Here is a 44,268-nt window from a genome sequence, read left to right on the forward strand (position 1 = left end):
CTGTACCAGTTCGAGGTCAACCAACAGCGCGAGCTGATCAGCTCCCCCAGCACCTATGTGGATAACCTGCTGGCCAACCAGCCGCCGGCCGACGTCACCCCGCAACTGCGGCGCACCCTGCTGGAACTGGCGATCACCCGCAGCGACCTGCTGGAGCGCCTGAGCCGCGAGCTGAGCGCGCTGCTCAACGAATCCATCACCCTGCAACTGAACCAGAAACAACTGCTCAGCACCGCCACCACCCTGCGCGCGACGCTCGATGAACAGATGTTCTGGATCCCCAGCAACAAGCCGCTGGACACCGAGTGGCTGGAAACCGTGCCGGCGCACCTGAGCAAGCAGGTCACCACCCTGCCCTGGGCCTCCAGCGTCAGCGAGCTGTACGACGGACTGACCCAGCGTCCGCTGCTGTTTTTGCCGTTGCTGCTGCTGATCGGTGCCCTGTTGTGGCGCCGCAACGCGCTGTACGCGCGCCTGAAAAGAGTCCATCTGGACATTGGCCACTTCAAACGCGACAGCCAATGGCACACGCCCCAGGCGATCCTGGTGAATATCCTGTTGGCGATGCCGGTAGCACTGGGCCTGGCGCTGTGCGGCTACGCACTGCAGATCGACGCACGTGGGCAGAACGCCAACCTGGGTGCGGCGCTGTTGCAGATTGCCCAGGCGTGGCTGGTGTTCTACACCGCCTACCGCATCCTGGCACCGGGCGGCGTGGCCGAGCTGCACTTCCGCTGGGAAAAGCCCCAGGTCGAATTCCTCCAGGGCTGGGTGCGCAAGCTCGGGCTGGTGGTGCTGGCCCTGGTGGCCGTGGTGGCGATTGCCGAGCATCAACCGGCGGCGCTGGCCGACGACGTGCTGGGCATTGGGGTGGTCCTGACCTGCTACGCCCTGATGGCCTGGCTGCTGGGACGCCTGCTGCTGCACAGCCCGACCCACGAAAAAGCCTCGCTGTTCCGCAAAGCCGTGGGCCTGCTGTTTACCGCCCTGCCTATCGCGCTGTTCATTGCCGTGTGCTTTGGCTACTACTACACCGCACTCAAGCTCAGCGATCGGCTGATCAACACCCTGTACCTGTTGATGTTCTGGCTGGTCATCGAAGCCACCTTCGTCCGCGGCCTGGGCGTTGCCGCCCGACGCCTGGCCTATTCCCGCGCCCTGGCCAAACGCCAGGCCGCCAAGGAAGCCGGCGAAGGCGAAGCGGTGATCGAAGAGCCGACCCTGGATATCGAACAGGTCAACGAACAATCGATGCGCTTGATCCGCCTGGCGCTGCTCGGCGGCTTTATCGCGGCGCTGTACTGGGTATGGTCGGACCTGATCTCGGTATTTTCCTACCTGGACAACGTCACCCTCTACGAATACACCAGCGGCACCGGTGCCAATATCAGCATGGTGCCGATCAGCATCGGCGACCTGCTCGGCGCGCTGATCATCATCGGCATCACCTTTGCCCTGGCGCGCAACCTGCCCGGCCTGCTGGAAGTGCTGGTGCTGTCCAAGCTGGACCTGGCCCAGGGCAGTGCCTACGCCACGACCACCTTGCTGTCCTACATCATTGCCGGCGTGGGCTTTGTCTCGACCCTGTCCACCCTCGGCGTGAGCTGGGACAAGTTGCAATGGCTGGTGGCCGCGCTGTCGGTGGGCTTGGGCTTCGGCATGCAGGAGATCTTCGCCAACTTTATCTCCGGCATCATGATCCTGTTCGAGCGCCCGGTGCGCATCGGCGACACCATCACCATCGGCAACCTGTCGGGCACGGTGAGCAAGATCCGCATCCGCGCCACCACCATCACCGATTTCGACCGCAAGGACATCATTGTCCCGAACAAGACGTTCATTACCGGGCAACTGATCAACTGGTCCCTGACCGACACCATCACCCGCGTCACCCTCAAGCTGGGCGTGGACTACGGCTCCGACCTGGACCTGGTGAAGGAATTGTTGCTCAAGGCTGCCCGAGAAAACCCAAGGGTGTTGAAGGAACCGGAACCCCATGTGTACTTCCTCAACTTCGGCGAAAGTACGCTGGACCACGAACTGCGCATGCACGTGCGCGACCTCGGTGACCGCAACCCGGTGATCGACGAAGTGAACCGCTTTATCAACCGCGAGTTCAAGAACCACCACATCAACATCTCGTTCCGGCAGATGGAGGTGTACCTGAAAAACCTCCACGGCCAGGAGTACAAGCTGGTGCCGGTGGAGGACGAGAAGAGATCCATCGTCGGACCGACCGAGGCGCAAGATGTGCCGGAGCCGCCGGACGGCAAAGTGGCGGATGCACCCGAGCCACCGCCCAGCAAACTCGACTAAACGCCCTATCCCCAGCAGAATGCTCGGACATTCTGCTGGAGATGGCCGGTGAAAGCCCTCGACGAACTGACCTTCGACAACCGCTTCGCACGCCTGGGCGACGCGTTCTCAACCCACGTACTGCCCGAGCCCCTCGACGAACCGCGCCTGGTGGTGGCAAGCAATGCCGCCATGGCCCTGCTCGACCTCGACCCTGCCGTGGCGCAAACGCCGGTGTTCGCCGAGCTGTTCAGCGGCCATAAGCTGTGGGCCGAAGCCGAGCCGCGGGCAATGGTCTACTCCGGGCACCAGTTCGGCGGCTACACCCCGCAGCTGGGCGATGGTCGGGGATTGCTGCTGGGCGAGGTATACAACGAGGCCGGCGAGCATTGGGACCTGCACCTCAAGGGTGCCGGGATGACGCCCTACTCGCGCATGGGCGACGGCCGCGCGGTGCTGCGCTCGTCGATTCGGGAGTTCCTGGCCTCCGAAGCGCTGCATGCACTGGGTATCCCCAGCAGTCGTGCGTTGTGCGTGATCGGCTCCAGCACCCCGGTCTGGCGTGAGAAGCAGGAACGTGGGGCGATGGTGCTGCGCCTGGCGCCCAGCCATATCCGTTTTGGTCATTTCGAATATTTCTACTACACCAAGAAGCCCGAACAGCAGGCCGAGCTGGCCGAACACGTGTTGAACCTGCATTACCCCGAGTGCCGCGAACAGCCCGAGCCCTACCTGGCGATGTTCCGCGAAATCGTCGAGCGCAATGCCGAGATGATCGCCAAATGGCAGGCCTATGGTTTCTGCCACGGCGTGATGAACACCGACAACATGTCGATCCTCGGCATCACCTTCGACTTCGGGCCGTTTGCGTTTCTCGACGACTTTGACGCGCACTTCATCTGCAATCACTCAGACCATGAAGGACGCTACTCCTTCAGCAACCAGGTGCCCATCGGCCAGTGGAATCTCAGCGCGCTGGCCCAGGCGCTCACGCCGTTTATCAGCGTCGATGCCTTGAAAGAAGCCCTTGGCCTGTACCTGCCGCTGTACCAGGCCCACTACCTGGACCTGATGCGCCGCCGACTGGGGCTGACCACCGCCGAAGACGACGACCAGAAGCTGGTGGAGCGGTTGCTGAAGCTGATGCAGAACAGCGGCGTGGATTACACCTTGTTCTTCCGACGCCTGGGCGACGAATCGGCAGCGCTGGCGGTAGCGAAGCTGCGCGATGATTTTGTCGACCTCGCCGGGTTCGATGCCTGGGCCGAGCTGTACACGGCCCGTGTTACGCGGGATGGGGATTACAGCGAAGAGCAGCGCCGTGAGCGGATGCACGCAGTGAACCCGCTGTACATCCTGCGCAACTACCTCGCACAGAACGCTATCGCTGCTGCCGAATCAGGCGACTACAGCGAAGTGCAGCGACTGCATGAGGTGCTTTCCAAGCCGTTCGAGGAGCAGCCGGGGATGGAACAATACGCGCAGCGGCCGCCGGATTGGGGTAAGCATTTGGAGATCAGTTGTTCGTCGTGATACGCCATGCTCGCGATTAGATGAACAGGTCGACCGGCACCTTGAAAAAATCCGCCAGCCAACGAATCTGTCGCACGTTCAGCTGGCGTTTTCCACTGAGGATTTCCGAGACCACCGATTGAGCGCCAACACCCGGCAAATCACTCTGAGTCAGGCCATGCTCCTGCATCATTGATCGCAGTACGTCGACACCGCTCGCCTCAGGCATCGGCCAATGCTCCAGGTCATAAGCCTCGACCCAGTCACCGATGATATCGACCACGCCCATCAACGGATGGGCTTCGTCATCCCCGACGATATCCAGTAATTCGTCGAGCGCCTCCACCAACACATCGTAGTCAGCCTCGGTTTTGGGCTTGCGCAGCAGCGGTGATACGAATTGCCAGTGCTCGGCGACCTGCTCGATCAATACACTCATTTTCCAGTCACTCCTTCCATTTACCCTTGTCGTATTCCCGATGGTCCAGCACATGTCGAATATAAAGCCGCTGCCTTCGGTAGCGCCCCCACCTTATCCACTGCGGGAAAAATCGATTTCAACGCCGCGAAGTCCTCAGGATTGAGGACTTTGACTTTCCGATACCACTCATCCAAAGCACTGGCTGAATGAGGCCACTTCAACTGGGCACTTCGGATTTGTTTCGCACTGATTACACGCATGCAACGTCCCTATCGCATATTGCTATGAAGGTTAGACCCGAACGCCGGCTATCGCAATTTGCTATGGCGTCGAACGGACCAATGGTGCTATTTCGAACAAGTACTTCCAGCCTAGATAGGCATGCGCCAATCGACATTTGCGAATCTGTTAGCACATGCGTCGTCACTCCCGAGCTTGATAAAGCTGATGCCTGACTCCAGATAGGGAGCATTGGCCACATCCACGGAGCCCACCATGTCCGAACCTCTCGTTATCCCCTGCCCCCATTGCAACGGCCTCAACCGCATCCCCGCAGAACGCCTGGGTGATACGCCCAAGTGCGGGCGCTGCAAGCAACCGGTTCTACTGGGCAAGCCTTTCGAGCTGAAACAAGGCGACTACGCCAGCCAGATCAAGGGCGACCTGCCGCTGCTGGTGGACGTGTGGGCCGATTGGTGTGGGCCATGCAAGTCGTTTGCGCCGGTGTTTGAACAGGCGGCCGGGCAGTTGGAGGGCAAGTGCAGGCTGGCCAAGCTGGACAGCGAGGCCAATCAGCAGCTGTCGGCGCAGTTGGGGATTCGTTCGATCCCCAGTCTGATTCTGTTCAAGAACGGCCGCGAGGTTGCGCGCCAGAGCGGGGCGTTTCCGTTGCCGCAGCTGATGAGCTGGTTGCGTAGCCAGGGGGTGTAACCGGACCTGGAGAACAATGCTGGACAGTGTGGGAGGGGGCTTGCTCCCGATGGCGGTGGCTCAGCTACAGATGAGCTAGCTGGCATACCGCTATCGGGGGCAAGCCCCCTCCCACAAGGGATTGGTATAGTGCTTGAAATCAGGCGTTTTCCAGCAGGTTATGCAGCTCCACAAATTGCAGTGTGAGCTTGTGCCGTGGATCCAGGTGGATCAGCGGCTTGTTCTCCTGGTGCGACTCGCGCATGCGCACCGAGCTGGCCAGGTACACCGGCAATACCGGCAAGCCCTCGGCAATCAACTCATCGAGTATCTGCTGCGGCAAACTCGCCCGTGCCTGGAACTGGTTGACCACGATACCTTCCACTTCGAGGCCTTCGTTGTGGTCTTCCTTCAATTCTTCGATTTCAGCCAGCAGGCCATACAGGGCCTGGCGCGAGAAGCTGTCGCAGTCGAAGGGGATCAGCACACGATCGGCGGCAATCAGTGCAGAAACCGCATAAAAGTTCAGTGCTGGCGGGGTATCCAGGTAGATCCGGTCGTAATCTTCGCTCAGTTCATCGAGCAGCTTTCGCAGCTTGTTGATCTTGTGCTTGGACTCAAGCTTGGGCTGCAGGTCCGCAAGTTCGGCGGTGGCGGTGATGACGTGCAGGTTGTCGAAGGGGGTTTCGTAGATATCGACCTTGTTCTTCTTCGAAAACGGCCCGGAAGACAGGGTTTGCTTGAAAAAGTCCGCGATCCCCATGGGGATGTCGTCGCCAGTCAGCCCGGTCAGGTATTGGGTTGAATTGGCCTGTGCATCGAGGTCCACCAACAGGGTTCGATAGCCTTCGCTGGCGCTGACCGCCGCCAGGTTGCAGGCGATGCTCGACTTGCCAACACCGCCTTTTTGATTGAACACCACGCGCCGCATGGAAAAACCTCCGTGTATCAATGAATGTCCGAGTGTAGAGGGCAAAAGCGCCTGTTAGCTACCTCGTTCATCGATGCATTGCTGCATTGCATCGGGTCTGTCATAAGTCGCGCACAAGCGAAAAGGAAGTGTCCGACGATCCAACTGGCTCCCGCTTAAAGGACAATCTGTAAACCTTCCCGACTTATTTGTAATCGGCCTTGCACAATTCTTTACCAAAGTTTGCTAGAACCCCGCAGCACCGGGATAATGCGCGCCACTCGGCGATTGCTCCCTGTCCCGGTATTCGGGGCCAAAAGCCGCACATGGAAGCCCGCAGGGGCGGGATAACTTTCTCAGTGATCAACTTCAACATCGCCCAATGGCGCGCCTGGGCCCCCGGCCTGGAAAGCGCGGACGACTGGCACGCCTGGTGCCAGGCCCCGGTGTTGCTGCCTGCCAGCGATGCCTCGCCTGATGTGTCGTTCCTGCCGGCCATGCAGCGCCGCCGCCTGAGTCGCCTGGCACGCATGGCGTTCAGCGTAGGCTGGCCGCTGGCCGACGGCCTGCAAGACCTGCCGCTGGTGTTTGTTTCCCGGCATGGCGAAACCCCGCGCACGCTCGACATCCTCAGCGACCTGGCCAACGATCAGCCGCTGTCGCCGACCCAATTCAGCCTGTCGGTGCACAACGCGGTGATTGGCCTGTGGTCGATCCTGCGCAATGAAACCAGCGAAATGACAGCCCTCGCCGCCGCCGGCGATGGCCTGGAGCACGGCATGCTCGAAGCTGCGGCCCTGCTCAACGAAGGCGCTCCGGCGGTATTGCTGGTCATCACCGAAGAACAGCCGCCCGAGGCCTACGCCAGCTGGATCGTTGACGTGCCCTTTCCCTACGCCCTCGGCCTGCTGCTGACACCAGGCGACGAGTGGCAACTGGAACTCAGCGCCGGCACTGTCCAACCCACTCAAACCCAGTGGCCCCACGCCCTGAACCTGCTGCGCGCCCTGCTTACCGAGCAGGGCGCCTGCCAACATGCCTGGAAGAACCGTGTATGGAACTGGCAACGCAAGTCGTGAACGATAAGCCACGGGATGCCTACTACTGGCGCCTGTTCGCCACTGCCGCGAGCTTCTTCGTGTTCGGCGTCGGCGGGTTGTGCCTGCGCTTGCTGGTCTTTCCCCTGCTCAGTTGCCTGCCGGGCAACGTAGAAAGGCACCAGCGCCGCGCCCGCCATACCATCAGCAGGCTGTTCTGGTTCTTTATCCGCCTGATGCAGCGCGCCGGCGTGCTGACCTACAGCGTCGAAGGTGCCGAACGGCTCGGCCAGCCAGGCCAGATGATCATCGCCAACCATCCGTCGCTGATCGACGTGGTGTTCCTGATCGGCCTGATGCGCCAGACCAATTGCGTGATCAAGCAGAGCCTGTTTCAAAACCCGTTCACCCGTGGCCCGGTGCGCGACGCGGGTTACATAAGCAACGACGGCAGCGCAGACATGCTCGACGCCGCCGCCGACGCCCTGCGCCAAGGCCAGACGCTGATCATCTTTCCCGAAGGCACCCGTACCACCCCCGGCGTGGCGCCCGCCTTTCATCGCGGGGCCGCCGCCATTGCCCTGCGCGGTGCGACAATCATCACCCCGGTAGTGATCAAGGTCAGCCCCACCACTCTGACCAAGGCCGAACCCTGGTATCGCATCCCTAAATGCCGTTTTCACTTCAGTTTGCGCGTGGGGGCCGATATAGAACCACAGGCGTTCGCGACACTGGGGCCCGCGCCCCAGGCCTCACGCAAGCTCAACGATTACCTGCACCACTATTTCATTAAGGAGCTCGCCGAAGATGAGCGACCAACACCGCCTTGAGCACGATATAAAGCTGTTGATCATCGAGGCCCTGGGCCTGGAAGACATCAGCGCCGACGACATCGGCAGCGACCAAACCCTGTTCGGCGAAGGCCTGGGCCTGGATTCGGTAGACGCCCTGGAATTGGGCCTGGCGATCCAGAAAACGTACGGCATCAAGATCGATGCCGACGCCAAGGACACCCGCAATCACTTCACCAACGTGGCCAGCCTTGCGGCGTTCGTCACGGCCAGACAGGCAGCTTGAGACCGGACCATGCAAACTCGTGACGATATTTTCAACACCCTGCGCGATGCCTTGGTGGAACTGTTTGAACTGCCCCCGGAGCGCGTCACCCTCGACGCCAACCTGTATCAGGACCTGGAGATCGACAGCATCGATGCCGTGGACCTGATCGACCATATCAAGCGCCAGACCGGCAAGAAGATCGCCGCCGAAGAGTTCAAGGCCGTGCGCACCGTCAACGACGTGGTTGAGGCGGTGTACCGTCTGGTCCAGCCTGCCGCATGAGCCGGCTGATCGGCCTTGGCCTGTTATTGGCGGGGCTGCTGTACCCGTTTGCGGTGTATTACGGCACCGAGCACTTTGCGCCCTGGCAATTCGGCCTGCTGCTGGGCAGCCTGTGGCTGCTGCGCGCGGTCACGGGTGCGGCGCGCCCCGGCAGCCGCTGGATGGCGTTGGCGGTGATCGTGTTTTGCCTGGCCCTGGCCTGGTTCGACAACCCGCACCTGTTGCGCTGGTACCCGAGCCTGGTCAGTGCGTTCATGTTGGCGCTGTTCGGCCTGAGCCTGAAATACGGCCCGCCGATGGTGGAGCGTCTGGCGCGCATGACCGACCCGGTGCTGCCGCCGCACGCGATTGTGTATACGCGCCAGGTCACCGTGGTGTGGTGCGTGTTTTTTCTGTGTAATGGCCTGCTCGCCGCCGCCCTCACCCTATGGGCGCCGTTGAGCTGGTGGACGTTGTACAACGGCTTGATCGCCTACGGGCTGATGGGGCTGTTGTTTGCCGTGGAATGGCTGGTACGACAAAGGGTTCGAGGCCGCGTATGAATGGGTTGAATCTTGAGCATCTGTTGCTCGAGCCGCTGGGACAGCGTTTGGTGACCACCGAACCTGCGATGAATCATGCCCAGCTGTGGGAGCACTCCCTGAGCCTGGCCGCGGGGCTGCAAGCCCGTGGCATCCAGCGCCTGGCCCTGCACCTGGAAGACGCCGGCCTGCTGGCGATTGCGCTGCTGGGCGCCTGGCGTGCCGGGGCCAGCGTACTGCTGCCCGCCGATCTGCAACCCCAGACTCGCCAACGCTGGGACGCGGTTGTCGACGCCTGGCTGACTGAAGCGGCAGACCTGGACGCGTTGTATCAAGCGCCCTTGAGCCCTGCGGCCCTCGACCTGGACACCTGCCAACTGAGCCTGTGCACCTCCGGCTCCAGCGGCGAACCCAAGCGCATCGACAAGACCCTGCGCCAACTGGCCAATGAGGTCCAGGCCCTGGAAGCCCTATGGGGGGCAGACCTTAAAGACGCCTGCATCATCGGCAGCGTCGCCACCCAGCACATCTACGGTTTGCTGTTCCGTGTGCTGTGGCCGCTGTGCGCCGGTCGCAGCTTTGTGCGCCGCCAGCTGGCGTTTCCGGAAGACATGCAACGCGCCAGCCGCGAACACCCGCAATTCGCCTGGGTCGCCAGCCCGGCGCTGCTCAAGCGCATGGGCGACAACCTCGATTGGCCGGCGCTGAGCCAGGTATCGCGGGTGTTCTCGTCGGGCGGTGCCTTGCCCATCGAGGCGGCCAGCAGTCTTTACGAGCGCTTGCAGCAATGGCCGACAGAGATTCTCGGCAGCTCGGAAACCGGCGGTATCGCCTGGCGCCAGGGCGCGCAACCCTGGCAGCCGTTCGCCGATATACACCTGAGCCAGGACGCCGACGGTGCACTGCGCATCGCCTCGCCATACTTGCCCGTCGGGCACATAGAACAAACCGCTGACGCGGCGCGCATCCATGCCGATGGTCGCTTCGAGCTGCTCGGGCGCCTGGACCGTATCGTCAAGCTGGAAGAAAAACGCATCTCCCTGCCCATGCTTGAGCAGGCGCTGATGGCCCACCCGTGGGTCGCCGAAACGCGCCTGGGGGTGGTGCAGGAAAACCGCGCCTCCCTCGGCGCGCTGGTGGTGCTGAGTGCCGACGGCCTGCACGCCTTGCGCAACCAGGGCCGACGAACTGTCACCCAGACCCTGCGCCAGCATTTGAGCCAGCATTGCGAAGCCCTGGCGCTGCCACGTCGCTGGCGGCTGCTGCGCCAGCTGCCGCTGAATGCCCAGGGCAAACTGCCCCAGGCCGATGTGGCCGCGTTGCTGCTGGCGCCCCGGCCCAAGGCGCCGGAAGTGCTGGAGCAAGTCGAAGTCGATGGCGAATGGACCTTGCAACTGAGCGTGCCGCCGGACCTGGCCTATTTCAGCGGCCATTTCCCGGTCACTCCGGTATTGCCCGGCGTGGTCCAGGTGGAATGGGCGTTCAACCTCGGCCAGCAACTGCTCGATCTGCCCGCGACCTTTGCCGGCATGGAAGTGCTCAAGTTCCAGCAACTGGTGCGCCCCGGCGACCGTATCGAACTGCACCTGCGCTTCGACCAGGAACGCGGCAAGTTGTATTTCGCCTACCGCAACGGCGTCGCGGCCTGTGCCAGCGGCCGCATCCAATTGGAAGCCGCCCATGCATAACCCCTGCGCCCTGATCCCGGTCTACAACCACGAAGCCGCCGTGCCCGCCGTGGTCCACAGCCTGTTGAACAGTGGCCTGCCGTGCCTGTTGGTGGACGATGGCAGCAGCCCGGCCTGCGCAGCGGTGCTGGCGCAACTGGCGCGGCTGGACAATGTCACCCTGCTCACCCTGCCGACTAATCAGGGCAAGGGCGGCGCAGTGATGGCGGGCTTTCGCGAAGCGGCGCGCCTGGGCTTCAGCCACGCCTTGCAGGTCGACGCCGACGGCCAGCACGACCTGCGCGAAGTCGAGACGTTTATCGACGCCTCCCGCAGGCAGCCCAACGCGATCATCTGCGGCTACCCCGAATACGACGAAAGCGTGCCCAAGGGCCGTTTGTATGCGCGTTACCTGACCCACGTGTGGGTGTGGATCAACACCCTGTCACTGCAGATCCGCGACTCGATGTGCGGCTTTCGCGTGTACCCGCTGGCACCGGTGCTGGCGCTGATGGACTCGGCCTATATCGGCACGCACATGGACTTCGACTCCGACATCCTGGTGCGCCTGGCCTGGCGCAACCAGCCGATGCGCTGGCTGCCGACCCAGGTGCATTACCCGGCCGACGGCCTGTCGCACTTCCGCCTGTTCCGCGACAACGTGCGCATCAGCGCCATGCACACCCGCCTGTTCTTCGGCATGTTGGTACGGGCACCGCTGATCCTGTGGCGGCGGTGGCAGGCATGAGCGACAGCACCAAGCATTGGGCCGACCGCGAAGAGCGCGGCAGCTACTGGCTGATGAAATTCACCGCCCTCGCCGCCAAGGTCCTCGGCCGCCGCCTGCTGAGCCCGGTGCTGTACGGCATCGTGTTGTACTTCTTCCTGTTCGGACGCACCGCGCGCCAGAGCGCCTGGCAATACCAGCAGCGCCTGGCTGACTGGAGCGGGCGCGATGAACTGCGCCCCAGCCAGCGCAAAGTCTTCGCCCAGTTCATGGCCTTCGCCGATGCCCTGCTCGACAAACTCGACGTGTGGAACGGCAAGCTGCGCCTGGAACAGATCGACATCAACGACCCGGCGAAACTGCGCGGGCAACTGCGTGGAGGGCGCGGGCAGATGCTGGTGGGCGCCCACCTGGGCAACCTCGAAGTGTGCCGCGCGCTGGCGGAAATCGGCGAACAGGTCACCATGAACGTGCTGGTGCACACCAAGCACGCCGAACGCTTCAACCGCCTGCTGGGCGAAGCCGGTGCCACCCACTTGCGCCTGATCCAGGTCAGCGAGCTGGACCCGGCCACCATGCTGCTGCTCAGCCAGCGCCTGGACGACGGCGAGTGGCTGGCGATTGCCGGCGACCGCGTGCCCTTGCATGGCGGGCGCACGGTGCGCGTGGATTTCCTCGGCCATGACGCTGCCTTCCCCCAAGGCCCGTGGTTGCTGGCGGGCCTGCTGAAATGCCCGGTCAACCTGCTGATGTGCCTGAAACACCAGGGCCGCTATCGCCTGACCATCGAGCCCTTCGCGCAATTGCTCGAATGGAAACGCAGCACCCGCGAGCAGGTCATCGCCCTGTGGACTGCGCGCTACGCCGCACGCCTGGGCCAGTTCTGCCTGGAAGCGCCCCAACAATGGTTCAACTTTTACCCTTTCTGGAAGACCGATGACGACGCATCTTGAGCCGGTAACCTTTGGCGAACGCCCCCTGCGCATCGAAGACGTGCTGGCCCTGGCCAACCGTCAGGTGCCTACCCAGCTGCAAAGCGATGCCGCCTATCGCCAGCGCATCGCCAAGGGCGCGCAGTTCCTCGACTCGCTGCTGGACAAGGAAGGCGTGATCTACGGCGTGACCACCGGCTACGGTGACTCCTGCGTGGTCGCGGTGCCGTTGCAACATGTCGAGGCCCTGCCCCGTCACCTGTACACCTTCCACGGTTGCGGCCTGGGTAAGTTGCTCGACGCCCAAGCCACCCGTGCGGTGCTGGCGGCGCGCTTGCAGTCACTGTGCCACGGCGTCTCCGGGGTGCGCGTGGAACTGCTGGAGCGCCTGCATGGGTTCCTCGAACACGACGTGCTGCCGCTGATCCCGGAAGAAGGCTCGGTGGGCGCCAGCGGTGACCTGACCCCGCTGTCCTACGTGGCCGCGACCCTGTCCGGCGAACGCGAAGTGCTGTTCCGTGGCGAGCGTCGCCAGGCGGCCGACGTGCACCGCGAACTCGGCTGGGAGCCGCTGGTACTGCGCCCCAAGGAAGCCCTGGCACTGATGAACGGCACCGCGGTGATGACCGGCATCGCTTGCCTGGCCTTCGCCCGCGCCGACTACCTGCTGCAACTGGCCACGCGCATCACAGCGCTGAACGTGGTGGCGCTGCAAGGCAACCCGGAACACTTCGACGAACGCCTGTTCGCTGCCAAGCCCCACCCAGGGCAGATGCAAGTCGCTGCCTGGCTGCGCAAGGACCTGGCGATCGACGCGCCGACCGCGCCGCTGCATCGCCTGCAGGATCGCTACTCGCTGCGCTGCGCGCCCCACGTCCTCGGCGTGCTGGCGGACAGCCTGAACTGGCTGCGTTCGTTTATCGAGATCGAGCTGAACAGCGCCAACGACAACCCGATCATCGACGCCGAAGAAGAACGCGTGCTGCACGGCGGACATTTCTACGGCGGGCATATCGCCTTTGCCATGGACAGCCTCAAGACCCTGGTGGCCAACGTCGCCGACCTGCTTGACCGCCAGCTCGCCCTGCTGGTGGACGTGCGCTACAACCACGGCCTGCCGAGCAACCTGTCCGGCGCACCGGCGGACCGCGCGATGATCAACCACGGTTTCAAGGCGGTGCAGATCGGCACCAGCGCCTGGACCGCCGAAGCACTGAAAAACACCATGCCGGCCAGCGTGTTCTCGCGCTCCACCGAGTGCCACAACCAGGACAAGGTGAGCATGGGCACCATCGCCGCCCGCGATGCGATCCGCGTGCTGGAGCTGACCGAACAGGTCGCCGCCGCCACCCTGCTCGCCGCCAACCAGGGTGTGTGGCTGCGCGCCCAGGCCGACGACGCACGCCCGTTGCCACCGGCGCTGGCGGCCATGCATGCAGAGCTGGCCCAGGACTTCCCGCCGGTCATCGAAGACCGTGCCCTCGAAGGCGAACTGCGCCTGTGCCTGCAACGCATCGCCGAGCAACACTGGAGGCTGCATGCGTAGCCCTGGCGTATTGCACAGCGACACCGAAATCCTGGTGCCGTTTTTTGACGTCGACACCATGCACGTCGTCTGGCACGGGCATTACGTGAAGTACCTGGAAATCGCACGCTGCGCGCTGCTGGACAAGATCGGCCACAACTACACGGCCATGCTCGAAGCCGGTTACGCCTGGCCGGTGATCGACATGCAACTGCGCTATGTGCGCGGTGCGGTGTTCGGCCAGACGATCAACGTGCGCGCCAGCCTGGTGGAATGGGAGAACCGCTTGAAGGTCAATTACCTGATCACCGACCTGGCCAGCGGCGAGCGCCTGACCCGAGCCAGCACTGTGCAGGTGGCGGTAGAAATCGCCACTCGCGAGATGCAGCTGGCGTCCCCCAAAGTATTCACCGACGCCGTCGACAGGGCCTTGTCATGAAACTGATCACCTTCCTCGGCGCGTTGCTGCTGTCGCTTCAAGCCCAGGCCTTCGACCTGCAACAACTCAGCGACCAGTTGGCCAAACCCTCGGTGATCCACGGCAGCTTCATCCAGGAAAAACACCTGCGTGCGCTGCCGCAGCCGTTGGTCAGCAAAGGCACCTTCGTCCTGGCCAAGGACCACGGCCTGCTGTGGCTGCTGAAAACCCCGCTGCAACAGGACTACCGCATCAGCGCCCAGGGCATCGCCCGCCGTGACGCCAACGGCTGGCAACTGCTGCCGAACAAGAGCGCCGGTGCCGAACAGAACCGTCTGTTCCTCGCCGTGCTCCAGGGCGACAGCAGCGGCTTGCAGCGCGACTTCGAGCTGCAACTGCAAGGCGAAGCCCGGCAATGGAAGCTCACGCTGATCCCGCGTTCACTGCTGCTCAAGCAGGTATTCACCCAGATCAATATCGACGGTGGTGAACTGGTGCAGAAGATCGAACTGCTGGAAACCCAAGGCGACAGCACTGTGCTGCGCATGCAGGACAGCAGCGCCGGCCAGCCATTGAGCGACGCGGAGCAACACGACTTTGCCCAGTGAGCGCCTGCTGCCCCGCCTGTTCCTGATCCTGCTGGTGGCCGTGCTGGCCCTGGCCGGCTGGCAGTGGCGCGATGGTGCACCGCTGTCGGCCAACCTGATGGAGCTGGTGCCGGGGAGTACGCCGGACGCCCTGGAACTGCAAGCCGAACAGCGCATGCAGGAGCCGCTCAACCGCGAAATGCTGGTGTTGGTGGGGCACGCCGATCGCCAGCAAGCGGTGGCCGTGGCGCAGCAATTGGGCGAGCGCTGGCAGGCCAGCGGCTTGTTCGAGAAGGTCCAATGGAACCTGCAAGCCGACCTGCCGGCACTGCGTGAACAGTTGCTGCGCGGGCGGCTGGCGATGCTCTCGGCCAAGGACCGCGAACAACTGATCGACCACCCCGACGCGTTCATCCAGCAACGGGTGCAGTCGCTGTTCGACCCCTTCACCGGCTTCAGCCTGGTGCCGAGCCAGGACGACTGGCTGGGCCTGACCGGGCGCATCCAGAACAGCCAGCCGCAACGCGGCTCGGTGCAACTGGACATCGGCAGCGGCGCCTTGATCGCCGATGCCGACGGCAAGAGCTGGGTGCTGCTGCGGGCGCGCACCACCGGCAATGCCTTCGACATGAAACTGCCGCTGCAAGTGGCGGATCTGCTCCAGGCCAGCCGCACGCAGGCCGGCGAACACGGCGCGCAATTGCTCGCCGCCAGCGGTTTGCTTTACGCGGCGAACGGCCAGCAACAGGCCACGCGGGAAATCACCTGGGTCGGCGGCGGCGCCACCGTCGGCATTCTGCTGTTGCTGTTGCTGGCGTTCCGCCGCTGGCGAGTGCTGCTGGCGTTTGTACCGGTGCTGGTGGGCATGCTGTTTGGTGCCGTCGCTTGCGTGGCGCTGTTCGGCCATATGCATGTGATGACCTTGGTGCTCGGCTCCAGCCTGATCGGCGTCGCGGTGGATTACCCGCTGCACTACCTGTCGAAAAGCTGGAGCATGAACCCCTGGCGCAGTTGGCCGGCATTGCGCCTGACGCTGCCAGGGCTGAGCCTGAGCCTGGCCACCAGCTGCATCGGCTACCTGGCGCTGGCCTGGACACCCTTCCCGGCCTTGACGCAGATCGCGGTGTTCTCCGCCGCGGGCCTGGTCGGCGCCTACCTGTCAGCGGTGTGCCTGCTGCCGGCACTGCTCAAGGGGGTCGAACTGCGCCCGGCACAATGGCCGCTGCGCGTCGCCGAATGCCTGTGGCGGGTGCGGGCCGCCTTGCTCAAGCGTGTGCCCAGTCCGGTGCTGCTGGTGTGGGTGCTGCTGTTCTGCGCCGGCGGCCTTTGGCAGCTGAACAGCAAAAACGATATCCGCCAGTGGATCGGCGCGCCGCCGCAGTTGCTGCAAGAGGCACAGGCCGTGGCGCGCATTACCGGTTTCCAGCCCACCAGCCAGTTTTTCCTGATACGGGCCGACAACCAGCCGCAGTTGCTGGAGCGCCAAGCCGCCCTGGGCCAACGCCTGGACCAGCTGGTGAATATGGACAAGCTCCAGGGTTACCTGGCGCTCAACCAACTGGTCAGCCTGCCCGCCGAACAGCAGCAACTGCGCGAGGCCCTGAGCGCACTCCCACAGCATTGGCAGCCGCTGTTGGACCTCGGCGTGCCCGCCGGCGCCCTGCACGCCGAAATCGCGCAACTGCAAGCGCTGCCCACCGAAGACATCGACGCTGCGCTGGTGGGCCCCTTGGCCGAACCCTGGCGCACCCTGTGGCTGGGCCCGGTGGACGGCGGCGTGGCGGCCATGGTCAGCCTGCAGGGCTTGAACAACCCGGCGCTGCTGCGGGTGCAGGCCGTGGACCTGCCCGGCGTGCAGTTGGTGGATCGTCTCGGGGATTTGAACCGTGTATTCGCCGACACGCAGATCAGCGCCGCCGAATTGAAGTTGATGTCGTGCGTGCTGATCGTGCTGTTACTGATCCTGCCGTTCGGCTTCGGCGGGGCCTTGCGCATCGTCGCCCTGCCGTTGCTGGCGGCGCTGTGCAGCCTGGCCAGCCTGGGTTGGCTGGGCCAGCCGCTGACCCTGTTCAGCCTGTTCGGGTTGCTGCTGGTCACGGCCATCAGCGTCGACTATGCGATTTTGATGCGCGAACAGATCGGCGGCCCCGCTGTCAGCCTTTTAGGGACGCTGCTGGCAGCGCTGACGACCTGGTTGTCGTTCGGCCTGCTGGCGGTGTCCAGTACCCCGGCAGTGAGTAATTTCGGCCTGTCGGTCAGCCTGGGCCTGGCATTCAGCTTTATGCTGGCGCCCTGGGCCGGCCAACGGAAACACGCCTCATGAATGTAGTTATCGCCAAAGCGGCAAGGAGCCCTCGTGCCCATAGTTGAAATGGAACGTCGCCAGGTGGTGGTGATTGGTGCCGGGCCATCCGGCGCGATTGCCGCCGCACTGCTCAAACGCAAAGGGCATGATGTATTGATCATCGAGCGCCAGTATTTTCCGCGCTTCTCGATCGGCGAAAGCCTGCTGTCGCACTGCATCGATTTCATCGAAGAGGCCGGCATGCTCGACGCCGTGCAGGCGGCGGGATTCCAGGTAAAAACCGGTGCCGCGTTTGCCTGGGGCGAGCGTTACAGCGCGTTCGATTTCGGTGACACCTTCAGCAACGGCAAGCCCACTACCTTCCAGGTGCAGCGCGGCGAGTTCGACAAGTTGCTGGCCGATCAGGCCGCCCAGCAAGGTGTCGACATCCGCTACGGCGAAACCATCGTCGGCGTGGATTTCTCCGGTGAGTGCCGCTACCTGCATGTGCGCCGCGAGAACGGCAGCGAGTACCACATCAAGGCCAAGTTCGTGCTTGATGCCAGCGGCTACGGCCGCGTGCTGCCGCGCCTGCTCGACCTAGAGGCGCCGTCGAATTTCCCGCTGCGCCAGGCGGTGTTCACCCACGTTGAAGACCGCATCGAACACCCGGGCTTCGACCGCACCAAGATCCTGGTCACCACGCACCCTACGAAGCGCGACATCTGGTTCTGGACCATCCCGTTCAGCAACGGTCGCTGCTCGGTGGGTGTGGTCGCGGCCAAGGAGCATTTCGACGCGCGCGACGCGGACCTCGACGCCTGCCTGCGCGGCTTTATCGACGAAACCCCGAGCTTGTCCGGCGTGCTGGACAACGCCGTATGGGACACGCCGGCGCGCACCATCGGCGGCTACTCGGCCAACGTCAAAACCCTGCACGGCCCCGGCTTTGCGCTGCTGGGCAATGCGGCGGAATTCCTCGACCCGGTGTTCTCCTCCGGCGTGACCATCGCCATGCGCTCGGCGAGCATGGCCGCCGGCGTGCTGCATCGTCAGCTCAAAGGCGAGACCGTGGATTGGCAAACCGAGTTTGCCGAGCCGCTCAAGCGTGGTGTCGACACCTTCCGCTGCTATGTCGAAGGCTGGTATGCAGGCACCTTCCAGGATGTGATTTTCCACCCCGGCAGCTCACCGGACATTCGCCGGATGATCAGTTCGATCCTCGCAGGTTACGCGTGGGACGAACGCAACCCGTTTGTCAGCGAGCCCAAGCGGCGCTTGCGGATGTTGTCGGAAATTTGCGCGAGTGAACCGGTATGACGTCTCAATACCTGAGTAAAAACTACGTCGAAGAAACCAAGTTCGGCTTCTGGTTCCTGCGCAGCCATACCTGGCAGCACCATGTATTGCGCGTGGCAATCAACGACCTGCGCAGCCTGTTCACCGACCCGTTGCCCGAGGCGCCGGTGCTGCTGGACGCCGGTTGCGGCCAGGGCAAGTCATTCCAATACCTGCAGCAGGTGTTTGCCCCCGCGCGCCTGATAGGCCTGGATGCCGACCCCCACAGCCTGGAGCTGAGCAAGGCCGAAGCCGCGCGCCAGGGCCTGGCCATCGAATTGATCGGCAGCGACTGCGCCACCCTCGATGTGCCGGACGCCAGCGTCGACATCCTGTTCTGCCACCAGACCTTCCATCACCTGGTTGAACAGCATCGCGCACTCAAGGAGTTTTACCGGGTGCTCAAGCCGGGCGGTTACTTGCTGTTTGCCGAATCCACCGAAGCCTATATCGACACCTGGGTCATTCGCTGGCTGTTCCGCCATCCCATGCATGTGCAGAAAAGCGCCGAAGAGTACCTGCAGATGCTCCGCGAGCAGGGCTTTGAGTTCGGCCCGCAGAACGTTTCGTACCCCTACCTGTGGTGGAGCCGCTCCCGCGACTTCGGCCTGCTGGAGCGCTGGGGCCTGCGTAACCCGCCGCCGGTGGGCCAGCGTGAAGAAACCCTGGTCAACTGCGTGGCGCGCAAACCCCTGGCGAGCGCCGCACCATGATGCGCAGCCTGTTGATCGGTTGCCTGTTGCTGCTGAGCGCCTGCGCCAGCCAGCCGCCGCTGCCTGAAAAAAACCCGGCCCTGGCCTTGCCGCTACAGCTGCATGTGCAGCGCCTGGCGGAAGGCCAGAGCCAGGACTGGCTGCTGGTGATCCAACGCGAAGGCGGCGCAATCCGCTGGTCAATGATGGACCCCCTGGGCATTCCCCAGGCCCGGCAAAAACTGATCGATGGCCAGTGGCAGGCCGACGGCCTGCTGCCGCCCAATCCCCAGGCCCGCGAGCTGTTTGCCGCACTGTTGTTTGCCTTGACCTCGGCCGATGACGTACGCGCGCTCTACCCTGGCGCCCAGGCGATGGACCTCACGCGCACCCTGCCGGGCCATTGGCAGATCGTCTACCAATCGTCAGAAGTCTTCAGTGTGAACATGAGCGGCCAGCCCTTGAGCTACCGCATCACGCCACTCGGTGCCGCCCGATGAGCGCCTACCTCAATGCCCTCGGCGTGATTTGCGCCCTCGGCCGTGGCCAGGCCGCCGTCAGTCGCAGCCTGTTTGCCGGCGACTGCTCGGGGATGCGCGCCGAGAGCGGCTGGGTGCCGGAGCGCACGCTGCCGGTAGGCGGTGTGCACGGCGAGCTGGCGACCATCCCGGTGGAACTCGGCCAGCAAAGCAGCCGCAATAACCAACTGCTGCTGGAGGCGGCGCTGCAGATCGAGGGCGAGATTCGCCAGGCGATCCACCGCTATGGCGCCTCGCGGGTCGGGGTCGTGCTCGGCACCAGCACCTCCGGCATCGACGAAGCCAGCCGCGGTATCGCCCAGTACCTGCGCGATCAGCACTTCCCCAGCGACTACGACTACCAGCAACAGGAACTCAGCGCCCCGGCGAATTTTCTCGCCGACTGGCTGCAACTGAGCGGCCCGGCCTATGTGATTTCCACCGCCTGCACCTCCAGCGCCCGAGCCTTGATGAGCGCACAACGCCTGCTCGACCTGGGGGTGTGCGACGCGGTGCTCTGCGGCGGCGTCGACAGCCTGTGCAAGCTGACCCTCAATGGGTTCGGCGCGTTGGAAGCGGTGTCCAACGAACGCTGCAACCCGTTTTCGGTGAACCGCAACGGCATCAATATCGGCGAAGCGGCGGTGCTGTTCCTGATGACTAAAACGCCTGCGGCGATCGCCCTGTTGGGCAGCGGTGCGAGTTGCGATGCGCACCATATTTCCGCGCCGGAACCCACCGGCAAAGGCGCGTTGCAGGCGATGCGCAAGGCCCTGGCCAGCGCAAAAGTGCAGCCCGGGCAGATCGGCTACCTGAATCTGCACGGCACCGCCACCCAACACAACGATGCCATGGAGAGCCTGGCCGTCGCCAGCCTGTTCCCCGACGGCGTGGCCTGCTCGTCGACCAAACCCATGAGCGGCCACACCCTGGGCGCGGCCGGCGCGCTGGAAGCCGCGTTCTGCTGGCTGAGCCTGGCCCACGGCCGGGTGCCGCCCCATGTGTGGGACGGCCAGGCCGACCCTACGCTGCCCGCCCTGCAATGGGCGCAGGCGGGGGACACCTTGGAAAAACCCCGCCTGATGAGCAACTCGTTTGCCTTCGGCGGCAACAATGTCAGCCTGATAATCGGAGAGGCCCCATGACCGATTGGCCACTCGCCGAACTGCTGCCCCACGCGGGCGACATGATCCTGATCGACCAGGTGCTGTCGTTCGATGAAGAGCAGATTCACACCCGCCTCACCGTCAAGCCCGGCGGCCTGTTCAACCGCCCTGACGGCAGCCTGCCGGCCTGGGTCGGCATCGAGTTGATGGCGCAGAGCGTCGCCGCCTACGCCGGCTGCCGCGCCCGTCAAAAGGGTGAAGCGGTGGAGCTGGGCTTCCTGCTCGGCACACGCAAGTTCGAGTGCAACGTGGAACACTTCCCGGCCGGCGCCGAGTTGAACATCCACGGCCTGCGTTCCCTGGAAGACGACAACGGCATGGGTGTGTTCGAATGCCACCTCACCGGTAGCGGTATCCAGGCCAGTGCGCGCCTGAATGTATTTCGACCGCCCCAGGCGGCCAACTATTTAGATGAATCGAAGGACGAAACGCCATGACTGAACCCGTACTGGTCACCGGCTCCAGCCGTGGCATCGGCCGCGCCATTGCCCTGCGCCTGGCCCAGGCCGGGCATGACATCGTGCTGCATTGCCGCAGCGGTCGGGCCGAAGCCTGCGCGGTACAGGTCGAGATCGAGGCCTTGGGCCGCCAGGCGCGGGTGCTGCAATTCGATGTGGCGGACCGCGCCGCGTGCAGGCAGATCCTTGAAGCCGACGTTGAGCAACACGGGGCTTATTACGGCGTGGTGCTCAACGCCGGCCTGACCCGCGACGGCGCCTTCCCGGCCCTGTCGGAAGACGATTGGGACGTGGTGATGCGCACCAACCTGGATGGCTTCTACAACGTGCTGCACCCGGTGATGATGCCGATGATTCGTCGTCGCGCAGCCGGGCGTATCGTGTGCATCACCTCGGTCTCCGGGTTGATCGGCAACCGTGGCCAGGTCAACTACAGCGCCTCCAAGGCCGGCCTGATCGGCGCGGCCAAGGCCCTCGCCATCGAACTGGGCAAGCGCAGGATCACCGTCAACTGCGTCGCCCCCGGTTTGATCGACACCGCCATGCTGGATGAAAACGTACCGGTGGAAGAACTGATGAAGATGATCCCGGCACAACGCATGGGCACCCCGGAAGAAGTCGCCGGTGCGGTGAATTTCCTCATGTCGGCCGAAGCCGGCTATATCACGCGCCAGGTCCTGGCCGTGAATGGAGGCCTGTGCTGATGAAACGCGTCGTCGTCACCGGCATGGCCGGCGTGACCTCCCTGGGCAGCGACTGGGACACCATCGCCGCCAACTTCCGCGCCAACCGCAGCGGCATCCGACGCATGGACGAGTGGGAGCGTTTTACCGAATTGAACACGCGCCTGGCCGGGCCGGTCGATGATTTCGTCGTGCCCGCCCATTGGACGCGCAAGCAGCTGCGCAGCATGGGTCGCGTCTCGCGCCTGGCGGTGTGGGCGGCGGAACAGGCGTTGCAGGACGCGGGTTTACTCGGCGACGAGTCGATCAAGGACGGGCGCATGGGCGTGGCCTGTGGCTCGTCCACCGGCAGTACCGATGAGATCAAGGCCTTCGGCAATATGTTGCTGAACTCGGTGGCCGAGGGGCTGAACGCCAACTCCTACGTGCGCATGATGCCCCACACCACGGCGGCGAATATCAGCATCTTCTTTGGCCTCACCGGGCGGCTGATCCCCACGTCCAGCGCGTGCACCAGCGGCAGCCAGGGCATCGGCTATGCCTATGAAGCGATCAAGTTCGGCCGCCTGCCGTTGATGCTCGCCGGCGGCGCCGAGGAGCTGTGCCCCACCGAAGCCATGGTGTTCGACGCGCTGTATGCCACCAGCCTGAAGAACGACGCGCCGCAAACCAGCCCACGTCCCTACGACAGCGGCCGCGATGGCCTGGTGATCGGCGAAGGCGGCGGCATGCTGGTGCTCGAAGAGCTGGAACATGCACTGGCGCGGGGCGCGCATATCCATGCCGAGATCGTCGGCTTCGGCAGCAATGCCGACGGCCAGCACACCACCCGGCCGGAACAGAAAACCATGCGCCGCGCCATGGAGCTGGCCCTGGAAGATGCGGGCCTGGAGCCGGCCGCCATCGGCTACGTCAACGGCCACGGCACCGCCACCGACCAGGGCGATATCGCCGAAACCCAGGCCACCAGCAGCCTGTTCGGCAGCCGCATGCCCATCAGCTCGCAGAAAAGCTTCCTCGGCCACACCTTGGGCGCCTGCGGTGCGCTGGAATCGTGGTTCAGCATCGAGATGATGAACCGCGACCAATACGTGCACACCTTCAACCTGGACTCCGTCGACCCGCAATGCGGCGAGCTGGATTACCTGCAGGGTGAATTTCGCGAGATGCACCACGACTACGTGATGAACAACAACTTTGCCTTTGGCGGCGTCAATACGTCGCTGATCTTTCGCCGCTGGTCCTGACTTTTAATCGATTGGAGAATACGGAATGTCTTCCTTGCTACGCGCTACGCTGATCACCCTGGCCCTGCTGACCACCGCCGGCTGTACCAGCAAACCGATCCTCAACACCCAGCACGACCTGCCGGCCGACGCCCAGGTCAGTGAAGAGAAAATGAAAACGGTGATCGTCAACGCCCTGCAAAAACGCGAATGGACGGTGCAACGCCTGAGCCCGCAGCTGGTACAGGCCGAGATCACCGTGCGCAACCAGTACTACGCGGCCATCGACATCCGCTACACCCGCAACAGCTACGCCATCACCTACCGCGACAGCCGCCAACTGGGCTACAAGGACGGCAAGATCCATCGCAACTACAACCGTTGGGTGAACAACCTGGACAGCGACATCATGGCGGGATTGCGCAGCAATGGCATGAGTGGTGAGGCGGGGTCGGCAGCGCAGTTGTTCGAGCAGACGGGCACCTCAAAGTAAAACCAAAGCCAGGCACAACCGCTGTGGCGAGCCCGTTCACGGGGAGTTATTGCACCGCCTTGCGCGTCAATAACTCCACAAACGCCTTCGCCATCGGCGTTTGTGCGCCTTTGCGCTGCACCAGCCATACCGCCGTCACCGCCTCCTGATCCAGCAAGGTGCGATACACCACGCCATCGATCCGTATCCGTTGGTATGACGCCGGCAACACCGACACCCCCAACCCCGCCGCCACCAAACCGATAATGGTCATCGCCTCCCCCGCTTCCTGGGCGAAGTGCGGGCTGAAGCCGGCATCGCGGGCCAGGTTCAGCAGTTGGGCATACAGGCCACTGCCGTAAGTGCGCGGAAAAAACACAAACGGCTCCTGCGCCAGTTGCGCCAAGTGCAGGCCGCTCTCGCTGCCCTCCACCAACGGATGACCGGCATTCAACACAGCGACCAGCGGTTCGCGCATCAGCTCAATCACACTCAATGAGTCCGGCAGCGGCAGCGGACGCATCAGCCCAACCTGGATCGACTCATCCACCAGCGATTCGGCCACTTCGGTGCTGCTCATTTCCTGCAGGTTCAGGTGCACCGCCGGGAAGGCCTGGCGAAACGCGAAGATCGCCTGCGGAATCGTGGAGTTGAACGGCGCCGACGAGGTGAAGCCGATCTTCAGCTCGCCCAGCTCCCCCAACTGCGCGCGGCGGGCCACATCCGCCGCCTTGTCGACCTGGGCCAGCACCAGCCGCGCCTCGTGCAGGAACAGGCGCCCGGCCTCGCTCAGCTCGACCCGACGATTGGTCCGCTCGAATAACCGAGCCCCCACCTCCTGCTCCAGCGCCTGGATCTGCTGGCTCAATGGCGGTTGCGAGATGCCCAGCACCTGCGCGGCACGGCCGAAGTGCAGTTCTTCGGCAACGGCAATGAAGTACCGCAGGTGACGTAGTTCCATGCCAGCCTCATTAGGTCGTAAAAGCTATCAAACGGGTCGAACAATATATTGGAAAGAATCATTAGCCAGCTATATTCTTTTTTGCATTGCCAGTCCTGGCAGGCTTTTCCACCCCGAGGTCTCCGTGAAATCTGCTGTCGCTCCATTCGCCCAAGAAGTCCCGCCCACCGCCCTGGATGAGGTGGTGGCGCAGCTCAATGACGCGTACATCGAAAAAGGCACGCCGATGTTCATGCGCACGGTGCTGGCGCTGTTCTCCGGCGGCTTCGCCACGTTCGCCCTGCTGTATTGCGTGCAGCCGATGATGCCGGCGCTGTCCCATGAGTTCTCGATCAATGCGGCACAAAGCAGCCTGATCCTCTCAGTGGCGACGGCGATGCTGGCGCTGGGTTTGCTGATTACCGGGCCGATTTCCGACACCCTGGGCCGCAAGCCGGTGATGGTCGCCGCGTTGTTTTGCGCAGCGCTGGCGACCATCGCCAGCGGCCTGATGCCGTCCTGGGAAGGGATTCTGCTGATGCGTGCGCTGGTAGGCCTGTCCTTGAGCGGCCTGGCAGCCGTGGCGATGACGTACCTGAGCGAAGAGATCCACCCCCAGCACATCGGCCTGGCCATGGGCCTGTACATCGGCGGCAACGCCATCGGGGGCATGAGCGGACGCCTGATCATCGGTGTACTGATCGACTTCGTCAGCTGGCACACCGCAATGCTGATCATCGGCGCCCTGGCGCTGATTGCCGCCACGGTGTTCTGGAAAATCCTCCCCGAATCGCGCAACTTCCGCGCCAGCAGCCTCAAGCCACGCAGCCTGGTGGATGGCTTCGTCATGCATTTCAAGGATGCCGGCCTGCCATGGCTGTTCCTTGAAGCCTTCCTGCTGATGGGCGCGTTCGTGACAATGTTCAACTACATCGGCTATCGCCTGCTGGCCGACCCGTATGACCTGAGCCAGGCCGTGGTGGGCCTGCTGTCGCTGGTGTACCTCTCGGGCATCTACAGCTCGGCGAAAATCGGCTCCCTGGCCGACCGCCTCGGCCGCCGCCGCGTGCTCTGGGCCACCATCGTGCTGATGCTCGCCGGCATGGCCCTGACCCTGTTCACCCCACTGTGGCTGGTGGTGCCGGGCATGCTGATCTTCACCTTCGGCTTCTTTGGCGCCCACTCGGTGGCCAGCAGCTGGATCGGGCGCCGCGCGGTGAAAGCCAAGGGACAGGCGTCGTCGCTGTATCTGTTTTGCTATTACGTAGGCTCAAGCATCGCCGGGACAGCGGGCGGATTCTTCTGGCACTTCGGCGGATGGAACGGCATCGGCGCGTTTATCGTGGCGCTATTGATGGGTGCGTTGCTGGTGGCGTTAAAGTTGGCGAAGTTGCCGCCGCTGACCGCCCCTTGAACAACCGGCGCCTTGAACAACATCCGCGCCATCACCCGCTTGCCCCGGCGCTCATGCATGACTACGGCGCCGATATGCAGGACCAGCATCAGCAGCAACCCCACACACGAGAGCACATGCACACGGGTATACAGGGCGACGCGGGCCGGGTCGTTGTCGAGGGGGGCGATGGAGAGCAGGTTAAAGATATTGATCGGGCGATCCATCATCAGCACGCCGGTCGCCAACACCACGGCGAGCACCAGGTACATGGCCTTGTGAACCAGCAACGCCAGGTATTCCTGCGGCGTTCGCTTGACGGAAAAGTCCAGGCCGTGGGCAAAGGAACAATAGACCCGCAAGACAAACACCGGAATATAGACAGTGGTCAGCGACACATTGAAGAACGCCACCCACGCCTTGACCGAGGCGGGCACGCTGAATACCGCCACGAAAAAACCCGACAATAACGCCCACACAATAATGACAGCCGAAACCCAATGCAGCAGTTTCTGGCTCGTTGAATACGCTGAAGTGTTCATCCTGAGATCACCTGACAATGAACGCCATGCACTGGCGAGAGGAAGAGTCGGGTAGGATTTTTACCGAGGCGAGTTACCAGAGGCTGTAGGAGAAATCCCAAAGCACCCACACTACCAAGGCAGGACTTAACGAACGCTGAAACGCAGCGAATCCCCCTTCGCCAGGCAAAGGGGGATCCGATTCAGGCGGGAGTATTACGGGTGGTATTGCGCTGACAGCTCGTGCACGGCCTGCAGGAACGCACCCGCATGGTCCGGGTTCACTTCCGGAGTGATGCCATGGCCGAGGTTGAACACGTGGCCGCTGCCTGTGCCGTAGCTGGCCAGGATGCGGCCGACTTCGGTGCGGATCGCTTCCGGCTTGGCGTACAGCACGGTCGGGTCCATGTTGCCTTGCAGCGCGACCTTGTCACCGACACGACGACGGGCTTCGCCGATATCGCAGGTCCAATCCAGGCCCAGTGCATCCGCGCCAGCGTCGGCGATGCTTTCAAGCCACAGGCCACCGCCCTTGGTGAACAGGATGACCGGCACTTTGCGGCCTTCGTGTTCACGGATCAGGCCGCTGGCGATCTTGCGCATGTAGGCCAGGGAGAATTCCTGGTACGCCGCCGCCGACAGGTTGCCACCCCAGGTATCGAAGATCTGCACGGCTTGCGCACCGGCCATGATCTGGCCGTTGAGGTAGGAAGTGACCGACTGGGCCAGCTTGTCCAGCAACAGGTGCATGGCTTGCGGGTTGTCGTAGAGCATGGCCTTGGTCTTGCGGAAGTCTTTCGACGAGCCGCCTTCGACCATATAGGTGGCCAGGGTCCATGGGCTGCCGGAGAAGCCGATCAGCGGCACGCGGCCGTTCAGCTCGCGGCGGATGGTGCTGACGGCGTCCATCACGTAGCCGAGGTCTTTGTGCGGGTCGGGGATCGGCAGGGCTTCGATATCGGCCAGGGTGCTGATGACTTTCTTGAAACGCGGGCCTTCGCCGGTCTCGAAGTACAGGCCTTGGCCCATGGCGTCAGGGATGGTGAGGATGTCGGAGAAGAGGATGGCCGCATCCAGTTGCGGGTAGCGATCCAGTGGCTGCAGCGTGACTTCGCAGGCGAACTCCGGGTTCATGCACAGGCTCATGAAGTCGCCGGCGTGGGCGCGACTGGCGCGGTATTCCGGCAGGTAGCGACCGGCTTGACGCATCATCCACACAGGGGTGACGTCCACGGGTTGCTTGAGCAGGGCACGAAGGAAACGGTCGTTCTTGAGGGCAGTCATGTCGGCATCCGCAAAAAAAGTGCGGGCATTTTCTCAGAGCGCGACGCAAAAGGCACGGCAAGAGCGGTGCCTTTTGTCTATCGGGTTGATTTACGACAATATCTTGAACCTGCGCAAATCAAATGTGGGAGGGGGCTTGCCCCCGATTGCAGTGTGTCAGTCTCAGAATCTGTCACTGAACCACCGCTATCGGGGGCAAGCCCCCTCCCACATTTTGATCCCATTTCAACCTGGGATCAGGGTTAAACGTTCAGGTAGTCCAGGATCCCTTCGGCGGCATTGCGGCCTTCGAAGATCGCCGTCACCACTAGGTCAGAGCCGCGCACCATGTCGCCACCGGCGAAGATTTTCGGGTTGCTGGTCTGGTGCTTGTACTGGCCTTGTTCCGGGGCGACAACGCGGCCCTGGCTGTCGGTCTGGATCTCGAACTGCTCGAACCACGGCGCCGGGCTTGGACGGAAGCCGAAGGCGATGACCACGGCGTCGGCCGGGATGATCTCTTCGGAGCCCGGGATCGGCTCGGGGCTGCGGCGGCCACGGGCGTCCGGTTCGCCGAGACGGGTCTCGACCACCTTCACGCCTTCGACGCGGTCTTCACCGACGATGGCGATCGGCTGGCGGTTGTAGAGGAATTTCACGCCTTCTTCCTTGGCGTTCTTCACCTCTTTGCGCGAGCCGGGCATGTTGGCTTCGTCACGGCGATACGCACAGGTCACCGACTTGGCGCCCTGGCGGATCGAGGTACGGTTGCAGTCCATCGCGGTGTCGCCGCCGCCGAGGACCACGACCTTCTTGCCTTTCATGTCGACGAAATCTTCCGGCGACTTTTCAAAGCCCAGGTTGCGGTTGACGTTGGCGATCAGGAAGTCCAACGCGTCGTAAACGCCCGGCAGGTCCTCACCGGCAAAGCCGCCCTTCATGTAGGTGTAGGTGCCCATGCCCATGAACACCGCATCGTATTCGGCGAGCAGCTGCTCCATGGTCACGTCTTTGCCGATCTCCGTGTTCAGGCGGAACTCGATGCCCATGCCGGTGAAGACTTCGCGGCGATTGCTCAACACGGTCTTTTCCAGCTTGAACTCGGGGATGCCGAAGGTCAGCAGGCCGCCGATTTCCGGGTTCTTGTCGAACACCACCGGGGTCACGCCGCCGCGCACCAGTACGTCGGCACAGCCCAGGCCCGCCGGGCCCGCACCGATGATCGCGACACGCTTGCCGGTCGGCTTGACCTTGGACATGTCCGGACGCCAGCCCATGGCGAACGCGGTATCGGTGATGTACTTCTCCACCGAACCGATGGTCACCGCGCCGAAACCGTCGTTCAGGGTACAGGCACCCTCGCAGAGACGGTCCTGCGGGCACACCCGGCCGCAGACTTCCGGCAGGGTGTTGGTCTGGTGGGACAGCTCGGCGGCAGCGAGGATGTTACCCTCGGCCACCAGCTTGAGCCAGTTGGGAATGAAGTTGTGCACCGGGCACTTCCATTCGCAATACGGGTTACCGCAACCCAGGCAGCGGTGGGCCTGATCGGCCGAATGCTGGGGTTTGAAGGGTTCGTAGATTTCCACGAACTCTTTCTTGCGTTGACGCAACAGTTTCTTCTTCGGATCTTTGCGCCCGACATCGATGAACTGGAAGTCGTTATTCAGACGTTCAGCCATGTTAAAACCTCATCAAACTCTTCAGGCGCATATCACTGCGGGTTGGCACGGATGCTGGAAAGCAACGATTTCAGGTTGGCAGCCTTGGGCTTGACCAGCCAGAAACGACGCAGGTAATCATCGAGGTTTTCGGCGAGGTTACGCCCCCATTCGCTGCCGGTCTCCTCGACGTACTCGTCCAGCACGTGCTGCAAGTGGTTCCGGTAGGATTCCATGGCTTCGCCGCTGATCCGCTGGATCTCGACCAACTCGTGGTTGACCCGGTCGACGAAGGTGTTGTCCTGGTCGAGCACGTAGGCGAAACCGCCGGTCATGCCCGAGCCGAAGTTGTAACCGGTCTTGCCCAATACCGCGACAAAGCCCCCGGTCATGTACTCGCAGCAGTGATCGCCCGTGCCTTCCACCACGGTGTGGGCACCGGAGTTACGCACGGCGAAACGCTCACCGGCCGTACCCGCGGCGAACAGCTTGCCACCGGTGGCGCCGTACAGGCAGGTGTTGCCGATGATGGCACTGTCCTGGGTCTTGTAGACGCTGCCTTTAGGCGGAACGATGACCAGCTTGCCGCCGGTCATGCCCTTGCCTACGTAGTCGTTGGCGTCGCCTTCCAGGTACATGTGCAGGCCGCCGGCGTTCCACACGCCGAAGCTCTGGCCCGCAGTGCCCTTGAAGCGGAAGGTGATTGGCGCCTTGGCCATGCCCTGGTTGCCGTGCTTGCGCGCGATTTCGCCGGAAACGCGTGCGCCGATGGAACGGTCGCAGTTGCAGATATCCAGGGCGAATTCGCCACCACTGGCGTCGTTGATCGAGGAACCGGCCATCTCGACCATCTTCTCGGCCAGCAGGCCTTTGTCGAACGGCGGGTTGCGATCCACCTGGCAGAATTGTGGCTTGTCTGCCGGGATGTGATCGCTGCCCAACAACGGCGTCAGGTCCAGGTGCTGTTGCTTGGCGGTCTGGCCTTCGAGGATGTCCAGCAGATCGGTACGCCCGATCAGCTCTTCCAGGGAACGCACGCCCAGCTTGGCCAGCCACTCACGGGTTTCTTCGGCGACGTAGGTGAAGAAATTCACCACCATGTCGACGGTGCCGATGTAGTGATCCTTGCGCAGCTTCTCGTTCTGAGTGGCGACGCCGGTGGCGCAGTTGTTCAGGTGGCAGATGCGCAGGTATTTGCAGCCCAGTGCGATCATCGGCGCGGTGCCGAAACCGAAGCTCTCGGCGCCGAGGATGGCGGCCTTGATCACGTCGAGGCCGGTTTTCAGGCCACCGTCGGTCTGCACCCGCACTTTGCCGCGCAGGTCGTTGCCGCGCAGGGTCTGGTGGGTTTCCGCCAGGCCCAGTTCCCACGGTGCGCCGGCGTACTTGATCGAGGTCAGCGGCGATGCGCCGGTGCCGCCGTCGTAGCCGGAGATGGTGATCAGGTCGGCATAGGCCTTGGCCACGCCGGCGGCGATGGTACCGACGCCCGCTTCTGCAACCAGTTTCACCGAGACCAGGGCCTGCGGGTTGACTTGTTTCAGGTCGAAAATCAGCTGCGACAAATCTTCAATCGAGTAGATGTCGTGGTGCGGCGGTGGCGAGATCAGGGTCACGCCCGGTACCGCATAACGCAGCTTGGCGATCAGGCCATTGACCTTGCCGCCCGGCAGCTGGCCGCCCTCACCGGGCTTGGCGCCCTGGGCCACCTTGATCTGCAGCACTTCGGCATTGACCAGGTATTCCGGGGTCACACCGAAACGGCCAGTGGCAACCTGCTTGATTTTCGAGCTCTTGATCGTGCCGTAGCGCGCCGGGTCTTCACCGCCTTCACCGGAGTTGGAACGCGCGCCCAGGCGGTTCATGGCTTCGGCCAGGGCTTCGTGGGCCTCAGGCGACAAGGCGCCGAGGGAAATACCGGCAGAGTCGAAGCGCTTGAGGATCGATTCCAGCGGTTCGATTTCGCTGATAGCCAGCGGCGTGTCCAGGGTCTTCACCTTGAACAGGTCGCGGATCATCGACACCGGGCGGTTATCCACCAGCGCGGTATATTCCTTGAACTTGGCGTAGTCGCCCTGCTGCACGGCGGCTTGCAGGGTGCTCACCACATCCGGGTTGTAGGCGTGGTATTCGCCACCGTGCACGAACTTGAGCAGGCCACCTTGCTGGATCGGCTTGCGCGCGCTCCAGGCTTCGGCGGCCAGGGCTTTCTGTTCGGCTTCGATGTCGACGAAACGCGCACCCTTGATGCGGCTCGGCACGCCACGGAAGCTCAGCTCGCAAACTTCTTCCGACAGGCCGATGGCTTCGAACAGCTGCGCGCCACGGTATGAGGTGACGGTGGAGATGCCCATCTTCGACAGGATCTTCAGCAGGCCCTTGGTGATGCCCTTGCGGTAGTTCTTGAACACCTCGTAGAGGTCGCCCAGGACTTCACCGGTACGGATCAGGTCACCCAGCACTTCATAAGCGAGGAACGGGTACACCGCCGAGGCGCCGAAACCGATCAACACCGCAAAGTGGTGCGGGTCGCGGGCGGTAGCGGTTTCCACGAGGATGTTGGAGTCGCAGCGCAGGCCTTTTTCGGTCAGGCGGTGGTGCACCGCGCCGGTGGCCAGGGACGCGTGGATCGGCAACTTGCCTGGAGCGATATGACGGTCGGTCAGCACGATCTGGGTACGCCCGGCGCGCACGGCTTCTTCGGCCTGGTCGGCGACGTTGCGCACAGCGGCTTCAAGGCCGAGGCTCTCGTCGTAGTTCAGGTCGATGATCTGGCGGTCGAAACCCGGGCGCTCCAGGGTCATCAGCGAACGCCACTTGGCCGGGGAAACGACCGGCGAGCTGAGGATCACGCGGGAGGCGTGCTCAGGCGACTCCTGGAAGATGTTGCGCTCGGCACCGAGGCAGACTTCCAGGGACATCACGATGGCTTCGCGCAGCGGGTCGATCGGTGGGTTGGTCACCTGGGCGAACTGCTGGCGGAAATAGTCGTACGGCGTGCGCACGCGCTGGGACAGCACGGCCATCGGCGTGTCATCGCCCATGGAGCCGACCGCCTCGTAGCCTTGCTCGCCGAGCGGGCGCAGCACCTGGTCGCGCTCTTCGAACGTGACCTGGTACATCTTCATGTACTGCTTGAGCTGGTCGATGTCGTAGAACGCCGAACCGTGGTCGTTGTCTTCCATGGTCGCCTGGATGCGCAGGGCATTCTTGCGCAGCCATTGCTTGTACGGGTGACGGGACTTCAAGCGGTTGTCGATGGCATCGGTGTCGAGGATCTGGCCGGTTTCGGTGTCCACGGCGAGGATCTGGCCAGGGCCTACACGGCCTTTGGCGATCACGTCTTCCGGCTTGTAGTCCCACACGCCGATTTCCGAGGCCAGGGTGATGAAACCGTTGGTGGTCGTGACCCAGCGGGCCGGGCGCAGACCGTTACGGTCGAGCAGGCACACCGCGTAGCGACCGTCGGTCATGACCACGCCGGCCGGGCCGTCCCACGGCTCCATGTGCATTGAGTTGTACTCGTAGAATGCACGCAGGTCCGGGTCCATGGTCTCGACGTTCTGCCACGCAGGCGGAATGATCATGCGCACGCCACGGAACAGGTCGATGCCGCCGGTGACCATCAGCTCGAGCATGTTGTCCATGCTGGAGGAGTCGGAGCCCACGCGGTTGACCAGTGGGCCGAGTTCTTCCAGGTCCATCAAATCGTTGGCGAACTTGGTGCGACGGGCCACGGCCCAGTTGCGGTTGCCGGTGATGGTGTTGATCTCGCCGTTGTGGGCGAGGAAGCGGAATGGCTGGGCCAGAGGCCATTTCGGCAGGGTGTTGGTGGAGAAGCGCTGGTGGAACACGCAAATGGCGGTTTGCAGGCGCTCATCGCTCAGGTCTGGATAGAAGGCGGTCAAGTCCGCCGGCATCATCAGGCCTTTATAAATGATGGTCTTGTGGGAAAAGCTGCAGATGTAGTGGTCGGCATCGGCGGCGTTGGCCACGGACGAGCGACGACGGGAGGTGAACAGCTTGATCGCCATATCCTGGTCGCTCAGGCCGTCGCCTGCGATGAACACTTGTTCGATCTGGGGCAGGCGCTCCAGGGCCAGGCGGCCGAGCACGCTGGTGTCGATCGGCACTTTGCGCCAGCCCACCAGCTGCAGGCCAGCAGCGACGATCTCGCGGTTCATGTTCTCGCGAGCGGCTTCGGCTTTGACCGGGTCCTGGTTGAAAAACACCATGCCCACGGCGTACTGCTTGGGCAGGTCGACCGCGAAATGCTCCTTGGCGACCGCGCGCAGGAATTGGTCGGGCTTTTGAATCAGCAAGCCGCAACCGTCACCGGTCTTGCCGTCGGCGTTGATCCCACCGCGGTGGGTCATGCAGGTCAGGGCCTCGATGGCCGTTTGCAAAAGGGTATGACTGGGCTCGCCCTGCATATGGGCTATCAGGCCGAAACCGCAGTTATCCTTGAATTCATCGGGTTGGTACAGACCTGCTTTCATAGACACTTTCTCACCAGGCTGCCTCTTGTAACGAGGCAAATTTCTTTTCAATTCAACCGGTTACCTTCCACGCCGAACGTACGCCGGCTTAGCGGGGGCAAAAGGGAGGTCATTGTACACACCGACACGAACGCTCACAAATTTAGCGACGAAATGTCGCAAATCTATGTCGCATTTATGAAAGGTTTAAAGCGATATGCTGTGCTAGTCAAAACTTTTTTAATTCTGACCGCTACGACTCAAAAGCTACTGTAACGCAGACACCACAAAGCGCGCGGCCTGGAGGGGCTGCACGCCTTGCGATCTTTTTTGAGGTGCCGGGAGGGCGGCCTGGGTAAGGCCGCCGGATCTTCAGCGAGTTGCTGCCAGTTCTTGTTGAACGCTGGCGACAGTGCGAGGCCAAGGTTTACCAGCCTGAACCTTCGCTGGCAAGGCTTTGATGGCGGAATCAGCTGCGGCACGGCTTGGGAAGCTGCCGTAGGTGATCACGTAGAGAGGCTTGCCGTTGAGCACTTTCTTGAAATAACGGTATTCGCCGCCCTGCTCTTTCACGAACGCCTGGGCGTTCGCTTCGGAGCTGGTGCCGAGGATCTGCACGACGAAGTTGCCGGTGGGCTGGCTGCTGTACCAGCTGCTGCCGGCCTTGGCGACGGTGGCTGCCGGCTTTTCAGCCGGTTTGGCGGCTGGCGCCGGAGCCGGCTTCGCCACTGGCGCCGCAGGCTTGGCAGTGGCCACGGTCGGTGCCGGGGTCGGCTTGGCGGCTGGCGCCACAGGGGTCGCTGGCGTACCTGCGGGAACGCCCGCAGGTGGCGCAGTAGTGGTCACGGTCGGCGGTGTGGCGCTGGAGCCTTCCACCGGCACGCCGTCGTCGCCTTCGGAGATACCACCGGCTTCTTCGGCGAGCGGGCCACGCATCACCGGCTGGCCCACCATCGGCAGGTTGGTCGGCTGACCGGAATTGGCGAACTCGACATTCGGCGTGGGCTTGCCCAGTGGCAACTGCGCCTGTTCGGTTGGCGCACCGGCGGTGGTCGGTGCCTTGCTGCGACCCGGAATCAACCAGGCGGCGGCAACCGCAACCACGACAACGGCGGAAATTGCCAATACGTGCTTCTTAGGCATAGTGAACCCCATCTTTGGACGCTTGACCGCGGAGCGGCTGGCAATCATGGCTTCGATCATGGCATCGCGGGCGACCTGGTTGATGGTGCCAGGCCAGCCGTCGGAGCTTTCGTGAATATCAGAGATCTGCGCAGCGGAGAAAAGTTCGATGCCCTGCCCTGCGCCTTCGAGGCGTTGAGCCAGGTATTCCCGAGTTTCGTCCTCTTCGTACGGCTGCAGTTCGATAACGTGGAACAGCTCCTGATCACCGCTGATCTGCTCCAGATCGGCGATCAACGACGATTCACCGAACAGGAACACATGGGGGCGACCTTCCGGCGTGCCCGCCGCCAGCGCCAGCAGCGCCTCCAGGGCGGATTCGTCGAGCTGCTCGGCGTCATCCACCAGCAGGTAGACTTCCTGGCCGGTCAGACCCAGTTGCACCACCTGCTTGAGGATCGCATTCGGCTCGGCAGTGGCGACATCCAGCGCCTGGGCTACCTGACGCAGCACGCCCGCCGCATCACCGGCACCACGGGCCGACACCACCACGCTCTGTACGGACTGTTTGTTGGTGCTGGCCACCAGGGCCTGGCGCAGCAAGGTCTTGCCGCTGCCCAACGGGCCCGTGACGACCAGCAGCAGCTGGCTGTAGCGCGCGAGATGGTGCAGTTGCCCCAGCACCGGCTTGCGCTGGGCCGGGAAAAATTTGAAACCAGGCACCCGTGGAGCAAAAGGGTCGTGGCTTAACTGGTAATGGCCGAGGAACGCCTCGTCGGCATGCAAACTAGTCATCGGGATCTTATTAACCTTTCAGCTGAGCCAGGGCGCGGTAATCCGCTCCCAGCGTGGCCTGTAAAATCTCTTTCGGATAATCGTCGGTCACTACCGCTTCACCCATATGGCGCAACAGCACCAGTCGCAGGCGACCGTCGATCACTTTCTTGTCTATTGCCATATGTTCGAGGAAGTCCGCCTCGGTCATCTCTTCCGGCGGGATAACCGGCAAACCGGCACGCTGGAACAGGCGGATACCGCGATCCCGCTCCTGGGCGCTGATCCAGCCCAGACGTTGCGACATCTCCAATGCCATCACTGTGCCAGCCGCTACGGCCTCTCCATGCAACCACACACCATAGCCCATGTGCGTTTCGATCGCATGGCCGAAGGTGTGCCCCAGGTTCAAGGTGGCCCGCACACCGGACTCCCGCTCGTCGGCGTTCACCACCAGCGCCTTGGCGGCGCAGGAGCGGGAAATCGCCTCGGTGAGCGCCACCTGGTCGAGTGCGCGCAGGGCGTCCACATGTTCTTCCAGCCAGGCCAGGAAGGGTTCGTCGCAGATCAACCCGTACTTGATGACTTCCGCCAGGCCCGCCGACAGTTCCCGCGGTGGCAAGGTGTTGAGCGTCGCGGTGTCGATCAGCACAGCCTGGGGCTGGTAGAACGCGCCGACCATGTTTTTGCCCAACGGGTGGTTGATGCCGGTCTTGCCGCCCACCGACGAATCGACCTGGGACAACAGGGTGGTCGGCACCTGGATAAAGTCCACGCCGCGCTGGTAGCAGGCCGCTGCAAAGCCGGCCATGTCGCCGATCACACCGCCGCCCAGGGCAATCACGGTGGTTCGGCGGTCATGGCGCGCGGTCAGCAGGCCATCAAAGATCAGTTGCAGGGTTTCCCAGTTCTTGTGGGCTTCGCCATCGGGCAGAATCACGGAGATCACTGAGTACGCCGCCAGGCTGCGGCTCAGACGCTCAAGATACAGCGGCGCGACCGTCTCGTTGGAGATGATTGCCACTTGCCGCCCGGCGATATGCGGGGCCAGCAATTCGGGCTGGTCCAGCAGACCTTCGCCAATATGGATCGGGTAGCTGCGCTCGCCTAGATCGACCTTAAGTGTCTGCATGTGTCCCCGCGTTGAAGATGTATTGACGACCGGTAACGTCGAGATCTGACGTTGCCTGATGGCTCTACGCCACACCCCGCAGGGTGATAGCGCGCCGCCGAGAATAGCGCATTTCGGGCCTGGCTTTAACGGGGTGGCAGCCGTTGCAGGCGCTCGAGAATGTCGAGAACCACCATCCTAGGCGGCCGCTCATCGGTTTCCACCACCAGATCGGCGATTTCCCGATACAGCGGATCGCGCAGCGCGAGCAGGTCGCGCAAGGTTTTTTCCGGGTTCGCCGTGCGCAGCAAAGGACGATTGCGATCACGGGCGGTACGCCCCACCTGCTGCTCGACCGACGCATGCAGATAGACCACCCGACCACCGGCATGCAACGCCCGCCGATTTTCATCGCGCATCACCGCGCCGCCGCCGGTGGCCAATACCACGCCATCGCAGCCGCACAGCTCGGCAATCATCGCCTGCTCGCGGTCGCGAAAGCCCAACTCGCCTTCCTTATCGAAGATCCATGGGATATTGGCACCCGTGCGCAATTCAATTTCCTTGTCGGAATCTTTGAATGGCAGGCGCAGCTCTTTGGCCAGCAATCGGCCGATGGTGCTTTTTCCAGCCCCCATCGGTCCTACAAGAATCAAATTTCGCACAGAATCAACGACTCACAGCAATCGCCTGGTTATTCATAATACGCGGAGTCAGGAATACCAGCAGCTCGGATTTTTTCTCCGCCAGCACATCGCGCCGGAAAAGGCGGCCAAGATACGGCACATCGCCCAAAAATGGCACTTTATCTACCACTTTGCTTTGGGTATTGGAGAAAACCCCGCCAATGACGATGGTCTCGCCATCCTTGACCAGCACCTTGGCATTCACCTCGTTTTTCTTGATCGGCGGTACGTCGTTGAGTTTGTTGAGATAGTCGGGCTCATCCTTGGTGACCTTGACCACCATGATCACATGGTCATCGGGGGTGATCTGCGGCGTGACCTCCAACGACAGGGACGCCTCCTTGAACGACACCGAGGTAGCACCCTGGGAGGTGGATTCCTGATAGGGAATTTCGGTGCCCTTTAGAATGCGCGCGGTTTCCTTGTCGGAAGTGACCACCTTGGGCTGCGAGACGATTTCGCCATTGCCGGTTTTCTCCATGGCGGTCAGTTCCAGGTCCAGCAGGAGGTTATCGGTGATGAAAGCAATGCCCAGGCCTGATGTACCCGTGAGTGAACCCAGGTCGACAAATGGCGAGCCGGGCACGTTTTCCGGCGCCTGGGCACCGTCCGGCAAAGGCTTCTGGATACCCCCGGCAGCCCAATTCCCGCGAGTGAGCCGCCCACCCCAGCGCGCGCCCAGGCTTTTGTCGTAGTCGACATTGGCCTCGACAATCCGCGCTTCGATCATCACCTGGCGCACCGGCACATCCAGTTGCGCCACGATCCGCCGCAACTCTTCCAGGCGCTCGCCGGTCTGGTAGGCAATGATGTTATTGGTGCGGTCATCCACTGCCACCGAACCACGCTCATCGGTCGTGCCTTCAAAGCCGCTCACCGACTGAAACAGCTTGGCCAGGTCTGCCGCCTTGGCGTGGTTGACTTGCAGTAACTCACGGCGCAGCGGCGCCAGGTCAGCCATTTGCTTGCGCGACTCAAGCGCCAGCAGTTCCCGTGCAGCCAACTCCTCGGCCGGCGCCACCAGCAGGACACCAGCCTTTATCCGCTTATCCAAGCCTTTGGTTTGCAGCACCAGGTCCAGCGCCTGATCCCAGGGCACGCCTTTGAGCCGCAGGGTGATAGAGCCCTGTACGTCATCGCCGACCACCAGATTGAGGCCCGCCACGTCGGCGATTTGCTGCAAGGCAGCACGTAGTCCGATGTCCTGGAAGTTGAGGTTCAGCTTGTCACCGCTGGAGGCGCCCAAAACCGCGCTGCCGGGAGGCGGTAGCTGGATCAGGTCCACACGATTGGGCACAGCAGCAGCCATCGGTGCCGTGAACGCTATCCATAGCGCCACACCGAAGGACGAGAAAGTCCTTTTCATTGTTTGATTCCGTTATGAGTTGACGTTTAGTACGAGGGTTCGCGGGCGCTCCAGCCATGCCCCCTGTTCATCGGGAAATAACTCGACCAGTTCGATATGGCCGTCATGAATCGCTGTAACTCGACCATGGTCCGGACCCAGATAGTCGCCGACTGCCAGGCGATGCACGGTTGAGGCCTGGCGCAGCAAGGCGAAGGTCTGCGCCCCACGGGACAACGTGCCGACCATCTCGAACTGATCCACTGGGTGGCCTTCCAAGGCTTCCCGCGGGCGAGCGAGGTCCGGCGCAGCGGCCGTCCGCCCTGGCGCGCGGTCGACTTGCAGGGCAATGGGCTGGAACGGATCGCGAATACCAGAAGCACCGTATACAAAGGGTTGCCCTTGCATGACAGCCGCGTCCCGCTTGATACCTTGTCGCTCATGCCAATACGTCTTGGCCAGCAGATCAAGGTGCAGCAGCTTGCCATCCCGTCGCATGGCAATGTCGTGCGCCGTGGCGATTCGCGAAAGGCCGCCCAGGGCACTCACAAACGTCGCCAGGTCGTGATAGGTACCCGTGGCGCCGATGCGAACGGGCTGTTCGTGATAGAACGGCCGAGACAGCTTATCCAGCGGAGTGACGCTCTCAATCAGCAAACCATTGGCCAGCGCCATCCTGGCGATGTCCTCAAGAAAGCCGGGCATTTCGGACTCTTCGGGCATTTGCTGCAAAAGCCCGCTGATCTTCTCCTGCATAAGCTGGACCTGGCGAGCCCGCTCTTCAAGATCGGCAGCCAGGACGGCCTTTTCCGCGAGTTGCTGCTGCAAGCCCACTTCCTGCACCTCGACCTCGCGCAAGCGCTCCCGCGACGGGCTGAGGTACACAAGGTCGCCCACCAGCATCACCACGCCGGCCATCGCGCAGCCCAGCAAGATCCTGCCAGGTAAGGGCCATTTGGCAGCATTGTGAGTCAGCGCGGAAAATTCGAGCCTGGGCCGGCTCATGGCTGGGCCTCGGAAGATTCTCCCTGGCGCACCATCAACTGGAATTCAGTGTTGCCGCGAGCGCCTTCGGTTCGTACATGCTGCAGGCGAGTGGCGTGGGCGCCTTCGGATGCCTCCAGGCGACGCATCAGTTGGGCAATATCCTGGCTGGATTCAGCACTGCCGCTGATACTCACCGTATCGCCTTTCGCCACGACCTCATGCAAATGCACACCGTCAGGCACCGCACGGGCCAACTGATCCAGCAGCTGTGCACCGGCGGAGCGATTATCGTGCAGGTCCTGCACGACTTTCATGCGTTCCGCCAGTTGCTGGCTTTGCACCTGGAGGTCATCAATGGTCTGGATACGCGAGTCCAGGACGCCAACGTCCTTGCGCACATGATCGTTTCGCGTCACCTGCCGGTCGATCGCCTGGTCGATCACCTGGTCCGCCAGCCACACCGTCGCGAGCGCGACACAGGCAAACGCCACCAGCAGTATCAGGAAATATTTACGCCTGCGCTCGGCCAGCGCCTGGCGCCAAGGCAAAAGATTGATTCGTGTCATCCAGCGAAACTCCTCAGGGCCAACCCGCAAGCGACTCCCATCCCAGGGGTATCCACGATCCACTGTGCACCATCGACTCGATGGCCCGGTGTAAAGCTGGCGAAATCCTGACGGCAAGCGCGCGCCAATGCAAACCCTTCGACATCCACCACCCTGGGCACCAGCCCCGCCAGGGCCAACACGGCTTCACGGACCTCCACGTGCTCCTTCAGACACGCGGCCAACAACACGTCGACCCGCGCGGGATCGTGCGTCGACGGCCCCTGGACCTGAAAGTCCAGCGCCACCTCGTCCAGCGGGTAGGGAATGTATTGCTCTGCCTCCACCTGGATCCTCAGGGCCATTTCGTCGTCGCCAAGTCCTGCCTGCATTTCAATGACCCGTGTAATGACCGAAGGACCGGAAACGGCGACTGCCGCCTGCCGGGCCGACGTGCGCAGCCGGGACAGCGCCATGTACAGCGCATGGCCTATGCCTTCCAGGTCCAGCCAGACGCCGTCGACCACGGCCTGGGCCGGCAGCGCCTGTATGGCGTAGCCCTGCACGGTGTAACGGTTGGCTGAACAGCTCAGCTCTACCAGCTTGATCCCAGCCTCATTGATGTCGACGCCAAGGACAGTGTCGACTTTGCGCCTGAAAAATCCCTTTCCCATAAAACTCCCCAAAGCTTTCCCTGTCTTAACGCCTGATTGCCGCCGGAAGCCCTGCATTCGGTCGACTTGTTGAGCCGGCGCGAATGACGCCCCAAGGCGAAAAATGCTTTAATGCCCAGCGTTTTTCCCCGCTTTTTATCTGCAGCTCGGGTCGATCCATCGTTTGCCATGCATGCCCCGACGCGTAACCCATTCTTTTCTCTGGAAATCCAAAAGCCTTGATCCGTCTGCTGAAGTTTTTCGGGTACTCCATTGTCGCGATCGTCTGCGGGCTGCTGCTCGTACTCAGCGGGGCCTACCTCTACCTTAGTCCGGGTTTACCCTCCGTAGAGGCCCTCAGAAGTATCCAGTTGCAGATTCCTTTGCGGGTCTACAGCAGCGATGAAAAGCTGATCGCGGAGTTCGGCGAAATGCGCCGCACACCGATTCGTTTTGCCGACATTCCACCTAATTTCATCAGCGCGTTGCTGTCGGCCGAAGACGATAATTTTGCCAACCACTATGGCGTCGACCCCAGCAGCCTGGTGCGTGCGGCCACGCAATTGGTAAAAAGCGGACACATTCAATCCGGCGGCAGCACCATCACCATGCAGGTGGCGAAGAACTTCTTCCTCACCAGCGAGCGCAGTTTTTCGCGCAAAGCCACTGAAATCCTGCTGGCATTGCAGATCGAACGCCAGTTGACCAAGGACGAGATCCTCGAGCTGTACGTCAACAAGATCTACCTGGGCAACCGTGCCTACGGGATCGAGGCGGCCTCGCAGGTCTACTATGGCAAGTCGATTCGTGACGCCAGCCTGGCGCAGATGGCGATGATTGCCGGCCTGCCCAAGGCCCCTTCGCGCTTCAACCCCCTGGCCAATCCGGCGCGCAGCAAAGAACGCCGCGACTGGATCCTGGGGCGCATGTACAAGCTGGGCAAGATCGACCAGGCCGCCTATGAAAGTGCGGTGGCCGAGCCGTTGAACGCCAGCTACCACGTGCCGACGCCGGAAGTGAATGCCCCGTATATCGCCGAGATGGCGCGTGCCGAGATGGTCGGTCGTTACGGCAGCGAGGCCTACACCGAAGGCTTCCGCGTGACCACGACGGTTCCGAGCGACTTGCAGGAGATCGCCAATGACTCCGTGCATTCCGGCCTGATCACCTACGACCAGCGCCACGGCTACCGAGGCCCTGAGTCGCGCCTGCCAGGCAAGACCCTGAGCGCCTGGACGGCCGAGCTGGGCAAACAGCGTGCGATCAGCGGCCTGGAGCCAGCCATCGTCACCCAGGTGAAGAAAGATGGCGTGCAGGTACTGACCCGCACCGGCGAAGCCCACGTGGCCTGGGACAGCATGAAATGGGCGCGCCCGTTCCTGAACACCAACAGCATGGGCCCGATGCCGAAGCAACCGTCGGATGTCGCGCAAGTGGGTGACCTGATCCGCGTGCAACGCCAGAAGGACGACAGCCTGAAATTCAGCCAGGTGCCGCTGGCCCAGGGCGCACTGGTATCGCTGGACCCGCAGAACGGTGCAATCCGCGCCCTGGTGGGTGGCTTCGCGTTCGAGCAGAGCAACTACAACCGGGCCACCCAGGCCAAGCGCCAGCCGGGCTCGAGCTTCAAGCCGTTTATCTACAGCGCCGCGCTGGATAACGGTTACACCGCCGCCAGCCTGGTCAACGATGCACCCATCGTGTTCGTCGACGAGTACCTGGACAAAGTCTGGCGCCCGAAGAACGACACCAACACTTTCCTTGGCCCTATCCGTATCCGTGAGGCGCTGTACAAGTCACGCAACCTGGTGTCTATCCGTCTGCTGCAGGCGATGGGTGTCGGCAAGACCATCGACTACATCACGCGCTTTGGCTTCAACAAGTCGGACCTGCCGCCGAACCTGTCCCTGGCCTTGGGTACCGCGACCCTCACGCCGATGGAAATCGCCACTGGCTGGAGCACCTTTGCCAACGGCGGCTACAAGATCGCGCCGTACCTGATCGACAAGATCGAAAGCCGCAACGGCGACACCCTGTTCACCGCCAACCCGCCACGCGTGCCGGGTGATGTGGTCAACGGCATCGCCGCAACGGATGGCCTGGCGGCGCCAGGCAATGGCGGTATCACCATCGAGCCGACCCCAGGAACCGCGCCAGCCACCAACCCCGCTGCAACCGAACCGCAGGCACCCGCCGTGGCCGAGCGCATTGTGGATGGTCGTACCACCTATATCCTCAACAGCATCCTGGAAGACGTAATCAAGAAAGGCACCGGCCGTCGCGCCCTGGCCTTGGGCCGCGCGGACATCGCGGGCAAGACCGGTACCACCAACGAATCCAAGGATGCCTGGTTCTCCGGCTATAACGCCGACTACGTGACCACCGTGTGGACCGGCTATGACCAGCCGGAAAGCCTTGGCCGTCGCGAGTTCGGCGGCACCGTCGCGCTGCCGATCTGGATGAGCTACATGGGCGCGGCCTTGAAGGACAAGCCGCTGCACACCCAACCGGAGCCGGAAGGCATCCTCAGCCTGCGGATCGACCCGGTCAGTGGCCGTGCGGCCTCGCCGAGCACGCCGAATGCGTACTTCGAACTGTTCAAGAGCGAAGATACGCCGCCGTCGGTCAATGAGCTGGGCAACGGCGTCGTCCCGGGCAGCCCGCTGCCGGCGGATGAGGCGGCGCCGATCGATCTGTTCTAACAGAGCCTGTGTTTAAACACAGATCCAATGTGGAAGGGGGCTTGCCCCCGATAGCGGTGGACCAGCCAGTTTATCTGTAGCTGACCCACTGCAATCGGGGGCAAGCCCCCTTGTATGTTTAGACTTGAAGGGGTGGGTGGGACTAAAAGCCCGATTCTGACTCTAACCAGTACAGACCGTGGGAGACTTCGTCCCACCCCTTCTACCCAAAAGCGCCAATAAGGAATTCATCGGCAAGACCGACGATAGAGACAAGTCAGCGCAACGGTAGACCCCAACAAGCTCTTAAACCCTAGCTCCGAGGATTCGTCATGACAATCCTTACTTCGCAAACGGTCGTGGGTGTTGATGTGGCCAAGGCTGAGGTGCTCGTCTATCGTGCCGATCTGCAAACCACACAAGCCATCCCCAATAATCGAACAGCACTCAAACGCTGGCTCAAGACGCT

The 44,268-nt window shown here is 62.7% G+C and carries 37 protein-coding genes and 3 pseudogenes (1 of these 40 cut by a window edge); 25 read left to right on the plus strand and 15 right to left on the minus strand.

The window, feature by feature from the left end; translation table 11 throughout:
• Together mscK and selO are read left to right on the plus strand one after the other, a co-directional pair.
• Nucleotides 1–2,316, plus strand: partial view of a mechanosensitive channel MscK gene (gene mscK, locus BM416_RS21395; RefSeq protein ID WP_092489374.1) — the 3' portion only. The gene continues 1,068 nt to the left of window position 1, outside the view; 2,316 of the gene's 3,384 nt are visible here — the last part of the coding sequence; the start codon falls outside the window, past its left edge; the stop codon is at nucleotides 2,314–2,316.
• 48 nt (nucleotides 2,317–2,364) lie between these two features.
• Entirely contained in the window at nucleotides 2,365–3,828 is a 1,464-nt protein-coding gene (selO, locus tag BM416_RS21400; protein ID WP_092489375.1) for a protein adenylyltransferase SelO, read from the plus strand.
• Nucleotides 3,829–3,844: 16 nt separating this feature from the next.
• Here the strand turns inward: selO and BM416_RS21405 are convergent, their stop codons facing one another.
• Together BM416_RS21405 and BM416_RS21410 are read right to left on the minus strand one after the other, a co-directional pair.
• Nucleotides 3,845–4,246 (minus strand): helix-turn-helix domain-containing protein, encoded by a 402-nt coding sequence (locus BM416_RS21405; RefSeq protein WP_027604972.1) that lies wholly within the window; start codon nucleotides 4,244–4,246, stop codon nucleotides 3,845–3,847.
• Between the two features lie 7 nt (nucleotides 4,247–4,253).
• Nucleotides 4,254–4,488 (minus strand): annotated as a pseudogene (locus BM416_RS21410) (type II toxin-antitoxin system HigB family toxin).
• Nucleotides 4,489–4,723: 235 nt separating this feature from the next.
• On the opposite strand from BM416_RS21410, the gene trxC reads away from it, so the two are divergent.
• Nucleotides 4,724–5,158 carry a thioredoxin TrxC gene (gene trxC / locus BM416_RS21415; protein WP_027604974.1) on the plus strand — a complete coding sequence of 145 codons (435 nt, stop codon included), beginning with the start codon at nucleotides 4,724–4,726 and terminating at the stop codon, nucleotides 5,156–5,158.
• A gap of 139 nt (nucleotides 5,159–5,297) precedes the next feature.
• Here the strand turns inward: trxC and BM416_RS21420 are convergent, their stop codons facing one another.
• Entirely contained in the window at nucleotides 5,298–6,068 is a 771-nt protein-coding gene (locus tag BM416_RS21420) for a ParA family protein (protein WP_092489376.1), read from the minus strand.
• A 338-nt stretch (nucleotides 6,069–6,406) separates the two neighbouring features.
• On the opposite strand from BM416_RS21420, the gene BM416_RS21425 reads away from it, so the two are divergent.
• Genes BM416_RS21425 through BM416_RS21520 form a run of 20 tightly spaced genes read left to right on the plus strand, consistent with a single transcriptional unit; the run spans nucleotide 6,407 to nucleotide 23,660 of the window.
• Nucleotides 6,407–7,126: a beta-ketoacyl synthase chain length factor gene (locus BM416_RS21425; RefSeq protein WP_092489377.1), complete on the plus strand. Its 720-nt coding sequence runs from the start codon at nucleotides 6,407–6,409 to the stop codon at nucleotides 7,124–7,126.
• Complete coding sequence (locus BM416_RS21430; RefSeq protein ID WP_092489378.1) at nucleotides 7,102–7,914, plus strand: lysophospholipid acyltransferase family protein; 813 nt, start codon at nucleotides 7,102–7,104, stop codon at nucleotides 7,912–7,914. Before BM416_RS21425 ends, BM416_RS21430 begins: the two co-directional genes overlap by 25 nt.
• The gene (locus BM416_RS21435) at nucleotides 7,892–8,161 is read left to right on the plus strand and encodes a phosphopantetheine-binding protein (protein ID WP_027604978.1); all 270 of its coding nucleotides are present in this window, start codon (nucleotides 7,892–7,894) and stop codon (nucleotides 8,159–8,161) included. The genes BM416_RS21430 and BM416_RS21435 overlap by 23 nt, the downstream gene beginning before the upstream one ends.
• Before the next feature lie 9 nt (nucleotides 8,162–8,170).
• A complete protein-coding gene (locus tag BM416_RS21440) occupies nucleotides 8,171–8,425 on the plus strand; it encodes an acyl carrier protein (RefSeq protein ID WP_003187949.1) in 255 nt (84 codons plus the stop codon).
• The gene (locus tag BM416_RS21445) at nucleotides 8,422–8,967 is read left to right on the plus strand and encodes a COG4648 family protein (protein WP_065925689.1); all 546 of its coding nucleotides are present in this window, start codon (nucleotides 8,422–8,424) and stop codon (nucleotides 8,965–8,967) included. Before BM416_RS21440 ends, BM416_RS21445 begins: the two co-directional genes overlap by 4 nt.
• A complete protein-coding gene (locus BM416_RS21450) occupies nucleotides 8,964–10,634 on the plus strand; it encodes an acyl-CoA synthetase family protein (RefSeq protein ID WP_092489379.1) in 1,671 nt (556 codons plus the stop codon). The genes BM416_RS21445 and BM416_RS21450 overlap by 4 nt, the downstream gene beginning before the upstream one ends.
• Nucleotides 10,627–11,361 carry a glycosyltransferase family 2 protein gene (locus BM416_RS21455; RefSeq protein WP_065925691.1) on the plus strand — a complete coding sequence of 245 codons (735 nt, stop codon included), beginning with the start codon at nucleotides 10,627–10,629 and terminating at the stop codon, nucleotides 11,359–11,361. The genes BM416_RS21450 and BM416_RS21455 overlap by 8 nt, the downstream gene beginning before the upstream one ends.
• Nucleotides 11,358–12,293 carry an LpxL/LpxP family acyltransferase gene (locus BM416_RS21460; RefSeq protein ID WP_092489380.1) on the plus strand — a complete coding sequence of 312 codons (936 nt, stop codon included), beginning with the start codon at nucleotides 11,358–11,360 and terminating at the stop codon, nucleotides 12,291–12,293. The genes BM416_RS21455 and BM416_RS21460 overlap by 4 nt, the downstream gene beginning before the upstream one ends.
• Entirely contained in the window at nucleotides 12,277–13,818 is a 1,542-nt protein-coding gene (gene hutH / locus BM416_RS21465) for an HAL/PAL/TAL family ammonia-lyase (protein ID WP_053139196.1), read from the plus strand. Before BM416_RS21460 ends, hutH begins: the two co-directional genes overlap by 17 nt.
• The gene (locus BM416_RS21470) at nucleotides 13,811–14,236 is read left to right on the plus strand and encodes an acyl-CoA thioesterase (RefSeq protein ID WP_092489381.1); all 426 of its coding nucleotides are present in this window, start codon (nucleotides 13,811–13,813) and stop codon (nucleotides 14,234–14,236) included. The genes hutH and BM416_RS21470 overlap by 8 nt, the downstream gene beginning before the upstream one ends.
• Entirely contained in the window at nucleotides 14,233–14,823 is a 591-nt protein-coding gene (locus BM416_RS21475; protein ID WP_027604985.1) for an outer membrane lipoprotein carrier protein LolA, read from the plus strand. Before BM416_RS21470 ends, BM416_RS21475 begins: the two co-directional genes overlap by 4 nt.
• Nucleotides 14,813–17,125 (plus strand): MMPL family transporter, encoded by a 2,313-nt coding sequence (locus BM416_RS21480; protein WP_092489382.1) that lies wholly within the window; start codon nucleotides 14,813–14,815, stop codon nucleotides 17,123–17,125. Before BM416_RS21475 ends, BM416_RS21480 begins: the two co-directional genes overlap by 11 nt.
• A gap of 33 nt (nucleotides 17,126–17,158) precedes the next feature.
• The gene (locus tag BM416_RS21485; protein WP_092489383.1) at nucleotides 17,159–18,406 is read left to right on the plus strand and encodes an NAD(P)/FAD-dependent oxidoreductase; all 1,248 of its coding nucleotides are present in this window, start codon (nucleotides 17,159–17,161) and stop codon (nucleotides 18,404–18,406) included.
• Nucleotides 18,403–19,137, plus strand: a complete 735-nt coding sequence (locus tag BM416_RS21490; protein WP_092489384.1) for a class I SAM-dependent methyltransferase — start codon at nucleotides 18,403–18,405, stop codon at nucleotides 19,135–19,137. The genes BM416_RS21485 and BM416_RS21490 overlap by 4 nt, the downstream gene beginning before the upstream one ends.
• Nucleotides 19,134–19,616 (plus strand): hypothetical protein, encoded by a 483-nt coding sequence (locus BM416_RS21495; RefSeq protein WP_092489385.1) that lies wholly within the window; start codon nucleotides 19,134–19,136, stop codon nucleotides 19,614–19,616. The genes BM416_RS21490 and BM416_RS21495 overlap by 4 nt, the downstream gene beginning before the upstream one ends.
• Complete coding sequence (locus BM416_RS21500) at nucleotides 19,613–20,779, plus strand: beta-ketoacyl-[acyl-carrier-protein] synthase family protein (protein WP_092489386.1); 1,167 nt, start codon at nucleotides 19,613–19,615, stop codon at nucleotides 20,777–20,779. The genes BM416_RS21495 and BM416_RS21500 overlap by 4 nt, the downstream gene beginning before the upstream one ends.
• Nucleotides 20,776–21,237: a hotdog family protein gene (locus BM416_RS21505; RefSeq protein WP_065940800.1), complete on the plus strand. Its 462-nt coding sequence runs from the start codon at nucleotides 20,776–20,778 to the stop codon at nucleotides 21,235–21,237. Before BM416_RS21500 ends, BM416_RS21505 begins: the two co-directional genes overlap by 4 nt.
• The gene (gene fabG, locus BM416_RS21510) at nucleotides 21,234–21,962 is read left to right on the plus strand and encodes a 3-oxoacyl-ACP reductase FabG (protein WP_092489387.1); all 729 of its coding nucleotides are present in this window, start codon (nucleotides 21,234–21,236) and stop codon (nucleotides 21,960–21,962) included. Before BM416_RS21505 ends, fabG begins: the two co-directional genes overlap by 4 nt.
• A complete protein-coding gene (locus tag BM416_RS21515; protein ID WP_027604993.1) occupies nucleotides 21,962–23,188 on the plus strand; it encodes a beta-ketoacyl-ACP synthase in 1,227 nt (408 codons plus the stop codon). Before fabG ends, BM416_RS21515 begins: the two co-directional genes overlap by 1 nt.
• Before the next feature lie 25 nt (nucleotides 23,189–23,213).
• A complete protein-coding gene (locus BM416_RS21520; protein WP_092489388.1) occupies nucleotides 23,214–23,660 on the plus strand; it encodes a hypothetical protein in 447 nt (148 codons plus the stop codon).
• 46 nt (nucleotides 23,661–23,706) lie between these two features.
• Here the strand turns inward: BM416_RS21520 and BM416_RS21525 are convergent, their stop codons facing one another.
• A complete protein-coding gene (locus BM416_RS21525; RefSeq protein ID WP_092489389.1) occupies nucleotides 23,707–24,600 on the minus strand; it encodes a LysR family transcriptional regulator in 894 nt (297 codons plus the stop codon).
• Nucleotides 24,601–24,772: 172 nt separating this feature from the next.
• On the opposite strand from BM416_RS21525, the gene BM416_RS21530 reads away from it, so the two are divergent.
• Nucleotides 24,773–25,993, plus strand: a complete 1,221-nt coding sequence (locus tag BM416_RS21530) for an MFS transporter (RefSeq protein ID WP_370671259.1) — start codon at nucleotides 24,773–24,775, stop codon at nucleotides 25,991–25,993.
• Nucleotides 25,994–26,019: 26 nt separating this feature from the next.
• Here the strand turns inward: BM416_RS21530 and BM416_RS21535 are convergent.
• The 11 genes and pseudogenes from BM416_RS21535 to pilM all read right to left on the minus strand — a co-directional run.
• Nucleotides 26,020–26,514 (minus strand): annotated as a pseudogene (locus tag BM416_RS21535) (cytochrome b/b6 domain-containing protein); the annotation flags it as partial.
• Between the two features lie 195 nt (nucleotides 26,515–26,709).
• The gene (gene hemE / locus BM416_RS21540; protein ID WP_092489390.1) at nucleotides 26,710–27,777 is read right to left on the minus strand and encodes a uroporphyrinogen decarboxylase; all 1,068 of its coding nucleotides are present in this window, start codon (nucleotides 27,775–27,777) and stop codon (nucleotides 26,710–26,712) included.
• A 242-nt stretch (nucleotides 27,778–28,019) separates the two neighbouring features.
• On the minus strand, nucleotides 28,020–29,438 hold the full coding sequence (locus BM416_RS21545; protein WP_092489391.1) for an FAD-dependent oxidoreductase: 1,419 nt from the start codon (nucleotides 29,436–29,438) through the stop codon (nucleotides 28,020–28,022).
• Nucleotides 29,439–29,470: 32 nt separating this feature from the next.
• Nucleotides 29,471–33,916: a glutamate synthase large subunit gene (gene gltB / locus BM416_RS21550; RefSeq protein WP_092489392.1), complete on the minus strand. Its 4,446-nt coding sequence runs from the start codon at nucleotides 33,914–33,916 to the stop codon at nucleotides 29,471–29,473.
• Nucleotides 33,917–34,267: 351 nt separating this feature from the next.
• Entirely contained in the window at nucleotides 34,268–35,812 is a 1,545-nt protein-coding gene (locus BM416_RS21560) for an SPOR domain-containing protein (RefSeq protein ID WP_027605003.1), read from the minus strand.
• Between the two features lie 10 nt (nucleotides 35,813–35,822).
• Nucleotides 35,823–36,923, minus strand: coding sequence for a 3-dehydroquinate synthase (aroB, locus tag BM416_RS21565; RefSeq protein ID WP_027605004.1), 1,101 nt, complete (start codon nucleotides 36,921–36,923; stop codon nucleotides 35,823–35,825).
• Nucleotides 36,924–37,048: 125 nt separating this feature from the next.
• Nucleotides 37,049–37,567 (minus strand): shikimate kinase AroK, encoded by a 519-nt coding sequence (aroK, locus tag BM416_RS21570; protein WP_003171222.1) that lies wholly within the window; start codon nucleotides 37,565–37,567, stop codon nucleotides 37,049–37,051.
• A gap of 4 nt (nucleotides 37,568–37,571) precedes the next feature.
• Nucleotides 37,572–38,828: pseudogene (locus BM416_RS21575) on the minus strand (type IV pilus secretin PilQ); the annotation flags it as partial.
• Nucleotides 38,829–38,966: 138 nt separating this feature from the next.
• Nucleotides 38,967–39,938 (minus strand): pilus assembly protein PilP, encoded by a 972-nt coding sequence (locus BM416_RS21580; protein ID WP_092489394.1) that lies wholly within the window; start codon nucleotides 39,936–39,938, stop codon nucleotides 38,967–38,969.
• Nucleotides 39,935–40,486 carry a PilN domain-containing protein gene (locus BM416_RS21585; protein WP_092489395.1) on the minus strand — a complete coding sequence of 184 codons (552 nt, stop codon included), beginning with the start codon at nucleotides 40,484–40,486 and terminating at the stop codon, nucleotides 39,935–39,937. Before BM416_RS21585 ends, BM416_RS21580 begins: the two co-directional genes overlap by 4 nt.
• On the minus strand, nucleotides 40,483–41,139 hold the full coding sequence (gene pilM, locus BM416_RS21590; RefSeq protein WP_092489399.1) for a type IV pilus biogenesis protein PilM: 657 nt from the start codon (nucleotides 41,137–41,139) through the stop codon (nucleotides 40,483–40,485). The genes BM416_RS21585 and pilM overlap by 4 nt, the downstream gene beginning before the upstream one ends.
• 221 nt (nucleotides 41,140–41,360) lie before the next feature.
• On the opposite strand from pilM, the gene BM416_RS21595 reads away from it, so the two are divergent.
• Complete coding sequence (locus tag BM416_RS21595; protein WP_371263358.1) at nucleotides 41,361–43,820, plus strand: penicillin-binding protein 1A; 2,460 nt, start codon at nucleotides 41,361–41,363, stop codon at nucleotides 43,818–43,820.
• Nucleotides 43,821–44,268 lie beyond the last annotated feature (448 nt).

Source organism: Pseudomonas sp. NFACC42-2 (assembly GCF_900116055.1).
Classification (GTDB): domain Bacteria; phylum Pseudomonadota; class Gammaproteobacteria; order Pseudomonadales; family Pseudomonadaceae; genus Aquipseudomonas; species Aquipseudomonas marginalis.

Excerpts from the sequence above, each read along its gene's own strand:
- BM416_RS21405 (WP_027604972.1), bottom strand. The coding sequence starts at position 4,246 with ATGAGTGTATTGATCGAGCAGGTCGCCGAGCACTGGCAATTCGTATCA.
- trxC (WP_027604974.1), top strand. The coding sequence starts at position 4,724 with ATGTCCGAACCTCTCGTTATCCCCTGCCCCCATTGCAACGGCCTCAAC.
- BM416_RS21420 (WP_092489376.1), bottom strand. The coding sequence starts at position 6,068 with ATGCGGCGCGTGGTGTTCAATCAAAAAGGCGGTGTTGGCAAGTCGAGC.
- BM416_RS21430 (WP_092489378.1), top strand. The coding sequence starts at position 7,102 with ATGGAACTGGCAACGCAAGTCGTGAACGATAAGCCACGGGATGCCTAC.
- BM416_RS21435 (WP_027604978.1), top strand. The coding sequence starts at position 7,892 with ATGAGCGACCAACACCGCCTTGAGCACGATATAAAGCTGTTGATCATC.
- BM416_RS21440 (WP_003187949.1), top strand. The coding sequence starts at position 8,171 with ATGCAAACTCGTGACGATATTTTCAACACCCTGCGCGATGCCTTGGTG.
- BM416_RS21445 (WP_065925689.1), top strand. The coding sequence starts at position 8,422 with ATGAGCCGGCTGATCGGCCTTGGCCTGTTATTGGCGGGGCTGCTGTAC.
- BM416_RS21450 (WP_092489379.1), top strand. The coding sequence starts at position 8,964 with ATGAATGGGTTGAATCTTGAGCATCTGTTGCTCGAGCCGCTGGGACAG.
- BM416_RS21455 (WP_065925691.1), top strand. The coding sequence starts at position 10,627 with ATGCATAACCCCTGCGCCCTGATCCCGGTCTACAACCACGAAGCCGCC.
- BM416_RS21460 (WP_092489380.1), top strand. The coding sequence starts at position 11,358 with ATGAGCGACAGCACCAAGCATTGGGCCGACCGCGAAGAGCGCGGCAGC.
- hutH (WP_053139196.1), top strand. The coding sequence starts at position 12,277 with ATGACGACGCATCTTGAGCCGGTAACCTTTGGCGAACGCCCCCTGCGC.
- BM416_RS21470 (WP_092489381.1), top strand. The coding sequence starts at position 13,811 with ATGCGTAGCCCTGGCGTATTGCACAGCGACACCGAAATCCTGGTGCCG.
- BM416_RS21475 (WP_027604985.1), top strand. The coding sequence starts at position 14,233 with ATGAAACTGATCACCTTCCTCGGCGCGTTGCTGCTGTCGCTTCAAGCC.
- BM416_RS21490 (WP_092489384.1), top strand. The coding sequence starts at position 18,403 with ATGACGTCTCAATACCTGAGTAAAAACTACGTCGAAGAAACCAAGTTC.
- BM416_RS21495 (WP_092489385.1), top strand. The coding sequence starts at position 19,134 with ATGATGCGCAGCCTGTTGATCGGTTGCCTGTTGCTGCTGAGCGCCTGC.
- BM416_RS21500 (WP_092489386.1), top strand. The coding sequence starts at position 19,613 with ATGAGCGCCTACCTCAATGCCCTCGGCGTGATTTGCGCCCTCGGCCGT.
- BM416_RS21505 (WP_065940800.1), top strand. The coding sequence starts at position 20,776 with ATGACCGATTGGCCACTCGCCGAACTGCTGCCCCACGCGGGCGACATG.
- fabG (WP_092489387.1), top strand. The coding sequence starts at position 21,234 with ATGACTGAACCCGTACTGGTCACCGGCTCCAGCCGTGGCATCGGCCGC.
- BM416_RS21515 (WP_027604993.1), top strand. The coding sequence starts at position 21,962 with ATGAAACGCGTCGTCGTCACCGGCATGGCCGGCGTGACCTCCCTGGGC.
- BM416_RS21520 (WP_092489388.1), top strand. The coding sequence starts at position 23,214 with ATGTCTTCCTTGCTACGCGCTACGCTGATCACCCTGGCCCTGCTGACC.
- BM416_RS21525 (WP_092489389.1), bottom strand. The coding sequence starts at position 24,600 with ATGGAACTACGTCACCTGCGGTACTTCATTGCCGTTGCCGAAGAACTG.
- hemE (WP_092489390.1), bottom strand. The coding sequence starts at position 27,777 with ATGACTGCCCTCAAGAACGACCGTTTCCTTCGTGCCCTGCTCAAGCAA.
- BM416_RS21545 (WP_092489391.1), bottom strand. The coding sequence starts at position 29,438 with ATGGCTGAACGTCTGAATAACGACTTCCAGTTCATCGATGTCGGGCGC.
- gltB (WP_092489392.1), bottom strand. The coding sequence starts at position 33,916 with ATGAAAGCAGGTCTGTACCAACCCGATGAATTCAAGGATAACTGCGGT.
- BM416_RS21560 (WP_027605003.1), bottom strand. The coding sequence starts at position 35,812 with ATGACTAGTTTGCATGCCGACGAGGCGTTCCTCGGCCATTACCAGTTA.
- aroB (WP_027605004.1), bottom strand. The coding sequence starts at position 36,923 with ATGCAGACACTTAAGGTCGATCTAGGCGAGCGCAGCTACCCGATCCAT.
- BM416_RS21580 (WP_092489394.1), bottom strand. The coding sequence starts at position 39,938 with ATGAGCCGGCCCAGGCTCGAATTTTCCGCGCTGACTCACAATGCTGCC.
- BM416_RS21585 (WP_092489395.1), bottom strand. The coding sequence starts at position 40,486 with ATGACACGAATCAATCTTTTGCCTTGGCGCCAGGCGCTGGCCGAGCGC.
- pilM (WP_092489399.1), bottom strand. The coding sequence starts at position 41,139 with ATGGGAAAGGGATTTTTCAGGCGCAAAGTCGACACTGTCCTTGGCGTC.